55 protein-coding genes, 1 tRNA gene and 4 pseudogenes (2 of these 60 cut by a window edge) are annotated in these 55,585 nt (G+C 67.5%); 23 read left to right on the top strand and 37 right to left on the bottom strand.

Annotated elements, in window-relative coordinates:
• Window positions 1–148: the 5' portion of a hypothetical protein gene (locus BOQ54_RS08300; protein WP_145979746.1), read on the bottom strand. The gene continues 59 nt to the left of window position 1, outside the view; only the first 148 of its 207 coding nucleotides appear in the window; it begins with the start codon at window positions 146–148; the stop codon falls past the left edge of the window.
• Window positions 149–330: 182 nt separating this feature from the next.
• On the bottom strand, window positions 331–1,773 hold the full coding sequence (locus BOQ54_RS08295) for a phospholipase D-like domain-containing protein (RefSeq protein WP_055461080.1): 1,443 nt from the start codon (window positions 1,771–1,773) through the stop codon (window positions 331–333).
• A gap of 315 nt (window positions 1,774–2,088) precedes the next feature.
• On the opposite strand from BOQ54_RS08295, the gene BOQ54_RS08290 reads away from it, so the two are divergent.
• A complete protein-coding gene (locus BOQ54_RS08290) occupies window positions 2,089–2,700 on the top strand; it encodes a BA14K family protein (protein WP_245316326.1) in 612 nt (203 codons plus the stop codon).
• An 80-nt stretch (window positions 2,701–2,780) separates the two neighbouring features.
• Here the strand turns inward: BOQ54_RS08290 and BOQ54_RS20025 are convergent, their stop codons facing one another.
• A complete protein-coding gene (locus tag BOQ54_RS20025; protein WP_157672592.1) occupies window positions 2,781–3,209 on the bottom strand; it encodes an RcnB family protein in 429 nt (142 codons plus the stop codon).
• Between the two features lie 351 nt (window positions 3,210–3,560).
• On the opposite strand from BOQ54_RS20025, the gene BOQ54_RS08280 reads away from it, so the two are divergent.
• Window positions 3,561–3,638, top strand: a tRNA-Pro gene (locus BOQ54_RS08280).
• A 198-nt stretch (window positions 3,639–3,836) separates the two neighbouring features.
• Window positions 3,837–4,034 (top strand): annotated as a pseudogene (locus tag BOQ54_RS20230) (SOS response-associated peptidase); the annotation flags it as partial.
• Between the two features lie 29 nt (window positions 4,035–4,063).
• Here the strand turns inward: BOQ54_RS20230 and BOQ54_RS19490 are convergent.
• From BOQ54_RS19490 to BOQ54_RS19485, 4 genes and pseudogenes are all read right to left on the bottom strand, one after another.
• Window positions 4,064–4,830, bottom strand: a pseudogene (locus tag BOQ54_RS19490) (IS5 family transposase).
• 76 nt (window positions 4,831–4,906) lie between these two features.
• A complete protein-coding gene (locus BOQ54_RS20225; RefSeq protein WP_245316324.1) occupies window positions 4,907–5,059 on the bottom strand; it encodes a hypothetical protein in 153 nt (50 codons plus the stop codon).
• Window positions 5,060–5,140: 81 nt separating this feature from the next.
• Window positions 5,141–6,175, bottom strand: coding sequence for a YadA family autotransporter adhesin (locus BOQ54_RS20405; protein ID WP_348626521.1), 1,035 nt, complete (start codon window positions 6,173–6,175; stop codon window positions 5,141–5,143).
• Window positions 6,159–6,925, bottom strand: a pseudogene (locus BOQ54_RS19485) (IS5 family transposase). Before BOQ54_RS19485 ends, BOQ54_RS20405 begins: the two are co-directional and overlap by 17 nt.
• A 584-nt stretch (window positions 6,926–7,509) precedes the next feature.
• On the opposite strand from BOQ54_RS19485, the gene BOQ54_RS08240 reads away from it, so the two are divergent.
• Entirely contained in the window at window positions 7,510–7,875 is a 366-nt protein-coding gene (locus tag BOQ54_RS08240) for a hypothetical protein (protein WP_145979745.1), read from the top strand.
• A gap of 255 nt (window positions 7,876–8,130) precedes the next feature.
• Here the strand turns inward: BOQ54_RS08240 and BOQ54_RS08235 are convergent, their stop codons facing one another.
• The 6 genes from BOQ54_RS08235 to BOQ54_RS08210 form a co-directional block, all read right to left on the bottom strand.
• Window positions 8,131–8,718 (bottom strand): MerR family transcriptional regulator, encoded by a 588-nt coding sequence (locus BOQ54_RS08235; protein WP_055460597.1) that lies wholly within the window; start codon window positions 8,716–8,718, stop codon window positions 8,131–8,133.
• A gap of 99 nt (window positions 8,719–8,817) precedes the next feature.
• A complete protein-coding gene (locus BOQ54_RS08230; RefSeq protein WP_055460596.1) occupies window positions 8,818–9,129 on the bottom strand; it encodes an integration host factor subunit alpha in 312 nt (103 codons plus the stop codon).
• A 155-nt stretch (window positions 9,130–9,284) separates the two neighbouring features.
• Window positions 9,285–10,262 carry a beta-ketoacyl-ACP synthase III gene (locus BOQ54_RS08225; RefSeq protein ID WP_055460595.1) on the bottom strand — a complete coding sequence of 326 codons (978 nt, stop codon included), beginning with the start codon at window positions 10,260–10,262 and terminating at the stop codon, window positions 9,285–9,287.
• Window positions 10,263–10,276: 14 nt separating this feature from the next.
• A complete protein-coding gene (plsX, locus tag BOQ54_RS08220; protein ID WP_055460594.1) occupies window positions 10,277–11,317 on the bottom strand; it encodes a phosphate acyltransferase PlsX in 1,041 nt (346 codons plus the stop codon).
• Window positions 11,318–11,416: 99 nt separating this feature from the next.
• Window positions 11,417–11,959, bottom strand: a complete 543-nt coding sequence (locus BOQ54_RS08215; protein ID WP_071923681.1) for a YceD family protein — start codon at window positions 11,957–11,959, stop codon at window positions 11,417–11,419.
• Window positions 11,960–11,961: 2 nt separating this feature from the next.
• Window positions 11,962–12,501, bottom strand: coding sequence for a ubiquinol-cytochrome C chaperone family protein (locus BOQ54_RS08210; RefSeq protein WP_055460592.1), 540 nt, complete (start codon window positions 12,499–12,501; stop codon window positions 11,962–11,964).
• 120 nt (window positions 12,502–12,621) lie between these two features.
• On the opposite strand from BOQ54_RS08210, the gene BOQ54_RS08205 reads away from it, so the two are divergent.
• On the top strand, window positions 12,622–13,110 hold the full coding sequence (locus BOQ54_RS08205) for an outer membrane protein assembly factor BamE (RefSeq protein WP_055460591.1): 489 nt from the start codon (window positions 12,622–12,624) through the stop codon (window positions 13,108–13,110).
• A gap of 72 nt (window positions 13,111–13,182) precedes the next feature.
• On the opposite strand, the gene BOQ54_RS08200 is transcribed toward BOQ54_RS08205, so the two are convergent.
• From BOQ54_RS08200 to BOQ54_RS08140, 13 genes and pseudogenes are all read right to left on the bottom strand, one after another.
• Window positions 13,183–15,306, bottom strand: a complete 2,124-nt coding sequence (locus BOQ54_RS08200; RefSeq protein ID WP_055460590.1) for a sodium-translocating pyrophosphatase — start codon at window positions 15,304–15,306, stop codon at window positions 13,183–13,185.
• A 195-nt stretch (window positions 15,307–15,501) separates the two neighbouring features.
• The gene (locus BOQ54_RS08195) at window positions 15,502–16,704 is read right to left on the bottom strand and encodes an MFS transporter (RefSeq protein ID WP_071923680.1); all 1,203 of its coding nucleotides are present in this window, start codon (window positions 16,702–16,704) and stop codon (window positions 15,502–15,504) included.
• Window positions 16,705–16,727: 23 nt separating this feature from the next.
• Entirely contained in the window at window positions 16,728–17,723 is a 996-nt protein-coding gene (gene thiL / locus BOQ54_RS08190) for a thiamine-phosphate kinase (protein WP_055460588.1), read from the bottom strand.
• A gap of 7 nt (window positions 17,724–17,730) precedes the next feature.
• Window positions 17,731–18,195 carry a transcription antitermination factor NusB gene (gene nusB / locus BOQ54_RS08185; RefSeq protein ID WP_063186015.1) on the bottom strand — a complete coding sequence of 155 codons (465 nt, stop codon included), beginning with the start codon at window positions 18,193–18,195 and terminating at the stop codon, window positions 17,731–17,733.
• On the bottom strand, window positions 18,192–18,686 hold the full coding sequence (ribH, locus tag BOQ54_RS08180) for a 6,7-dimethyl-8-ribityllumazine synthase (RefSeq protein ID WP_055460586.1): 495 nt from the start codon (window positions 18,684–18,686) through the stop codon (window positions 18,192–18,194). Before ribH ends, nusB begins: the two co-directional genes overlap by 4 nt.
• Before the next feature lie 101 nt (window positions 18,687–18,787).
• A complete protein-coding gene (locus BOQ54_RS08175; protein ID WP_063186013.1) occupies window positions 18,788–19,435 on the bottom strand; it encodes a riboflavin synthase in 648 nt (215 codons plus the stop codon).
• A complete protein-coding gene (gene ribD / locus BOQ54_RS08170; RefSeq protein ID WP_071923679.1) occupies window positions 19,435–20,547 on the bottom strand; it encodes a bifunctional diaminohydroxyphosphoribosylaminopyrimidine deaminase/5-amino-6-(5-phosphoribosylamino)uracil reductase RibD in 1,113 nt (370 codons plus the stop codon). The genes BOQ54_RS08175 and ribD overlap by 1 nt, the downstream gene beginning before the upstream one ends.
• Before the next feature lie 3 nt (window positions 20,548–20,550).
• Window positions 20,551–21,101: pseudogene (gene nrdR / locus BOQ54_RS08165) on the bottom strand (transcriptional regulator NrdR); the annotation flags it as partial.
• Window positions 21,102–21,125: 24 nt separating this feature from the next.
• Window positions 21,126–22,430, bottom strand: coding sequence for a serine hydroxymethyltransferase (glyA, locus tag BOQ54_RS08160; RefSeq protein ID WP_071923678.1), 1,305 nt, complete (start codon window positions 22,428–22,430; stop codon window positions 21,126–21,128).
• A gap of 297 nt (window positions 22,431–22,727) precedes the next feature.
• Entirely contained in the window at window positions 22,728–24,008 is a 1,281-nt protein-coding gene (locus tag BOQ54_RS08155) for a L,D-transpeptidase family protein (protein WP_083585929.1), read from the bottom strand.
• Between the two features lie 266 nt (window positions 24,009–24,274).
• Window positions 24,275–24,775: a transcriptional regulator LdtR gene (gene ldtR / locus BOQ54_RS08150; protein ID WP_055460581.1), complete on the bottom strand. Its 501-nt coding sequence runs from the start codon at window positions 24,773–24,775 to the stop codon at window positions 24,275–24,277.
• A gap of 331 nt (window positions 24,776–25,106) precedes the next feature.
• Window positions 25,107–25,595, bottom strand: a complete 489-nt coding sequence (locus BOQ54_RS08145) for a DUF6163 family protein (RefSeq protein WP_245280609.1) — start codon at window positions 25,593–25,595, stop codon at window positions 25,107–25,109.
• A 31-nt stretch (window positions 25,596–25,626) separates the two neighbouring features.
• Window positions 25,627–26,691, bottom strand: a complete 1,065-nt coding sequence (locus BOQ54_RS08140) for an enoyl-CoA hydratase/isomerase family protein (RefSeq protein ID WP_245280608.1) — start codon at window positions 26,689–26,691, stop codon at window positions 25,627–25,629.
• Between the two features lie 327 nt (window positions 26,692–27,018).
• On the opposite strand from BOQ54_RS08140, the gene hemB reads away from it, so the two are divergent.
• The 6 genes from hemB to BOQ54_RS08110 all read left to right on the top strand — a co-directional run bounded on the left by hemB (window position 27,019) and on the right by BOQ54_RS08110 (window position 32,833).
• Window positions 27,019–28,026, top strand: a complete 1,008-nt coding sequence (hemB, locus tag BOQ54_RS08135) for a porphobilinogen synthase (RefSeq protein WP_055460646.1) — start codon at window positions 27,019–27,021, stop codon at window positions 28,024–28,026.
• A 41-nt stretch (window positions 28,027–28,067) separates the two neighbouring features.
• A complete protein-coding gene (locus BOQ54_RS08130; protein ID WP_055460579.1) occupies window positions 28,068–29,405 on the top strand; it encodes a branched-chain amino acid ABC transporter permease in 1,338 nt (445 codons plus the stop codon).
• An 87-nt stretch (window positions 29,406–29,492) separates the two neighbouring features.
• On the top strand, window positions 29,493–30,737 hold the full coding sequence (locus BOQ54_RS08125) for a threonine ammonia-lyase (RefSeq protein ID WP_055460578.1): 1,245 nt from the start codon (window positions 29,493–29,495) through the stop codon (window positions 30,735–30,737).
• 41 nt (window positions 30,738–30,778) lie between these two features.
• Window positions 30,779–31,228, top strand: coding sequence for an RDD family protein (locus BOQ54_RS08120; RefSeq protein WP_071923677.1), 450 nt, complete (start codon window positions 30,779–30,781; stop codon window positions 31,226–31,228).
• Window positions 31,229–31,304: 76 nt separating this feature from the next.
• Complete coding sequence (locus tag BOQ54_RS08115; protein WP_055460576.1) at window positions 31,305–32,051, top strand: arginyltransferase; 747 nt, start codon at window positions 31,305–31,307, stop codon at window positions 32,049–32,051.
• A 215-nt stretch (window positions 32,052–32,266) separates the two neighbouring features.
• Window positions 32,267–32,833 carry a biotin transporter BioY gene (locus tag BOQ54_RS08110; RefSeq protein WP_071923676.1) on the top strand — a complete coding sequence of 189 codons (567 nt, stop codon included), beginning with the start codon at window positions 32,267–32,269 and terminating at the stop codon, window positions 32,831–32,833.
• A gap of 49 nt (window positions 32,834–32,882) precedes the next feature.
• On the opposite strand, the gene BOQ54_RS08105 is transcribed toward BOQ54_RS08110, so the two are convergent.
• Window positions 32,883–34,235, bottom strand: coding sequence for a cytochrome c peroxidase (locus BOQ54_RS08105; protein WP_245316323.1), 1,353 nt, complete (start codon window positions 34,233–34,235; stop codon window positions 32,883–32,885).
• A gap of 7 nt (window positions 34,236–34,242) precedes the next feature.
• The gene (locus BOQ54_RS08100; RefSeq protein ID WP_055460573.1) at window positions 34,243–35,100 is read right to left on the bottom strand and encodes a hypothetical protein; all 858 of its coding nucleotides are present in this window, start codon (window positions 35,098–35,100) and stop codon (window positions 34,243–34,245) included.
• A 107-nt stretch (window positions 35,101–35,207) separates the two neighbouring features.
• On the opposite strand from BOQ54_RS08100, the gene BOQ54_RS08095 reads away from it, so the two are divergent.
• Window positions 35,208–35,867 (top strand): Fe2+-dependent dioxygenase, encoded by a 660-nt coding sequence (locus tag BOQ54_RS08095; protein WP_055460572.1) that lies wholly within the window; start codon window positions 35,208–35,210, stop codon window positions 35,865–35,867.
• Between the two features lie 205 nt (window positions 35,868–36,072).
• On the opposite strand, the gene BOQ54_RS08090 is transcribed toward BOQ54_RS08095, so the two are convergent.
• The 8 genes from BOQ54_RS08090 to BOQ54_RS08055 form a co-directional block, all read right to left on the bottom strand.
• Window positions 36,073–36,825 carry an AAA family ATPase gene (locus BOQ54_RS08090; RefSeq protein WP_055460571.1) on the bottom strand — a complete coding sequence of 251 codons (753 nt, stop codon included), beginning with the start codon at window positions 36,823–36,825 and terminating at the stop codon, window positions 36,073–36,075.
• A 12-nt stretch (window positions 36,826–36,837) separates the two neighbouring features.
• Window positions 36,838–39,084: a DNA topoisomerase IV subunit A gene (gene parC / locus BOQ54_RS08085; protein ID WP_071923674.1), complete on the bottom strand. Its 2,247-nt coding sequence runs from the start codon at window positions 39,082–39,084 to the stop codon at window positions 36,838–36,840.
• Between the two features lie 139 nt (window positions 39,085–39,223).
• A complete protein-coding gene (recO, locus tag BOQ54_RS08080) occupies window positions 39,224–39,958 on the bottom strand; it encodes a DNA repair protein RecO (protein ID WP_071923673.1) in 735 nt (244 codons plus the stop codon).
• Window positions 39,959–39,988: 30 nt separating this feature from the next.
• Window positions 39,989–40,939, bottom strand: a complete 951-nt coding sequence (gene era, locus BOQ54_RS08075) for a GTPase Era (RefSeq protein WP_055460568.1) — start codon at window positions 40,937–40,939, stop codon at window positions 39,989–39,991.
• A complete protein-coding gene (gene rnc, locus BOQ54_RS08070) occupies window positions 40,932–41,639 on the bottom strand; it encodes a ribonuclease III (RefSeq protein WP_071923672.1) in 708 nt (235 codons plus the stop codon). Before rnc ends, era begins: the two co-directional genes overlap by 8 nt.
• 16 nt (window positions 41,640–41,655) lie before the next feature.
• A complete protein-coding gene (lepB, locus tag BOQ54_RS08065; protein WP_055460566.1) occupies window positions 41,656–42,426 on the bottom strand; it encodes a signal peptidase I in 771 nt (256 codons plus the stop codon).
• A 208-nt stretch (window positions 42,427–42,634) separates the two neighbouring features.
• Window positions 42,635–43,039 carry a holo-ACP synthase gene (gene acpS / locus BOQ54_RS08060; RefSeq protein ID WP_055460565.1) on the bottom strand — a complete coding sequence of 135 codons (405 nt, stop codon included), beginning with the start codon at window positions 43,037–43,039 and terminating at the stop codon, window positions 42,635–42,637.
• A gap of 8 nt (window positions 43,040–43,047) precedes the next feature.
• Window positions 43,048–43,797 (bottom strand): pyridoxine 5'-phosphate synthase, encoded by a 750-nt coding sequence (locus BOQ54_RS08055; RefSeq protein WP_071923671.1) that lies wholly within the window; start codon window positions 43,795–43,797, stop codon window positions 43,048–43,050.
• 271 nt (window positions 43,798–44,068) lie between these two features.
• Here BOQ54_RS08055 and phhA point away from each other — a divergent pair, with 271 nt between their 5' ends.
• A complete protein-coding gene (gene phhA, locus BOQ54_RS08050; RefSeq protein WP_071923670.1) occupies window positions 44,069–44,944 on the top strand; it encodes a phenylalanine 4-monooxygenase in 876 nt (291 codons plus the stop codon).
• 91 nt (window positions 44,945–45,035) lie between these two features.
• Window positions 45,036–45,788 carry a DUF5131 family protein gene (locus BOQ54_RS08045; RefSeq protein WP_071923669.1) on the top strand — a complete coding sequence of 251 codons (753 nt, stop codon included), beginning with the start codon at window positions 45,036–45,038 and terminating at the stop codon, window positions 45,786–45,788.
• Here the strand turns inward: BOQ54_RS08045 and BOQ54_RS08040 are convergent.
• On the bottom strand, window positions 45,743–46,660 hold the full coding sequence (locus BOQ54_RS08040) for a three-Cys-motif partner protein TcmP (protein WP_071923668.1): 918 nt from the start codon (window positions 46,658–46,660) through the stop codon (window positions 45,743–45,745). The genes BOQ54_RS08045 and BOQ54_RS08040 overlap by 46 nt on opposite strands.
• Window positions 46,661–46,954: 294 nt before the next feature.
• Here BOQ54_RS08040 and rpsF point away from each other — a divergent pair, with 294 nt between their 5' ends.
• From rpsF to BOQ54_RS07995, 9 genes are all read left to right on the top strand, one after another.
• Window positions 46,955–47,395, top strand: coding sequence for a 30S ribosomal protein S6 (gene rpsF / locus BOQ54_RS08035; protein WP_055460560.1), 441 nt, complete (start codon window positions 46,955–46,957; stop codon window positions 47,393–47,395).
• Between the two features lie 3 nt (window positions 47,396–47,398).
• Window positions 47,399–47,635 (top strand): 30S ribosomal protein S18, encoded by a 237-nt coding sequence (gene rpsR / locus BOQ54_RS08030; protein WP_019404164.1) that lies wholly within the window; start codon window positions 47,399–47,401, stop codon window positions 47,633–47,635.
• 193 nt (window positions 47,636–47,828) lie between these two features.
• Window positions 47,829–48,824 carry a DUF2232 domain-containing protein gene (locus BOQ54_RS08025; protein WP_071923667.1) on the top strand — a complete coding sequence of 332 codons (996 nt, stop codon included), beginning with the start codon at window positions 47,829–47,831 and terminating at the stop codon, window positions 48,822–48,824.
• An 18-nt stretch (window positions 48,825–48,842) separates the two neighbouring features.
• A complete protein-coding gene (gene rplI, locus BOQ54_RS08020) occupies window positions 48,843–49,409 on the top strand; it encodes a 50S ribosomal protein L9 (RefSeq protein ID WP_055460558.1) in 567 nt (188 codons plus the stop codon).
• A 191-nt stretch (window positions 49,410–49,600) separates the two neighbouring features.
• The gene (locus BOQ54_RS08015) at window positions 49,601–50,854 is read left to right on the top strand and encodes an SAM-dependent methyltransferase (protein WP_055460557.1); all 1,254 of its coding nucleotides are present in this window, start codon (window positions 49,601–49,603) and stop codon (window positions 50,852–50,854) included.
• 315 nt (window positions 50,855–51,169) lie between these two features.
• Window positions 51,170–52,660 carry a replicative DNA helicase gene (locus tag BOQ54_RS08010; protein ID WP_055460556.1) on the top strand — a complete coding sequence of 497 codons (1,491 nt, stop codon included), beginning with the start codon at window positions 51,170–51,172 and terminating at the stop codon, window positions 52,658–52,660.
• A 39-nt stretch (window positions 52,661–52,699) separates the two neighbouring features.
• Window positions 52,700–53,851, top strand: a complete 1,152-nt coding sequence (gene alr / locus BOQ54_RS08005) for an alanine racemase (protein WP_082831527.1) — start codon at window positions 52,700–52,702, stop codon at window positions 53,849–53,851.
• Between the two features lie 3 nt (window positions 53,852–53,854).
• On the top strand, window positions 53,855–55,267 hold the full coding sequence (radA, locus tag BOQ54_RS08000; protein ID WP_055460555.1) for a DNA repair protein RadA: 1,413 nt from the start codon (window positions 53,855–53,857) through the stop codon (window positions 55,265–55,267).
• 102 nt (window positions 55,268–55,369) lie between these two features.
• Window positions 55,370–55,585 carry the 5' end (the start) of a CvpA family protein gene (locus BOQ54_RS07995; protein WP_071923666.1) on the top strand. Its footprint extends 426 nt past the window's final position, so only the first 216 of its 642 coding nucleotides appear in the window; the start codon lies at window positions 55,370–55,372; its stop codon lies beyond the right edge, outside the window.

Genomic DNA, 55,585 nt, shown 5'->3' with positions numbered 1-55,585 from the left:
CTCGCACCTGCCCTGGAACGCCCGCACGAGGGGGGCAGGTGATGGCCTTGGCGGTGGGAAAGCCGATTTCCTCGTCGATCTCCTGGATGATACCGACCAGGCGCGCCTCGCAAGGCCGCTGGGCGGCAAGGTGCAGGGCCTCGGTCATCACGTGGCGATGCCGGACGGCCACATCCGTACAGGCGACATCATCCGTTTCGCAGCTCTTCCAGGGCGCTCCGGGCGCCTCCGGACATCATCGTGGTTTCTCGTCCCTTTCCGCCGGCTTGGGCCCGACTGCAGAAGAACCATGCGCCGGTCCGACCCGGGACGATGTGCGCCGGCGTGCCGTCAGAGGTAAGGCGAGGCCAGCCACACCACCCGGTTGCGCAGCCGCTCGACGAGCGGGCGAGCCGCGAGGCTCTGCAGGGTTTCAGGGACCGCATCGGCCATGCGCTCGCCGATGTAGCCCTCGATCCAGCCGGCCAGCTCAGGACAGTGCACCTCTACGTCGAGCTCGAAATTGAGCCGAAGGCTGCGCGGATCGAGGTTGGATGAGCCGATGTAGCTCCAGACCCCATCGACCGTCATGAGCTTGGAATGGTCGAAGACGCCGCGCGCGCGCCAGACGCGGCAGCCCCGTCGCAGCACCTGATCGAGCTGGGCCGTCATGGCGTAGTCCACGAGGCGCAGGTTGTTGCTGTCGGGAATGACGATGTCGACCTCGATGCCGCGGCGCGCTGCGACGCCGAAGGCCCCGACGAGTTGCTGATCTGGCAGGAAATAGGGCGACGCGATCATGACCCGGCGCTCGGCGGCCGCAAGTGCACCCATGATCATGGCGTGGTTCGATTCGAGCGTGTGGTCCGGCCCCGACGGAATCGCCCGCGCCGCCACCTCCGAGCCGACGGCCGGCCGCGCCGCGCGTCCGAACCACACCGCCCCGTCGAGGAGTTCCCGCGTTACGAAATGCCAGTCCTCGGCGAAGACGGTGAGCAACTGCTCGACCACCGGCCCCTCGAAGCGGAAATGCGTGTCGCGCGCCGTGTGATCACCCATGGCCGAGGTGAGGAAATGGGCGCGGATATTCATGCCGCCGGTGAAGCCGACCTTGCCATCGACGACGAGGATCTTGCGGTGGCTGCGCAGATTGGCATAGGGCAGCTTAAGGCCGATGATGTTGCCCATGAAGAGCGCCGAGGTGACGCCGCTCTGGCGCAGGAGGAGCGGCAGCGGCGGCTTCGAATAACGTGCCCCCACTGCATCGATCAGCACGCGCACTGCGACGCCGCGCTCCTTCGCCGCCACGAGCGCCTCGACGAAGGCGAGCCCCGCCGCGTCGTGGTCGAAGATATAGGTCGCGAGCGCGATCGACTTTCTGGCACTCCTGATCGCCTCGATCATCGCCGGATAGGCGGCATCGCCGCCGACAAGGGGCGTGACCTTGTTGCCGAGCGTCAGCGGGAACTGGGAGACATTGTCGCCGAGCCGGGCCAGCGACGCGAGCGGCAGGCGCGATAGCGCGGCGCTGTCGCTGTCCTCGTTCTCGGCCGCCCGGCCCCGGCGCGTGCGCGCCCGCTTGCGCATGACGGACGATCGGCGCACGCGGTTGATGCCGACAACGAGATAGAGCGCGGCACCGAAGACTGGGGACAGCATCGCGACGCCCGCCCAGCCGATGGCCGCCCGCACCTCGTCCTTCGTCATCGCCGCGTGCACGGCCGCAGCCAGACCGGCCACCGTACTCAGGACGAAGAAGAGATGCGGCCAATAATCCGTCAGAAACGCCTGCATGAATCATTTCTAGAGGATTCCGCCTCGCGCCGGAAAGGTCAGAACCCTGCAGGCGCGGTGAAAGGCTGCCCCCGTGCGAGCCGGAGACCCGATGCCGGAGCCGCGTGCTTCACGCAACAGGTCGCGCGCCCTCCCCGGGCGCGCGAGGGTCGCGTATACGTGATCCCCTCGCTCGCCCTGCCGCCACAGTTTGTTCTATCATGGAAAAAGGCGCCGTCCGCACGCGGCCGAGATGATCGGCGCTCGGGGCCGTCCGCCCGCCGGCGGCTTGTCCGCGGCGTCGGAAGCCTCAGTTGCCGCGAGGAGGAACGCGCCATGCCCGTCTGCAAGACACTCGCCGTCACGGCCGTTGCAGCGCTGCTCGCGGTCCCTGCGGTGCCAGCGGGAGCGCAGATCGTCCGCATGGATACTGCGCCCTCCGCGACGCTTATCGACAGTGCCCAGTGGGGTCGTCCCGGTCACAGGTACGTCGGGGGGCCGGGCACGTGGACGCGCAGTTGGGGCGGGCCTGTCCGGGTGCGGCCGGTCGCTCCAGTGCGGCCCGTGTACGGCGGCTATTACGGCCTGCGGCGATACGGCAATTATGGCCGCCCCTATTATCCGCGCCCCTATTACGCCCGCCCCTACTACGCCCGCCCTTATTATGGCGACTACTATCGGCCATACTATTACGGCGGCTACTATCGGCCATACTATTACGGCGGCTACTATAGGCCGTATTACGGCTACGGCTACGATCCCGGCGCCGCGATTGCGGCGGGCATCTTCGGCCTCGCCGCCGGCGCGATTGCCAGCAGCGCCATCGCCGCGCCGCCGCGCCGTTACGATGCCGGGTGGGTGGCCTATTGCTCGCGCAAGTACAAGTCCTTCAACCCGCGCACCGGCACCTATCTTGGCTATGATGGGCGCCGACACGTCTGCCGATAGCAGGCCGAGGACAAAGCCCTTGAGGAAGAGCCGCCCATGCGCGGCTCCTGCATGCGCTGCAGGGCTTCTGCGCGTCCGCTTCAGTGCATCATGAAGATCGACGCGATGATGCCGGTTGCGACATTGACCATCAGGAAGCGACCGTCGACCTCGACCCAGCGATGGCCGCGCGGCGGCTCCTGAAGGCGATAACGGCGGTAGTCGCGGGCGTGAATTTCGCGGTGGCGATACTTCTTCCACTCGAAGCGCTGCCCCTTCGCCCAATGCGGCCGGCCGCGGCGGTGCTGCGGCTCGACATGCCGCGGATGCCGGTCGTGGTGCTCGATGCGCACGTCACGATGCTCGGTCCGGACATCGCGATACCTGTTGTGCGCGCCCGGGCGTTGGCTCCGCACGTCCCGGTGTTCGATATGGGCATCGGGGCCGCGGTGCAATGGATGGGGCTGGGCGACGGCCGCGCCTGAAACGACTATGGCGATCGATGCAACAAACAGGGCCATCTTTTTCATGAACATCTCCTCTTCTGCCCTCCGTCTTATGAGGATTGCCCTGAATGGCTCCTGAACGATGGAATTACTTTTTGGTAATATTTGTCCGGTTGCCATTCGCCGTAGCCGTACGGGCTGCCCTCGCATGTCGGCAACCTGGCACCGAGGCCTCCCGCGTGCCGGCGGGGGACGAGTTGCCCGTCGGGGACGAGCGCTCGCATCCCCCAAGATATCCACAGTAACCGAAGCGGATGAGGCCCGCACTTTACGGGGCTTTGTGTCCCCGATGCATCGTTCGAGCCGCGCGCCGCCAGAACTCCGGGCTTGCATTCCCGCGGCGAAACACCTAGAGAAACAACGCCCTTCGGGTGTCGGAGCGTAGCGCAGCCCGGTTAGCGCACTAGTCTGGGGGACTAGGGGTCGTGGGTTCAAATCCCGCCGCTCCGACCATTCAAACCCGTTTTGTTCTTTAGGTTTCAGGCTTTCGCTAGAGATCAAGCGCGAAGAGCAGCTAAGGGGAACAAAGGGCGTATATGTGCCGTTTCGAGGCGCCAACCACCCACAAAAACACCCACAGTCAATTCGCGGTTCGTTCCGCTTCGCGATCGCCATATGATCCAGGACGCCGATGATGCGCTGGAGCGAACGATGTGCAACCTCTACAGCCTGACCAAGGGCAAGTCGCCATCCGTGAGCTCTCGCGCGCGATGCGTGACACGACGGGCAATCTGCCGCCGCTTCCGGGCATCTTCCCTGACTATCCGGCGCCGATCGTCCGGTATGCCGGCGACGGCGAACGAAGGGCTCGCCATTGCCCGATGGGGCATGGCGAGCCCTTCGTTCCTGCTCTAGGGGCGCTCGACGGATACGACTTGCTAGGCCGTAGACTCATAACCGCGTAGCCAGATGCGGATGGACGCGAGCTTCACGGCGGCGAGGAAGTTTTCCGCCGTCTTGTCGAAGCGGGTGGCGATACGGCGGAAGTGTTTGATCTTGTTGAAGAAGCGCTCGACGAGGTTGCGCGCCTTGTAGAGGTGCCTGGAGAAGCAGATCGGGTCCTTGCGGTTGCGCTTGGGCGGGATGTTCGCCCATGCGTTCCGCTCGGCGACGGCAGCGCGCAGGTCGTTGGCGTCGTATCCCTTGTCGGCCAGCAGCATTGAGCCCGGCGCGAGATGCCCGATCAGGTCTTTGGCACTCGCGAGGTCGCTGGCTTGGCCTGCCGTGAGCTTGAGGAGGATCGGCCTGCCTCGGCTGTCGACGAGCGCGTGGAGCTTGGTCGTGAGCCCGCCTCGGGAGCGACCCAGACATCGATCGACACCCCCCTTTTTGCCGTCGCCCCGTGCTGGTGGACGCGGACGACAGAGGTGTCGATCATCTGCACGTCACCATCGTAAGCCCTTGTGATCGCGTCCATGAGCCGATCCCAGACGCCCGCCTTCCGCCATCGGTTGAAGCGGTTGTAGATCGTGGTCGGCGGCCCGTAGCGCGCCGGCATGTCCGCCCACGGCGCGCCCGAGCGCAGGCACCAGAAGATGCCATTGAGCACCCGCCGGTCATCCACGCGAGGCACGCCCCGCGACTTGTTGGGAAGGTGAGGCCGGATCGCCTCCCATTCGAAATCCGTCAGATCGTAGCGGCCCATCGCAAAGCTCCCGAAAAGGAGCTTGAATCACAATTGCTACCGTCAGGGAACCCAGAGCCGTTTATGGGTTTACGGCCTAGAACTCCCCCTGCAGGCCGACGCGCGCGGCATGGGACTTGCCGCCGCCGTAGGCGTAGCCGGCCGTCAGGGCAATGGGGATCGGCGCGTCGAAGCGATAGGCCAGAGAGCCGCCGAAGGCATATTCGCCCTTGAAGGTGGCGAGGTTCATAGCCCAACTCGCGCGCCCGGGCGCGGACGGCATGGGCGCGGTCGTCATGGCGATGGCAGCGGCGACGCCCTGGCGGGCCTCCTAGCGCGTCTCGAGCACCGTTCCTTGCAGGATGTTCATCCGGTCGTTCAGCGCATTTTCCACGTCCCGCAACTGGCCGACATTGACGGCATCGGTGCGGTCGACGCCCTCCGCGAGGTTGACCATCCGCCGCTCGTTCCCGACAGAGCCAACCGACACGGTATTGGCCTGGTCCGCGACGGAGCCGGCGCCCAGCGCAACCGCGTTCTGACCGGCCCCCGTCACCTGCGCATTGTTCCCGAGCGCTGTACTTTCCGCGCCGACCGCCTGCGACTGGGACCCTACGGCCGTGCTGTTCACGCCCAGCGCGGTGCTACCTCTACCGAGCGCAGCCGCTCCGACTGCTGCAGCCTGCGCGCCCGTACCGAAGGCAAGCGCATTATCCGAGCTGGCCACGGCGTTCAAACCCACCGCCGTCGCGCCCACTGCCGTCGCGCTTGCACTCTTGCCCATCGCAAGCGCGCTGTCCGCTGAAGCGTTCGCTCGCGTCCCTATCGCGTATGCATCTGCCGCGCCCCCGGTGACTGTTGCCGAATCGCCGATTGCATAAGAAGAATTACCCGTCACGCTCGTCCTCGTTCCGATCGCGTAAGAGTGTTCTCCGTTAACAATAGCCAAGTTCCCCAGCGAGTAAGATTCGCTTCCCGTTACCACGGTTCCACTTCCAATTGCGTAAGAATCATTTCCTGCAGTTACCTGCGCATTTAAGTTGGGCTGCGAGCTTGTTGACCAGCAACCGGAGCCAGAGTTATCGAAGGTTGTTATTGTGGTATATGCGGAGCAGTTCGCTCTTGCCGCTCCAGACGTCGCTATCCCCGCCAGAAGTGACAGCAGCACGACCGTTGGTTTCCCGGCTCCCTTCCTCAACTTGCGCTTCGTCGCTCCACCTTCGAATGCATCGGTCGCCCGTTGCCGGTGGAGGGGGGCCAGCGCGTTCGGCACGAGAGCCTCAAAATCGCCCCCTTCTCTGGCCGCCCGCGGTGATGGAAAAATTGGGCCAGCTGCGGCTCGTCTTCCCCTAGGCCGTAGACTCATAACCGCGTAGCCAGATGCGGATGGACGCGAGCTTCACGGCGGCGAGGAAGTTTTCCGCCGTCTTGTCGAAGCGGGTGGCGATACGGCGGAAGTGTTTGATCTTGTTGAAGAAGCGCTCGACGAGGTTGCGCGCCTTGTAGAGGTGCCTGGAGAAGCAGATCGGGTCCTTGCGGTTGCGCTTGGGCGGGATGTTCGCCCATGCGTTCCGCTCGGCGACGGCAGCGCGCAGGTCGTTGGCGTCGTATCCCTTGTCGGCCAGCAGCATTGAGCCCGGCGCGAGATGCCCGATCAGGTCTTTGGCACTCGCGAGGTCGCTGGCTTGGCCTGCCGTGAGCTTGAGGAGGATCGGCCTGCCTCGGCTGTCGACGAGCGCGTGGAGCTTGGTCGTGAGCCCGCCTCGGGAGCGACCCAGACATCGATCGACACCCCCCTTTTTGCCGTCGCCCCGTGCTGGTGGACGCGGACGACAGAGGTGTCGATCATCTGCACGTCACCATCGTAAGCCCTTGTGATCGCGTCCATGAGCCGATCCCAGACGCCCGCCTTCCGCCATCGGTTGAAGCGGTTGTAGATCGTGGTCGGCGGCCCGTAGCGCGCCGGCATGTCCGCCCACGGCGCGCCCGAGCGCAGGCACCAGAAGATGCCATTGAGAACCCGCCGGTCATCCACGCGAGGCACGCCCCGCGACTTGTTGGGAAGGTGAGGCCGGATCGCCTCCCATTCGAAATCCGTCAGATCGTAGCGGCCCATCGCAAAGCTCCCGAAAAGGAGCTTGAATCACAATTGCTACCGTCAGGGAACCCAGAGCCGTTTATGGGTTTACGGCCTAATTGGCCTGCACACCTTCATTTCGAGTCTAAAGCAAGCGGGCATCGAAACTTTCTCCTGAAAACCCAGAAAATATCCCCCGACACCTGACGGCGCCAATATTTGGAAAGTATGCAAACTCTATGCACAATATTATCATATATTTCTTAGAAGTGATTGCGTAAATTAATATTAAATTAATAGAACAATAGTTACAATAATAACTACTGATGCGTAAAATGACGCACATTATACATTCGGCGCGCGTCTGCCGGTAGCGCGGACGCCACAGCCGCTCGCCGAGGTGGCTTGACCTTTCCGGGCTGGGTTTTTTCTTTTTGTTCTCATTGGGGACGAATAGATGAGCGCCGAAGAAGCCCCCTCGCCACCGCCCGCATTCCCCACCGACGACGACATCGACGCCCCAACCCTGCGTCATCTTACAGCAATGGCTGGTCACTAGAATCGCTCAGAGAGTTGGCTATGCTTCACGCATTGCTGGAAGCGAATGATTTGCCGAGGAAATCGTGAAAGAGATTGCAAGCGCCAAACTGGGAACAACCAATGGCGATGTGATGCTGCTGACGGAGGACGGGACGGAGTTGCGAATGCCTGTCGGCCTGCTCGTCACGCTCGCAAACCAGGCGCGCCGCCTTGTCGCCAGCGCCGACGCATTCCTGCCGGATGAACCTAGAGGCCCGGCTCCAACCCCGGTTCGCTCCTTCACTCTTGCCAGCCACGAGGCGACGGGCGACGTGGTGCTGCGCCTCGATCCCGGAACTGACTTCGAATTTCCGGTCCTGATGGATCATGGCCTTGCGACGGGTCTCTCCTTCGCCTTGCTAGGGACCTTGCACCGGCTCTCCGCCGATACGGAGACCGGCGCGGGCTGATATGCCGGACGGCAGCGAGAACGCCGCGCCCTGGGCATATCCTTGAGCAATTCCCGTCGGGCCGCGGTGCTTTCGTCTTTTCTCGGCCCGGAACGACCAGGAACAAATCCCCCACGCGCCGACTTTCCTTTCGGATGAGACAACGAGACGGAGAGCGCCATGCTGCGCGGAGCATTGCTTTGGATTATCGGCATTCCGCTGCCGATCATCATCATCCTTTGGCTGCTCGGTTATCTGAGCTGAACGGCGCGGGACTCACGCGTCGCCGTCGGCTCCACGACGCGCGGCATCGAGGAGGCGCCGGCATTCCGCCAGTTCCGCCAGCACGGCCTGCAGCGCGCGCCGTTGCGCCGCCGTGAGGCCGGAGGAGCCTGCCGATGCCAAAGTTGCCGCATCGGCCGCCGGACCGCGTCCCGACGGCGTCGACGCGACGGGCGCAGGGGTCGGCGGTGCCTGCATCAGCGCACCGTCGTCGAACAGGAACGCCCCGTCTTCGGGCGCATCGGCAAAGGCTGGCGTGTGCTTCGCATCGTCCACGTCGGCCCGCGCAACCGGCGCCGGCGCCGTGCCGTCCTGCCGCCAGATGGTCTCCACGTAGCGCACTCCCTCCTCCTTGAGGATGCGCTGGACGCCCTTGATGGTGTAGCCTTCACCGTAGAGGAGGTGGCGGATCCCGCGCAGGAGGTCGACATCGTCCGGCCGGTAATAACGGCGACCGCCGCCGCGCTTCAGCGGCTTGATCTGCGAAAAGCGCGTTTCCCAGAAACGCAGCACGTGCTGTGGCAGATCGAGGTCTTCCGCCACCTCGCTGATCGTCCGGAATGCGTCCGGCCCTTTGTCCACAACAGGCCCCTACTTACTTGCCCCGCCGCCGGCCCGGCCGGCGGCGCCTGCCACATGCTCACAGCCGCATCGCCATCCCGAATGCGACGCGGCGGCCGCTCACGCCTCGTCGTCGCCGCGCTCGCCGTTGATGCGGGCGCGCAGCACGTTCGACGGCTTGAACACCATGACCCGGCGCGGCTCGATCGGCACCTCAACCCCCGTCTTCGGGTTGCGGCCGACGCGCTGGCCCTTGTCGCGCACCACGAAGGAGCCGAACGAGGACAGCTTCACCGTCTCGCCACTCGCCAGGCAGTCGCAGATCTCGGAGAGCACCATTTCGACGAGCGACGCCGATTCCGTGCGGGAAAGACCCACCTTCTGATAGACCGCCTCGCAGAGATCTGCGCGCGTAACCGTGCGACCGGCCATGACCACCTTCCCGCCCCGATTCAGAAAACAGGATTATCTATATGAATTTACAAGGTATTGGCAGCGGCAGGCGCGGTCAATGGTACATTCGCCCATTCGTTTGACGAAGGACGGGCACGAAAACGCCTGTCCCGAAGCGGAGCTGAGGCCCGGCGCTACCAGCGAACCAGCGCGCTGCCCCAGGTGAAGCCGCCGCCCATGGCCTCGAGCATGACGAGGTCGCCCTGCTTGATGCGCCCGTCCGCCCGCGCCTCCGCGAGCGCCAGCGGGATCGACGCGGCCGAGGTGTTGCCGTGCCGGTCCACCGTCACCACGACCTTTTCGGGTGCGATGCCGAGCTTGTGCGCGCTTGCATCAATAATGCGGCGGTTGGCCTGGTGGGGCACGAACCAGTCGAGATCGTCGGCCGTGGTGCCGGTCGCCTGGAAGGCATCCTCGATGACGTCGGTGATCATGCCGACGGCGTGGCGGAAGACTTCGCGTCCCTCCATGCGCAGGTGCCCGACCTGACGGTTGGAGCCCGGCCCGCCGTCGACATAGAGCTTGTCGCGGTGACGGCCGTCGGAGCGCAGATGCGAGGTCAGCACACCGCGATCGGCGTTCGTGCCCGCGCCCTCCCCGGCCTCCAGCACGACAGCGCCAGCACCGTCGCCGAAGAGCACGCAGGTGGTACGATCCTGCCAGTCGATGATGTGGGAGAAGGTCTCGGCGCCGATGACGAGCGCGCGCCGGTGCGAGCCGGACGTCAGGAACTTGTCGGCGGTCGCGACGGCGAAGACGAATCCCGAACAGACCGCCTGCAGGTCGAAGGCCGCGCCGTGTGTCATGCCGAGTGCGGACTGGATCTGGGTGGCGGTTGCCGGGAAGGTGTAGTCCGGCGTCGACGTGGCGCAGATGATGAGGTCGATTTCGGCCGGCGTGAGGCCGGCGTCGTCGAGCGCTGCCTTCGCGGCGGCAAGGCCGAGGGACGACGTCGTCTCGCCGTCGGCGGCGATGCGCCGCTCGCGGATGCCCGTGCGCTGGACGATCCACTCGTCGGAGGTGTCGACCATTCCGGCGAGCTCGGCGTTGGTCACAACGCGTTCGGGAAGATAGGAGCCGCAACCGCGGACGACCGACCGGATTCGGGACACTTTAAGAGAACTCCTCAAGCCTCGGCCACGGCCGAGGGGTGCACCTGCGCAATCGTCTCGCGGATGGTGTCGGCGAGCGAATGGCGCGCCATGTCGTAAGCGAGTTCGACGGCACTTGCAAAGCCAAGGGCGTCGGTGCCCCCGTGGCTCTTGATGACGACGCCGTCGAGGCCAAGGAAGACACCGCCGTTGGAGCGGCGCGGATCCATCTTCTCCCTCAGCGCATCGAAGGCGCCCTTGGCGAAGAGATAGCCGACACGCGCCAGCAGGGTGCGTCCCATGGCGGCGCGCAGGTAATGGGCGATCTGCTTGGCCGTGCCTTCGGCCGTCTTCAAGGCGATGTTGCCGGCGAAGCCCTCCGTCACCACCACATCGACCGTGCCCTTGCCGAGATCATCGCCCTCGACGAATCCGCGGTAGTCGATGAGCGGGATATCCGCCTCGCGCAGGCGCTTGCCGGCTTCCTTGACCGCCTCGTTGCCCTTTACTTCCTCGACGCCGACATTGAGGAGGCCGACGGTGGGCCGCTCGATGTCGAGCACGATGCGCGCAAGCGCGGCGCCCATGACGGCGAGATCGACAAGATGCTGCGCATCGGCGCCGATAGTGGCGCCGACATCAAGCACGACGCTCTCCCCGCGCAGCGTCGGCCACAGGGCGGCGATGGCGGGACGGTCGACATTGGCCATCCGCTTGAGGCAGAAGGTAGCCATCGCCATCAGCGCGCCGGTGTTGCCGGCGGACACCGCGACGGCGGCGCGCTTGTCCTTCACCGCCTCGATGGCGCGCCACATAGACGACTTGTAGCGCCCGGCCCTGAGCGCCTGGCTCGGCTTGTCGTCCATACGCACCGCAACGTCCGTGTGGTGCAGTTCGGAAACGGCCTTGAGCGCGGGCTGGGCATCGAGCAGCGGCTGAACGACCGCCTCGTTGCCGTAGATGACGAAGCGCAGGTCCGGCCGCCGCTCGAGGGCGATGGCCGCTCCCGGGATCACAACAGCGGCACCCTGGTCTCCACCCATGGCGTCGAGTGCGATGGTGACCGGTCGTGACATAGGTTCAGCCCGAACTCCCGAAATGCGTCCCCACGTGCAAGGGACGGCGGACAATAGCGAAGCGCACGTCCCCCGCAACTCGAAAATGCCTTGCGGCGCTCATTGCCCCTCGCGCCGGGGCAGGTTCTTCAGCACGGCAAAGGGCGATGTCTTGCCATCATCGCCACCCTCGTACTGGAATTGCGCCCCCGGCTTGCGCGGATAGGGATCGAGCCCGAGGGCAAAGAACTCCGCGGTGACAGCGCCGAGATCGACAGCGCCGCCGACGATCTCGTCGGGCTCGTCCTCTGCGGGTGTCTCGCCCGCCTCCGGTTCCTCGAAGGCGGCGCGCCAGCGCTCCAGCGCCGGCGTCGACATGAAGGTGACATCGACTTCCTCGCGCATGTTGGTAGCGAACGGCTCCAGTGTGACGACGCAGGTCTGAATCAACCCGGCCTCGACAATCCCGGTCACATGAATGCGCTCGCTCGTGCCCGTCAGGCTGAACGAGCCGACGAGCCTGTCGATGGGGCCCGTACCGAAACATCTGGCAAGCTCTGCCCGTTCGGCCTCGCTCGCTTCCACCGTCACCTCGAGGCCCGCAGCCGGAACATCGGCAACGGCGATGGGGCGGGACAGAAGCGCATCGGACGCCGCGGTCATGGTCAGGTCCTTTCAACGAATCGTACAGCAGGCGGGAAGGGATCCGGCCGCTGCAACAGGGCATCGAAGTCGAGGCCGTCGAGATCGGCCGCGCTCGCCCGCACGTAGGCGGCCAGCGCGGCATGGCGCTCGGCGGGTTCACCGAGGCGAACGGCAAGAAGGCGCCGCAGTTCCGTCTCGTCTCCGGCATCGACGGCGGCCGCATAGCGCCGCATGCGGTCGTTGAAAATGCCGGCGAGCGCCTTCATGCGCTTGGGCACGGCAAGGTCGCTGGTGCCGAGCTCGCGCAGCGCGCGATCAAGCTCGCGGAACATCACGTCGACCAGATCCTGCCCGGCATCGGGCGCCGGCGCGGACAGCGCGTTGAGCCGCCGCACGATGAGCGCGACATGCAGCACCAGCGCCTCGAAGCGGCCTTCCGCCGTATCGGGAAAGCCGAGCTCAAGGAACAGCGCAGGCTGGCGCGCCGCCCTGGCGACCCGTTGATAGAGGTCCTCGATGACGTCGTTGGGACGCCGGCGACGCAGAAAAGACAAGATCATGCCGACCTTCTTAACCTTCTCACCACGCCTTGCAAAAGGCCCGCGTGCGCGCTACGGCATCGGCGGGTCCCATCGCAAGTCCGGGGCGGAGCCCCCGGTCCCATAACACAGGTGGACGGTATGGCATTGCGAAAGTCTCTATCTTTCCAACGCATCGCGGCGCGTTGTCTCGTCGGCGCGACCTTGGCGATGGGGCTCGCAGCCTGCAGCAGCACCACCGAGACCCTGACCAAGGGCTACGTGATCGACGAGCGCGTCGTGGCCGAGATGAAGCCCGGCACGAGCGTGGAGAAGGTGCTGGAGCGGATGGGCACGCCCTCCACCGTCTCGACGGTCGGCAACAAGACCTTCTACTATATCAGCCAGACCTTCGAGCGGCCGGTGCAGTTCATGAGCCCGCGGCTCGTCGAGCAGCGCGTGCTCGCCATCTATTTCGACAAGAACTTCAAGGTCGAGCGCCTCGCCAACTACGGCCTCAAGGATGGCGTCGTGTTCGACTTCATCACCCGCACGACGCCCACGAGCGGCTCCGAGCTGTCGCTGATCGGCCAGTTGCTGCGCGCAACCGGCGGCGGCGGAGGGGCGACATTCAACCCCTTCGGCGCCTGACCGGCGCCATCCGGAAACAGGAAACCCCGCGGCATCGCTGCCGCGGGGTTTTTCTATGTGCGCGGCGCTTCACTACATGTGGGCGAGGATCGCCAGCAGCAACAGCGCCACGATATTGGTGATCTTGATCATCGGGTTCACAGCCGGGCCGGCAGTGTCCTTGTAGGGGTCGCCAACCGTGTCGCCCGTCACGGCCGCCTTGTGAGCGTCCGAACCCTTGCCCCCATGGTGTCCCTCCTCGATATACTTCTTGGCGTTGTCCCAGGCACCGCCGCCCGACGTCATCGAGATGGCGACGAAGAGGCCGGTGAGGATGACGCCGAGCAGCATGGCGCCGACCGCGGCGAAGGCGTTGTTCTTGCCGGCGATGGCGAGCACGATGACATAGGCGACGATCGGCGAGAGCACCGGCAGGAGCGAGGGAACGATCATCTCCTTGATGGCCGCCTTCGTCAGCATGTCGACGGCACGGCCGTAGTCCGGCCTGTCCTTGCCCGCCATGATGCCCGGCTTCTCGCGGAACTGGCGGCGCACCTCCTCGACTACGGCGCCGCCGGCCCGGCCCACCGCCGTCATGCCCATGCCGCCGAAGAGGAACGGCAGCAGGCCGCCGAACAGGAGCCCGACGACGACGTATGGGTTGGACAGCGAGAAATCGACCGAGACGCCCGCGAAATAGGGAAACCGCTCGGCATTGGCGACGAAGAAGTTGAGGTCCGAGGTGTAGGCAGCGAAGAGCACCAGGGCACCGAGACCAGCCGAGCCGATGGCATAACCCTTGGTGACGGCCTTCGTCGTGTTGCCGACAGCATCGAGTGCATCGGTCGACTTGCGCACGTCCCCCGGCAGGCCGGCCATCTCGGCAATCCCGCCGGCGTTGTCCGTCACCGGCCCAAAGGCGTCGAGCGCGACCACGAAACCGGCCAGGGCCAGCATGGCCGTCACGGCAACGGCAATGCCGAAGAGCCCAGCGAGAGAATAGGTCACGACGATGCCGGCGACGATGACGAGGGCGGGCAGCGCCGTCGACTCGAGCGAGACGGCGAGGCCCTGGATGACATTGGTGCCATGGCCCGTGACGGAGGCCGCGGCGATGGATTTCACGGGCCGGTAGTCGGTGCCGGTGTAGTACTCCGTGATGATGACGATGAGAGCCGTGACGACGAGGCCGATCGCCCCGCACCAGAAGAGATCGCCCGCCGTGAAGCTGGTGCCGCCGCCGGTCGTCAGCACCGTGCCGAAGCCGCCGAAGATGAGCCAGGTGACGATGGCGAGCGCGACGAGCGACAGCACGCCGGTGGCGATGAAGCCTCTGTAGAGCGCGCCCATGATCGACTGGTTGGCGCCGAGCTTGACGAAGAAGGTGCCGATGATGGACGTGACGATGCAGACGCCACCGATGGCAAGCGGATAGAGCAGCACGGCATCGAGCACCGGCTGGCCGACGAAGAAGATCGCGGCGAGTACCATGGTGGCGACGACCGTGACGGCATAGGTCTCGAAGAGGTCGGCCGCCATGCCGGCACAGTCGCCAACGTTGTCGCCGACATTGTCGGCGATGGTGGCCGGGTTGCGCGGATCGTCCTCCGGGATGCCGGCCTCCACCTTGCCGACAAGGTCGCCGCCGACATCAGCGCCCTTGGTGAAGATGCCGCCGCCGAGACGGGCGAAGATCGAGATGAGAGAGGCGCCGAAGCCGAGCGCCACGAGCGCGTCGACCACCGTGCGGTCGGCGACGGTGAGGCCCATCGCCTGCGTCAGCACCGTGTAGTAGCCGGCGACGCCGAGGAGGGCGAGGCCGGCAACGAGCAATCCTGTGACCGCGCCTGACTTGAAAGCGAGGTCGAGGCCCGCCGCAAGGGAACGGGAGGCCGCCTGGGCGGTGCGCACGTTGGCGCGCACCGACACGTTCATGCCGATGAAACCGGCCGCTGCCGAAAGGACCGCACCGATCGCGAAGCCGATGGCCACCGTAAGCCCGAGAAACCACGCGAGCGCGAGGAACAGCACGATGCCGACGATACCGATCGTCGAATATTGCCGCCGCAGATAAGCCTGAGCGCCCTCCCGGATGGCACTCGCAATTTCCTGCATACGCTGGCTGCCGGCATCGGCCGCCATGACGGACTGAATGGTATAGACGCCGTAGACGATAGAAAGCGCGCCCGCGGCTATGATCAAAATCAGTGCGGTCATTTTTCCATCCCTAGTGAGCGGGAGGGATTGCACGCACAGGTTCCGGCCGTACGGCCGGATGGCCGACGTCTCACCCCCCGAGCCTCGTCGTTTTCTGGGGCTCGCGCTGAGGTGAACAAAAAAACCGGGCCAAAGCAAACGACTTTACGTGACGCGGGCCGGCTTTTTTCTGTTTGGAGGCGTTTTGGGTCTGCTTCAGGCCGAGACCTGGCGTGTCCGCAGGCGGGTCATCAGTTCCTGCACGCCGATCATCACGAGGACGAGCGTGACGAGGGGAAAGACGATCCAGTTCACTGTTTCCCAGCCGGCCACGTCGAGCAGCTTGCCCGAGGAGAAGGACGCGACGGCGACCGTGCCGAACATCAGGAAGTCGTTCGCCGCCTGCACCTTCGCCCGCTCCTCGGGCCGGTAGCACTCGGTGACCATGGCGGTGGCGCCGATGAAGCCGAGATTCCAGCCGACGCCGAGCAGGACGAGCGACAGCCAGAAATGCGCCACCGCCAGCCCCGACAGGGCGACGCCCGCCGCGGCGGCGATGAGCAGCAGGCCGAGTGCGGTGGTGGCGCTGTGGCCGATGCGATTGATGAGACGGCCGGTGACGAAGCTTGGCCCGAACATGGCGAGCACGTGCCACTGAATGCCAAGCGTCGCCTCCCCCACCGTATGGCCGCAGCCGACCATGGCGACGGGCGCGGCCGTCATCACGAAGCTCATCAGGGCATAGGTGACGGTGCCGGCGCTGACGGCCACGATGAAGCGCGGCGCCCGCACGATCTGCCACAGGGGCCGGCCGCCGCCATGGGCAGCCGCCGGCATCGGCACCGGCCGCAACATGAAGAGGATGGGCAGGGCGATGAGCGCGAGCGCCCCCTGGCCGAGGAAGCTGCCGACGAACGGCGCCCCGGAGAAGAGGTCGCGCGTGTGGATCGCGACCTGCGGCCCGATGACCGCCGCCAAGAGCCCGCCCACCATGACGAAGGAGATGGCTCGCGGGCGGAAGGCGAAGCTCGCCCCGTCCGTGGCCGCGAAGCGGTAGCTCTGAACGAAGGAGGAGTAGTTGCCGGCGAGGAATGTGCCGAGGCAGAAGATCAGGAAGGCGCCGACATAGATGCCGCCGGCCGCGACGAGCCCCGCGAGCGCGCCGAGGACCGCCCCGACGACATAGCCCGAGCGCCGGCCGAGATGGCGCATCAGCATCGCGGCGGGGATGGTGCCGGCGGCCACGCCGAGATTGAACAGGCTCACCGGCAGGGTCGCCAGCGCCTTGTCCGGCGCCAGCCATACACCGACGATGCCGCCGAGCGACACGACGATGGGCGGACTGGCGGCACCGAAGGCCTGGGCTCCCGCCAGAATGATCGCGTTGCGCCGGGCCAGCCTGTCGTCGATCTCAACCACCGTCAGCCCTCGCTTCAACCGCCTCAGAAATGCCCGTAGGAGCCCCTGGCGAACTGCCGCTCGCCTGCCCCGTCGCGGATGGTCAGCCCGCCACCGGGGGCGCCCACGGTCCCGATCCGGGTCAGTGGCGTGCCGGCACTGCGGGCAGCCTCCACAAACCCAGCGACTCCGCTCTCGGGGACCGTGCAGAGGATTTCATAATCGTCGCCCCCCGTCGCGATGGCCTCAACGAGGGTCTCATCTGCGTCGAGCGCAGAACGCGCCGCGGTGGACAGGGGCAGAAGCGCGAGGTCGATCTCGCCGCCGAGCCGGGCGGCACGCAGCATCTTGGCGAAATCGCCGACGAGACCGTCGGAAACGTCCATCGCCGCCCGCGCATTCGCCCGGACGGCCGCGGCGAGATTCGTCCGCGGCCGAGGGTGGAGATAGCGATCGACGAGGCATGCCCGCTCCTCCTCCGTCAGGGCCGCCGCCCAGGCGCCAGCCTTGCCCGTGTGGAGCGCGAGGCCGAGCGCGGCATCGCCGATGGTGCCGCTGACGAGCACCGCGTCACCTTCGTGCGCACCCGTGCGCGGCACCATCGTGCCCTGCGGCACGGCACCGAAGGCGGTGATCGACAGCGTCAGAGGCCCGGGCGTCCGCACGGTGTCGCCGCCGAGCAGCGGGCAGCCATAGGCCGCCGCATCCTCGCCGAGCCCGGCGGCGAAATCGGCCATCCACCCCTCCGTCCAGCCGGGCGGCAGGGCAAGGACGAGCAGGAAGCCGCGCGGCGCGGCCCCCTTGGCGGCGAGGTCCGAAAGATTGACCCGCAAGGCCTTGCGGGCGATGGAGCCCGGCGGATCGTCCGGCAGGAAGTGCACCCCGGCGACGACAGCATCAACCGTCAGGACGAGTTCCTCGCCCTCCGGCAGCGACAGGAGCGCCGTGTCGTCCTTGAGGCCGAAGCCGCCCTCCCCGGCGAGCGGCGCGAGGAAGCGCCCGATCAGTTCGTCTTCGCTGAAGGGTGAGCCGCCCGCCATGCCCGCCTCAGGGGCGCGTCGCGAGCTCGGCCGCCCGCACGCTGCGCGCCAGCGCGTCGAGCACGGCATTGACGAGGCCCGGCTCGTCCTCGTCGTAGAAGGCGCGGGCGACGTCGACATATTCCGAGATGGTGACGCGGACCGGGATGTCCTTGCGGAAGAAGAGCTCGTAGGCGCCGGCGCGCAGCACGGCCCGCAGCACCACCTCGACGCGCTTCAGCGGCCATCCCTTGGCGAGCGCCTCGTCGAGGCGGCGGTCCACGAGCTTCTGCTCACGTACCACGCCGGCGATGATGTCGCGGAACAGGTCGACGTCGGGCGCGCGGAAGGTCACGCCCTCGACCTCGCGGCCGATCCAGTGGTTCTCGAACTCGGCGACGGCCTCCATGACGCCCGTGCCGGCGATGTCCATCTCGTAGAGCGCCTGCACGGCGGCGAGCCGGGCGGCGCTGCGCATCTCGCTGCGGCTCATCGCAACACCTCCGCCAGCGCCCGCTTGTGGCGCAGCACGGCGAGTGCCGCCTCGGCCGCGCCGCCGCCCTTGTTCATCTCCGCGACACGGGCGCGGGCGAAGGCCTGCGCCTCGTTCTCCACCGTCAGGATGCCGTTGCCGAGCGGGATGCGGCGCGAAACCGACAGGTCCATCAGCGCGCGCGCGCTCTCGCCGGCGACGATGTCGTAATGGCCAGTCTCGCCGCGGATGACGCAGCCGAGCACGACCACCGCATCGAAGGGCCGGCCGGCAGCCTCGGCCGCATCGAGCGCAATAGCGGCCATGGCCGGGGCCTCGAGCGCACCGGGCACGGTGATGAGGTGGCTCTCGGCACCGGCCGCCGCGATGGCGGCCTCGGCGCCGGCCAGCAGTTCGTCGGCGATCTCGTCGTAGAAGCGCGCCTCGACAATGAGGACACGTGCGCCCGGCAGGGGCGCGGCGTCAAGTTGGGCTTGGCGTGGACCGGCCATGATGTTCTTTTCGTTTGCGCGGCGGGACGGGAACCCGCCCGGACAATCGGGACCGCAGCCGTCGCGGCCACGGGTTCGTCGATCAGGAAATCTTGCTCGCGTCAGTACCCCGCCGCTCGCGCCTCCGCAAGGCGGGCGGCGTAGCGCGCCATCAGATCGACCTCGATGTTGAGCGCGTCGCCCACCTTGCGGTCGCGCCACGTGGTGACCGCGATGGTATGCGGGATAAGCAGCACGGAGAAGGTGTCGTCGGCAACGCCGTTGACGGTGAGCGACGTGCCGTCGAGCGTCACCGACCCCTTTTCGGCGATGAAGGGCGCGAGCCCGCGCGGCGCGCGCACCGTCACCCGGGCGCTCGGCCCCCAGGGATCGTCCGCGCCGCCGGTCTCGGTGATGCCGTCCCAGCCGATGATCTCGCCGACACCGTCGACGTGGCCCGTGACGATGTGGCCGCCGAGCTCGTCACCGATTTTCAGCGCCCGCTCGAGATTGACGCGCGTGCCCACGTGCCAGCGCGGCACGGTGGTGCGCGCCAGCGTCTCGGCGGCGCAATCGACCTCGAACCAAGAGCCGCCTTCGCGCGGGCCCACCGCGACGACGGTGAGGCACGGACCGCCGCAGGCGATAGAGGCGCCAAGGGCGATGCCGGCCGGATCGTAGGCAGAATGAATACGCAGGCGCCTCAGCGTGCCCTGGAAGTCCTCGGCGGCGACCACCTCGCCCACATCCGTCACGATGCCGGTGAACATCAACGAGTCCTTTCCCAAAAGGCCAGATGGTCCTCGCCCGCCGTGGCCTCGCCGAAGCGCACGAGTGCTCCCTCCCCCGCGAGCGCTTCCGCGAGCGCCGGGCCGAGCGCGGCGATGCCGGCCTCGCGCCCGTCATAGGCATGGCTGGCCGTGATCAGCGTCACCTCGTCGACGAGATCGGCCCTCGCCAGCGCTTCCGCAAGGGCCGGTCCGCCCTCGCACAGGATGCGCGTCAGGCCGAGGCTGCCGAAGAGTTGCAGCATGGCGGTAAGATCCACCCGCCCGTCCGGTCCGGCGGCGACGCGCATGACCTCGACGCCGGCAGCACGCAGCGCCTGCTCCGCCGCGATGGGCGCGTTGTCCGTAGCAACAATCCAGGTCGGCCACGCGCTCGCGGTCCGGACTATTTCCGCCGTCGCCGGCGTGCGCAAGGCGCTGTCGACGACGATGCGCAGGGGCGACCGCTCGTCCATGCCCGGCAACCGCACGGTCAGTTGCGGATCGTCGGCGAGGACGGTGCCGACGCCGACCATGATGGCATCGGCATGGGCACGCATCAGGTGCACCCGGTCGTTCGCCGCGCGGCCGGTGATCATGAGTCGCGTGCCGGGCCGGGCGGCGATGCCGTCCGCCGTCTGCGCCAGCTTGATGTGCACGGCAGGGCGGCCTTGGGTGACGCGCAGGAAGTGACCGCGATGCTGACGGAAGGCCTCTACCCCGCCGAGACCGACCTCGACGGCGATGCCGGCGGCGCGCAGTTGGGCATGGCCCTGGCCGCGCACGCGCGGATCGGCATCCTCGATCGCCGAGACGACCCGGGCGATGCCGGCCTCGACGATGGCCTGGGAGCAGGGCGACGTGCGGCCGTGGTGGGAACAAGGCTCCAGCGTGACATACATCGTCGCGCCGCGGGCCGCCTCGCCGGCCCGATCGAGTGCCACGCGCTCGGCATGCGGGCGCCCGCCGGGATGGGTCACGCCGCGCCCGACGACGAGCGAGCCCGCGGCCGTGTGAGCCACGATGACGGCACCGACGGAGGGGTTGGGGGCGGCATGACCGAGGTTGCGCGCGCCGAGGGCGAGCGCCGTCGTCATGAAGCCCGTATCGAGCATCTCTCGGGAACGCGCAGACGGCGCGGCGGAGAAGGCTTCCGGCGCAACCGCTGGTCCGGGCACGGTCAACTTTCCTCGTGCTCCCGCCTGAGGGGAATGATCTCTCCCCCGGCCAGCTCGCCGATGATCTCCTCGAAATCCTTGGCCTCGCGGAAATTGCGATAGACCGAGGCGAAGCGGACATAGGCCACGCTGTCGAGGTTGCGCAGCCCTTCCATGACGAGTTCGCCGATCTTCTCACTCGGGATCTCGGTCTCGCCTGAGCTCTCGAGCTGGCGCACGATGCCGTTGATCATGCGCTCCACCCGTTCTTCGTCCACAGAGCGCTTGCGCAGCGCGATGGAGACGGACTGCATCAGCTTGTCCCGGTCGAAGGGCACGCGCCGGCCGGAGCGCTTCACCACCGTGAGCTCGCGCAACTGGACGCGCTCGAAGGTCGTGAAACGCCCGCCGCAGTCGGGACAGATGCGCCGCCGGCGGATGACCGAATGGTCGTCCGTCGGGCGCGAGTCCTTCACCTGCGTGTCGAGATTACCGCAATAGGGGCAGCGCATGGCGCTTCTCCGGCCGTGGCGGCCTCAGGGATAGATGGGGAACCGCCGCGTCAGCTCGTGCGCCTTCTCGCGCACGGCGTTCTCCACCGCCGCGTTGTTCTCCTCGCCGTTCTTGGCGAGCCCGGCGAGCACCTCGCCGATGAGCTCGCCGACGCGCCTGAACTCGGCGACGCCGAAGCCGCGCGTCGTGCAGGCCGGCGTGCCGAGCCGGATACCGGAGGTGATCGTCGGCTTCTCGGTGTCGAAGGGCACGCCGTTCTTGTTACAGGTGATGTGCGCGCGGCCGAGCGCCGCCTCGGCCGCCTTGCCGGTGAGGCCCTTGGGGCGCATGTCGACGAGCATCAGGTGGTTGTCCGTGCCGCCGGAGACGACGGCGAAACCCGCCTCCACCATCGTGTCGGCGAGGACCTTGGCGTTCTCGACCACCGAACGGGCATAGACCTTGAACTCGGGCCGCAGCGCCTCGCCGAAGGCCACCGCCTTGGCGGCGATGACGTGCATGAGCGGGCCGCCCTGCAGACCGGGGAAGATGGCGGAATTGATCTTCTTGGCGAGGTCCTCGTCATTGGTGAGGATCATGCCGCCGCGCGGCCCGCGCAGGGTCTTGTGGGTGGTCGTCGTCACCACGTGGGCGTGGGGGAACGGCGAGGGATGCGCCCCGCCGGCCACGAGCCCCGCGAAATGGGCCATGTCGACCATGAAATAGGCACCGACAGCGTCCGCGATCTGACGGAAGCGGGCGAAGTCCCAATGGCGCGAATAGGCCGAGCCGCCGGCAACGATGATCCTGGGCTTGTGCTCGTGGGCGAGGCGCTCGACCTCGTCCATGTCGACGCGCTGGTCGTCCTCGCGCACCGTGTAGTGCACGGGGCGGAACCACTTGCCCGACATGTTGGGCTTGGCGCCATGCGTCAGGTGCCCGCCCGCGGCGAGGTCGAGGCCCATGAACACGTCGCCCGGCTGGGCGAGCGCCATGAACACGGCTTGGTTGGCCTGCGAGCCGGAATTGGGCTGCACATTGGCGAAGCGGCAGTCGAACAGGCGGCAGGCACGCCCGATGGCGAGTTCCTCGGCGATGTCGACGAACTGGCAGCCGCCGTAGTAGCGGCGCTTGGGATAGCCCTCGGCGTACTTGTTGGTCATCACCGACCCCTGCGCCTCGAGCACAGCTCGCGAAACGATGTTCTCGGAGGCAATGAGCTCGATCTCGGTCTGCTGGCGGCCGAGCTCGAGCGCGACGGCACGGGCGATCTCGGGGTCGGCATCCGCCAGCCCGGCCGAGAAGAAGCTGTTGGACAGATGGGACGGAACGGCGTTGCTCGCGCTCATGGCTTCACCTCGACTTCAGGTCACCGGATCCGGGTCACCGACGATCGGGGGCCGCCCGCCTCCCGAGGCGCTGGACGGGACGTCCAGCCGGGGCGCAAGCCTTTCGTTTGATGACCTACGATATGTTGGGGCGGGCCCTCTCGTCCCGCACGAGAGGTGCATAACACTTCGCTCGACGAGCGCCAACAGGCACCGGACGCTCAACGGCGTCGCACCCGCTGCATGGGCAGGCGCCTGCAACAAGAGACAGCGGCCCGCCAAGGGACGGGCCGCTTCTCGATCGGTCGGGATGGCAGGTCAGTTGACCGGCTCGGTCTCTTCCGCCTGGGCCGCCGCCATCACGTTCTGCACGCCGAGGCCGTCGCGGTTGTAGACGTCGTCGCGGAACTGCACGATGCCGTCGGGCGACGCCCAGGCCGTGATGTACGTCCAGTAGACGTTCACCGGCCTTGCGAGGCGGGCGTCGATTCGCTCGCCCGAGGCGATCGCCTGGTCGATCGCCGCGCGATCCCAACCGGACGTCTCCTTGAGCAGCCAGGTGATGTAGTCGCGCACGTTCTGCACGCGCACGCAGCCGGACGAGACGAAGCGGAAGTCGTCGCCGAAGATGCCCTTGGCCGGCGTATCGTGCATGTAGACGCCGTGCGGGTTGGGAATGTTGATGCGCACGAAGCCCATCGAGTTGAGGTCCGCGCCGGGATCCTGCCGGAACATGTAGCGCGTGGCCTCGTCGGAGTTCCAGTTGATGCTCTGCGGCGGGACTTCCTGACCCTGGCTGTTGTAGACGCGGATCTTGTTGTCCGACAGGTAGGTCGGGTCCTGCCGCATCTTCGGGATGAGGTCCTTGCGGATGATGGAGGCAGGCACCGTCCAGAACGGGTTGAAATTGATCTCGGTGATCTTGGCGTTCATGATCGGCGACTGACGGTCGATCTTACCGACGCCGGCGGCATGACGGCTGACGACCTGCCCGCCCTCGACCGTCTCGACGAGGGCGGCCGGGATGTTGACGATCACGTAGCGCTCGCCGAGGTCGCCCGAGAGGGCGCGCAGACGCACCAGATTGATCTCGAGCTGGCGCAGGCGGGTATCGACCGGCACGTTGAGCGCGGAAACGGTCGGCCCGTTGACGACTCCGGTCGCATTGAGGCCATGCCGCGCCTGGAAGCGCTTCACCGCGGCCTCGACGTAGGTGTCGAACACCGGCGAGTTACCGGCGGACGGCTCGAGGTCACCGGACAGGATGAGACGCTCGCGCAGGGCGACGACGCCCGGGCCCTTGGCGCCCATGCGCAGCCGCTGGTTGGATGAGACCTGGCCCCAGCCGCCTCGCGCCGCGATCTCGCGATAGCGCGCGATGGCCTGCTCGGTGCCGACGATCGCCTCCTGCGATACCGTCGGCATGAAGGAGCGCTGCACCCGGATCCGGGGCGCCGCATCGTAGCCCTGGCTCCACTCGGCCTGGGAGGCGATCACCATGGGCTGCTGGGCGCCGGCCGGAGCCGAGAGGGCGGCATACGCAACCGCGATGGCGCCGGCAAAGGCGGAGGCATGGAGTTTGGAAACCGAAATGCGCACTGGCAGGAATCCTGATCGTCGAATTCGCTGTGACTGCCGGCGGCGCACAAGAACGCCGCCACATCGCCGCCCGTAGGGACGACTGACCCTAATTAAACCGTCTACGGTTAATCAAGCGTGAGCTGTCGGCGAGCACTCGGGCCAATTTGTGGCAGGCGGCGCCATGATCCGGCCCCATCGCGCGCAAAAATCCGGGCGCTGCAATTATGCAACATCCGGCGACCGTGCCGGGTCGCCGGACGCCTTGCGATTCATGACAAGGGACATCAGAGCCGGTAGCGGATCTGATCCGTCCAGTAGCGCTCGAGCCGTACGAGGGCCTGATTGAGGTTGCGGAAATCCTCGGCCGTGACGCCGCCGATGGCCTCGATCGTCCGCGTGTGCTTGTCGTAGAGCGTGGACACGATCTCGTGAACCTCGCGCCCGCGGTCGGTCAGGCTGATCCGCACCGAGCGGCGGTCGACCCGCGAGCGCGCATGGTGCAGGTAGCCCATCTCGACGAGCTTCTTCACATTGTAGGACACGTTGGAGCCGAGATAGTAGCCGCGGGTGCGCAGCTCGCTCGCTGTCAGCTCCTTGTCGCCGATGTTGTAGAGCAGCAGCGCCTGCACGGCATTGACGTCCGTGCGCCCGCGGCGCTCGAACTCGTCCTTGATGACGTCGAGCAGACGGCGATGCAACCGCTCCACCAGCGTCAACGCCTCCAAGTAGAGCGGACCGATTTCAGCGTCTATGGAATGAACCGGCGTCGGCTCTACCGTCTTCATCACAGTCCCCATCATACGCCCCATCGCCTGTTACGCAGGCCGGATTGTGATCTTCCGGCCTTTTATGAGGAGTACGATAGCCTGCGCCGATGAAGACGAATTTAAGCAATAGGATGAATCAAATCTTTGCGAAACGTCGTGAATCAAACCTCAACGATCCCTCGGTCATTACGTCCATTCGGCAGACATGCCTCATCTACTCCTTCCCGCATTCGCTGCAGGCTGTCCCTCATTGCAACCGACGTTGACGCCCGGTGCAAGGGAAAAGATCGCCAGCCGGTGCATTTCCCTTGCAATGAGTCCGCAAAGGAAGGCCGCCGAGCACAAGACATCAGTCTTCCTGGCGCGCCGCTTTCCATGAAATCGCGAGATAGAGCAGGATGAGCGAGACGAATGCGCTCAGCGTCATGGCATTGCTCATGACGATACGCGGAAAGAACAAGGCGAGAATGATGTGGCTCGTGACGGCCAGAAGCCACATCACGCCGCCCCACGTGCTCGTCAGCCACAGGCCGACGGCCGCCACGAGGTCGATGACGGCGAAGTAGATGATGGTGGCCTGGAAGGACAGCGAGCGCGCCTCGAAGGCGACGCCCTCCCCCGGGCCGAAGCCGAGCAGCACGGCCCAGGCGCCGAGACCCTTCACCAGCCAGGCGCAGGCCATCACGCGCATGAACCAGACGAGCATCTGGTCCCAGCGCAGGGCGGCCGCCCGCTCGTGCAGGGCGATGGCATCGAGCAGCCCGCGCGTCGTGCCGGGTGGTTCGCCCGGCTGCCCGCCACGGGCCTCGTCGTCTCCGCCGTGCTGGAACATGCCCATCACCCCTTTCCGCCGGGAAGGGCCGGCCATCTCAATCGATGGCGAGGTCGCCTTCCGGTAAAGGGGCGAAATAAGCCGCGATCGCCTCGCTTGTCACCTCCTCGACGCGCTGCGGGCGCCATTTCGGCGCCTGGTCCTTGTCCACGATCACGGCGCGCACCCCCTCGTAGAAGTCGTGCCCTTCCGCGATGCGCGAGACGATGCGGTACTCCAGCCGCATGGCCTCGGCGAAAGTGAGGCTGGCGCCGCGGCGCATCTGCTCGCGGGCAATCGCCATGCTGGTCGGCGACTTGGTGCGCATGAGCGCCGCCAGCCTGCCTGCATTTTCAGAGCTTTGGCCAGTTTCGCTCAACAATCGATTCAGGATGTCGGGGATGTCCGCCCCGGCAAAGCAGCGGTCGATCATCGCCCGCTCGCCGGCGAGCGGCGGCGCGCCGGGATCGACGGCATGGGCGGCGAGCACCGCCGCGATGTCACCGCCCGCGCATAAATCGTCCAGCACCTGCCCCATGGCCGAGGAGGCGACCGCGTGGGTGGCGATGCCGAGGGCGCAGGCATCGGCAAGGCCGATGCGCTCCCCCGTCACGGCGAGATAGGTGCCGGCTGCGCCGGGCAGCCGCGGCAGGGCGTAGGTGGCGCCGACATCCGGGAAGAAGCCGATGCCGACCTCCGGCATGGCGAACATCAGCTTCTCGCTCGCCACCCGGTGGCTGCCGTGCAGGGACAGGCCGACGCCGCCGCCCATGACGATGCCGTCGATAAGCGCGACATAGGGCTTGGTGTAGCTCTTGATGCGGGCGTTGAGCTTGTACTCCTCGCCCCAGAAGGTACGCGCCTCGTCGATGCGCCCTTCCCGCCCGAGATCGTGCAGCCGGCGGATGTCGCCGCCGGCACAGAAGGCCCTGCCGCCGGCCCCGGTGACGACGACGCGGGTGACGGCCGGATCCTTCTCCCAGGCGTCGAGCGCGGCGCGCATGGCGCGCACCATGCCGAGGGTGAGCGCGTTGAGCGCCTTCGGACGGTTGAGTGTGACGACGCCGGCAGCGCCGCGCCGCTCGCACAGGATTTCCGCTTCCGCCGCCTGATCGGACTGCACGTCGTCTCCTCCCTCAAGGTCTTGCATCGAGCACGTCTTCGACGGGCAAGGTGCCGGCGCGCGTGCCAAGCGTCAACGCGCACCGGCGCGGGGCACGGCGGGGAAAAATGCACGGCCCGGTGTCTGGCGAATGGCTGTGCGGCATCGGCACGTCTTCCGGGCCGCCGCGCGATCATGCTAGGGCAAGGGGGCACGATGGACAGCGACGGCGCCAGGCCGGACCTGCATGAAGCGCCCGACCTGCGGCACGAGCGAGACTTCGAGAGCGACACCATGACATCCAAGACCGTCAGCCCCCTCGACGAGCGCAAGCGTGCGGGCGGGGAGATGCTCGCCGCGCCGGCCCTGCCGGTGCCCGTCAAGCGCCCGCGCCGCAACCGCAAAGCGCAGTGGGCCCGTCGGCTGGTGCAGGAGAACGTGCTGACGACGAACGATCTCATCTGGCCGCTCTTCGTCATCGCCGGCGACAAGCTGCGCGTGCCGGTCGCCTCCATGCCGGGCGTCGAGCGGCTGTCGGTCGACATGGCTGTGCGCGACGCCGAGCGGGCGGCCGCGCTCGGCATCCCGGCGATCGCCCTCTTCCCCTATACGGACCCGGCCCTGCGCGACGAGGCCGGCAGCGAGGCCCATAATCCCGACAACCTCGTGTGCCAGGCCGTGCGCGCCATCAAGCACGCCGTGCCGGAGGTCGGCATCGTCACCGACGTTGCGCTCGATCCCTATACCAGCCATGGGCATGACGGCGTGCTCGCGGGCGAGACCATCCTCAACGATGAATCGGTCGCCCTGCTCGTGCGGCAGGCGCTGGTGCAGGCCGAAGCCGGCTGCGACATCATCGCCCCGAGCGACATGATGGACGGGCGCGTCGCTGCGATCCGCGCCGCGCTCGACGGGGCCGGCTTCCAGGACGTGCAGATCATGGCCTATGCCGCCAAATATGCCTCCGCCTTCTACGGGCCGTTCCGCGACGCCATCGGCACCAGCGCGACGCTTGTCGGCGACAAGCGCACCTACCAGATGGACCCGGCCAATTCCGACGAGGCCATGCGCGAGATTGCCATGGATCTCGAGGAAGGCGCCGACATGATCATGGTCAAGCCGGGCCTGCCCTATCTCGACATCGTGCGCCGGGCCAAGGACACCTTCGGCGTGCCGACCTTCGCCTATCAGGTGTCGGGCGAATACGCGATGATCGAGGCGGCGGCCCGCAACGGCTGGTTGGACGGCGAGCGGGCCATGGTCGAGAGCCTCCTCGCCTTCAAGCGTGCCGGTGCCGACGGCATCCTGACCTATTTCGCACCCCGGATTGCGGAGAAGCTCGGCCGCGCGCTCTAAAGGCCCCTTTCGCGGCGCGCGGCGCCCGCTACAGTGCGGCCATGCTGCGCCGCATCCTCCTGCTCCTTGCTGCCTGCCTTGCCCTTGCGGGCTGCGGGCGCGGCGTCGATGCGGAGCAGGCGCGCATCTGCCGGCAGGCGATCCCGGCCCTCAACGCCGATGGCGCGAACTTTCGCCTGTCGGAGCCGCGCCCCGGGCCGGGACGCAACGAGGTGCTGATCCAGTACGAGGTCGGCACCCCGCGTGGCACGCGCCGACGGACAATCACCTGCCGTTTCGCCGGCACCGGCTTTGCCGCGGGCAAGGCACGGCTCGTCGGCATCACGACCGAGCGGGGGGCGCTCAGCGACGCCTCCGTCTATTTCCTGCAGCGCTTCTATCTCGAGACGCCAGAGGCGGCTGCATCCGACCCGGAGCGGAGGGCGGGCGCAGCGCGCGTGCTGCAACTGCCCTCGCCCCTCGCCTACGGCCTCCAGCAGGCCCTTGCCGCTCTGCCGATGGCGGCGATCTACGGCCTCCTTGCGGCCTCCTATGCACTCATCTTCGGTCTCGTGCGGCGCATCATGCTCGGCTTCGGCGAGTTCGCCGTACTCGGCGGCATGGCGGCGACGCTGACCATCGCGCTCTCCGTCGCCGGCGGCGTCGTGACGCCGCTGCCGGGCCTTCTGTCGGGTCTTGTCGTCGCGGTGATGGCGGGCGCCCTGCACGGGCTCGTCGCGGGGCGGCTTGCCGTCGTGCCACTGCTGCGCCTCAAGGGCCAGCAGATCGTCATCGTGACGGTCGGGCTCTCCATCGCGCTCGCCGAATACCTGCGCCTCGCCCAGGGCGAGAGCGGACGCTGGGTGCCGCCGGTGTGGAATGCGACACTCGGCATTGCCGGGACCCGCGATTTCCTCGTCACCGTCACGCCCATGTCGCTCCTCGTCACCGCCACGGGCGCGCTGGCGGCCGGACTCCTCATCATCCTGCTGGCACGCACGCACTTCGGCCGCGCTTGGCGGGCCTATGCCGACGATCCCGTGGCCGCCGCCCTTTTCGGCATCGACGGGCGCGTGCTGTTCTCGCTCACCTTCGCCCTCGCGACCGGCCTTGCCGCGCTCGCGGGCTTCCTGATGGTCGCGCAATATGGCGGCGTCGGCTTTTCCGGCGGGCTGGCACTCGGGCTGAAGGCGCTCGTCGCGGCGGTCGTCGGCGGCATCGGCTCGGTCGCCGGCGCGCTCGCCGGAGGACTCATCATCGCCGCAGTGGAGGCCGCCTGGTCGGCGGCCCTGCCGATCGAGCTGCGCGACATCGCGGTCTACTGCCTGCTCGTGCTATTCCTCGTGCTGCGGCCGGGCGGGTTGTTCGGCGAACGCCACCTTGTGCCGCGCGAGATATGAGCCGCCGCGCAGCATCTGCGATAGGCCGCGCGGTCGGCGTCGATTAAGGGGAGCGGCTGGCAAGCCATGCTGGAGGACGTATCGGGAATGACCGCTGAGCGGCACGCCATCACCCTCGCGGATGTCGAAGCGGCGGCGGCCATCGTCGCCGGAAAGGTGCTGCGCACCCCGATGATGCCCGCTCCGCGCCTGTCGGCGCTCACCGGCGCCGAGGTCTTCGTCAAGCACGAGAACATGCAGGCGACCGGCTCCTTCAAGGAGCGCGGCGCGCTGGTGAAGCTGACGCGCCTCACCGACGACGAGCGCCGGCGCGGCGTCATCGCCATGTCCGCCGGCAATCACGCCCAGGCGGTCGCCTATCACGCGCGGCGGCTCGGCATTCCCGCCACCATCGTGATGCCCGAGGCGACGCCCCTCGTGAAGGTGGAGAACACCCGGGCGCACGGGGCGCGCGTCGTCCTCTTCGGCGAGACGCTGTACGAATCGGCCGAGCGGGCCCGTGCCATCGCCGCCGAGGAAGGGCTCGTCTTCGTCCACCCCTACGACGATCCGGCCGTCATGGCGGGTCAGGGCACCATCGCGCTCGAGATGCTGGCCGACGTGCCGGACCTCGACACGCTCGTCGTGCCCATCGGCGGCGGCGGCCTGTTCTCCGGCATCGCCGTGGCGGCGAAGGCGCTGAAGCCCGGGATCGACGTCGTCGGCGTCGAGGCGCTGCTCTACCCCTCCTTCCACAATGCCATCACCGGCAGCGACCTGCCCATCGGCGGACCGACGCTGGCCGAGGGCATCGCGGTCAAGACGGTGGGCACGATGACCTTGCCGATCGTGCGGGCGCTCGCGAGCGAGATCATCCTCGTCGAGGAAGCGGCCATCGAGCGGGCGGTCAACGCCTATGCCACCCAGCAACGCACCATGGCGGAGGGCGCGGGCGCGGCCGGCCTCGCTGCCATGTTCGCCCGGCCGGAGCGCTTCAGCGGCAGGAAGGTGGGGCTCGTCCTGTGCGGCGGCAACATCGACGCGCGGCTCCTCGCCTCGGTGATGGTGCGCGAGCTGGAGCGGGCGGAACGGATCGTCTCCTTCCGCATTACAACGAGTGACAGGCCGGGACTGCTCGGCCGTGTCGCCAGCCGGCTGGGGGAACTCGGTGCCAATATCCTCGAAGTTTCGCACGGGCGCCTCTATCTCGATGTCCCGGCCAAGGGGGTCACCATCGACCTCACGGTCGAGACGCGCGATGCCGAGCACACCCGCGCCATCCTCGCCGCGCTCGAGGCGGACGGGCTCGCTCCGCGCCGGGTCGATGCCCGCGGCCTGAGCGAGACGCCGTGAGGCACCACGACCAGCCGCCCCCTCGAAACAGGACAGGATCCATGAGTGAGAACATGCCGACGCTGCCGCCCGAGGCCACCGCGGGCGTGCTGACGCCACGCCTCTTCGCCTATCTCGTCGACATCTGCGTCATCGCCGTGCTCATGGTGATGCTGTTCGTCATCGTGGCGGTGCTCGGGGTCTTCACCTTCGGGCTCGCCTGGTTCCTGTTCCCGCTCGTCGGGGCAGGCACGGGCGTGCTCTACAGCGCGGTCACGGTGGGCGGCAGCCGGCAGTCGACCATCGGCATGCGCATGTTGGGCCTCAGGGTGATCGGTCCCGGCGGCACGCGGGTCGACTTCATCACCGCAGCCGTCCATGCTCTCCTCTTCTACGTCGCGGCCGGCACCGTGCTGGTGCTGGTGATCGACATCCTCGTCGGCCTCCTGCGCGACGACCGGCGGCTGCTGCACGACGTGCTCACGGGGCTGACGATCGTGAACGCACGGTAACGGCGCTTGAGCGCCGTCAGGGCGGTGGTATCGTCAGTGGATACTCTCGCGGGCGATGGACGGAGGGAGGAACGAGGTGACGACGCAACCGCGCGACGCGCCGCAGTTCTACCTGACGGCGCCCTCGGCCTGCCCCTATCTGCCGGGTCGGGAAGAGCGAAAGGTCTTCACTCATCTCATCGGCCGGCGGGCCGCCGAGATCAACGACATCCTGACGCAAGGCGGCTTCCGCCGCTCGCAGACCATCGCCTACCGCCCGGCCTGCGAGCACTGCAAGGCCTGCGTCTCGGTCCGCATCGTCGTCGATGCCTTCCGGCCGGGGCGTAACCTGAAAAGGGTGCTCCGGGCCAATGCCGACCTCGCCGGCGCCATGGGCGAGCCGATCCCCACCTCCGAGCAATATTCGCTCTTCCGCCACTATCTCGAGGCGCGCCATTCCGACGGCGGTATGGTGGACATGACAATGCTCGACTACGCCATGATGGTGGAGGATAGCCACGTGCCGACGCGCCTCGTCGAATACCGGCGGCGCGGGCCAGATACGGGCATCAACGGCCGCGGCACGGGCGACCTCGTGGGGGTGGCACTCACCGACGTGCTCGGCGACGGCCTGTCGATGGTCTATTCCTTCTACGATCCGGACGACGGCGAGCGCAGCCTCGGCAGCTTCATGATCCTCGACCATATCGCCAAGGCACGGCGCCTCGGGTTGCCTTATGTCTACCTCGGCTACTGGGTCGAGGGTTCGCGCAAGATGGCCTACAAGGCCCGCTTCCTGCCGCAGGAGCGGCTCTATCCGCAGGGTTGGGTGCGCTTCGGCTGAGGGTTCCCGCGACACTCCCGTTTCCCGGACGCATGCAGCGGAGCGGAATGCGACCCGGGGACCAGCGCAATGACTCGCCGGAGGCGCCGAGATGAGTCCCCAGGGCACGACGGCGCACCCCGGTTTCGGCCCCTTGCCCCAGCTTTCCCACATCGACGGGCTTGACGACGGCGCACAGCCAAGGAAGTGTCGCGGCATCGATTAGGAGTCCCCTGATGTCGTACACCACCTCCACCCCTCATGCCGCGCCCCTGGCGCGTCTTGTCGGTTCCTCCGCCCTGCGCCGAGCCACCGTCGTGCTTCTCGGCAGCTGGCTCATCGCGGCCTCGGCTTGGATCGAGGTGCCGATGTATCCGGTGCCCATGACGATGCAGACCTATGCGGTGCTGCTGGTCGGCGCGCTCTGCGGCTGGCGCCTGGCGAGCGAGACGCTGGTGGCCTATCTCGCGCAGGGCCTCGCCGGCCTTCCGCTCTTCGCCGGCGGCAATGCCGGGCTCCTCTACGCCATGGGGCCGACGGGCGGCTATCTCGTGGGCTTCCTCCTCGCCGCCGCCTTCGTCGGCTGGCTCGCCGACCAGGGCTGGAACCGCCACTACGGCAAGCTCGCGGTCTCGCTCCTCGTCGGCCACCTCATCGTCTTCGTGCCGGGCGTCGCCTGGCTCGCCCATCTCATCGGCTTCGAGAAGGCGATCGCCGCCGGCTTCGTGCCCTTCATCCTCGGCACGGTGCTGAAGTCGGCCCTCGCCTATGCGAGCGTCGTGGCGCTCGACCGCCGGCGCTGAGCGCGCGACACGATTCGATCCGGAAGGGCGGGCCTCGGGCCCGCCCTTTTCATTTCGGCGCCACCTCGACCGTAAGGCGCATCTCGGGGTGGATGCCGCAGGTGACGAGGAACTGCCCGGGCTCCTCGAAGGATAGGACCACCTTGTCGCCGGGTTCCTGCGCGCCGGAGCTGTAAGCGAGGCGCGGATCGTCGACACGCACGTTGTGGGTGCGGGTGTCGTCGTTGACCACGGTGAGCCCCTCGCCCGCGCGGATGCGCACGTGATCCGGCGCGAAGCGCTTGCCGGCCTGGCCGATGGTGGACACCGACACGGCCCCGACGCTGCCCGGCGCCGCTTCCACATGCGGCGGCAGCGAGGCCGGTCGCGGCGGATCCTCGCTCGACAAGGTACCGAGGAAGGCGATGAGCTGGCCCCTCTCCTCCTCGCTCAGCGACAATCCCTTGGGCAGGTCGGCCGACAGTGTCGGCCGGTCGACGATGCCGCGCTCGTAATGGGCGACGACATCCTCCAGCGTCGCCAGAGCGCCGTCGTGCATGTAGGGCGCCGTCCAGGCGATCTCGCGCAGGCTCGGCGTCTTGAAGGCGTGATCGGCCGCCGCAAGGCCGAGGGCGGCGCCCCGGCCGCGGTCGTCGCCGGGAAGGCCGATGTCGTGGAAGGCCTCGTCGGTGAAGCGCCAGCCGCTGTGGCAGGCGACGCAGCCGGCCTTGCCGGTGAAGAGGCGGAAGCCGGCGATCTCGTCCGCCGTCAGGGCGTCGCGCTCGCCCGCCACGAAGCGGTCGAAGCGGGTCACCGGCGAGACGAGCGTGCGCTCGAAGGCGGCGAGCGCCCGTGACAGGTTGAGCCTGTCGACCACCGGGCGCTCGGGAAAGGCCTCGGCGAAGGCCGTGCGCATCGCCGCATCGTCCGAGAGGCGGGCAACGACCTCCTCCAGCTTTGCGCCCATCTCGACCGGGCTCTCGATGGGCCCGGTCGACTGGCTCTCCAGGCTCGTGGCCCGCCCGTCCCAGAAAAAGGTGCGGCCCCAGGCGAGGTTCCAAAGCGCCGGCGTGTGTCGCGGCAGGCGGCTGCCGGCGATGCCGCGGCCGCGCGGTACCCCGTCGGCAAAGCCGAGCTGCGGATCGTGGCAGGACGCACAGGCGAGGCTGCCATCCCCCGACAGGCGCGTGTCGAAGAAGAGTGCCTGACCGAGCGTGACCTGCCGCGCATCGTCGTCCGCAGCGGAGGGGCGCCGCGCGGGACGGGCAAAGGCGGCGAGGACATCGGCCGGCACGGACGGCGGCGGCGCCTCAGCCAACGACAGGCCGGCACAGAGCACGACAGCGCAGGCACCGGCGGCCGCGCGCCACGGCCGCCGCACCGCCCGATCAAAGGCTGCGCCGAATCTGCTGCCTGCGCGCATCAATCGCTCACATCAGCTTGCCGATCTCGATCTCGGCCTTGGCGATGAGCCCGAGCACCTCTGAGACGTCGAGCACCGGCTTGTCCGGCGCGACCGCATGGGGCCAGGCCTTCTTCAACTCGCCCAGCTCGCGCTGCAGGGCGGCATAGGCCCCGGCGTTCTTCTTCTCGAGGTCGGGCGCGACGGCCGCCAGCATCTGCTCGGCCTGAAGGATGAAGCCGCGCGAATCCTGATACTCGACGACGAGCTTGAACTTGCCGTCCTCGATGGCCGCTTCGTATTCCTCGCCGGCGGTGTTGAGCACCTCGAGCACGGCATCGAGCGTCAGGCCCGGCCAGTCGGCGGTCTTCGCCTTCACCGCCGCGTCGGCGGTGGCGAGGCGCTCGCGCACCGTCTTCAGCGCCCCCTCGTAGGCCTCCTGCTTCTGCGCCTTCACCGTCTGGGCGAGCACCTTGAGGGCCGCGGCGAAGGGCGGGATGCCGAAGCTCTTGAGATCGCCGGCGATGCCGCCGTAGAGCTCCTCCGCCGGGTGGAGGAAATGCACCATCGCCTCGCTCCAGCGCCCCGCCTCGACCAACTCGTTGCCCACGGTCAGATGGCCGCTGATGAGGGCGAGATCGCGCGTCAGGCGCAGGTCCGGCGCCAGCTGGGCACCGCCGCCCTCGCCTTCGCCATCCCCAGCCGGGGCATGGCCGGCATGGCTCTCCGTCACGCGCAGGACGAGATGGCGAGCCGCCGACGCCTCGCCGGGCGCCGCCTGCTCGATGCCGCGTGCCAGCGGCTGCGCCTCGGCGGGGGCGCCGACGCCGGTGCCGGCGAGCACGGCCGCACCGAGGCCGACCCAGACTTTCCTCGACTTGATCATGGCTGGTCTCCAGATCCGAGAATGGAATTGTTACAATTAAAATTCCTATTCATTTTCATGACCTTAGCTAGATGCTATGGCTGGTCCGGTCAATGGAGGGATGGAAGATGCTCGTCCTCATCGGCGATGTCCTGACGGCGAAGGACCTCACGGAGATCCGCGCAGCACTGGCCCACCTGCGCTTCGAGGACGGGCGTGCGACGGCGGGCCGCAGCGCCCGGCTCGTCAAGGACAACGAGCAGGCGCGGGAGGGCGCGGCCGTGCGGGGCCTGCGCGAGAGGATCTCGGCGCGCATCCTCGCCAATCCCGTCTTTGCGGCGGCGGTCCGGCCCAAGGCGCTGACGCCGATCCTCTTCAGCCGCTACGGCGCCGGCCGGGCCTATGGCACGCATGTCGACAACCCGATCATGCACGGGCTGCGCACGGACGTGTCCTTCACGCTCTTCCTCGCCGATCCACAGACCTACGAGGGCGGCGAGCTCGTCATCGAGAGCGCGGCGGGCGAGGAGGCGATCAAGCTGCCCGCCGGCCATCTCGTCGCCTATCCCTCGACGACGCTGCACCGGGTCGAGCCGGTGCGAACCGGCGAACGCCTCGCGGCGGTCGGCTGGGCACGCAGCTACGTGCGGGACGGGGCGCAGCGCGAGTTGCTCTTCGACCTCGACACCGCGCGCACGCAGCTGTTCGAACAGCACGGCAAAACGCCGGAATATGACCTGCTTGCGAAATGCGCCGCGAACCTGACACGCATGTGGGCGGAGGATTGAGGAAACCGGCACGGCCGGCGGATGGGGAAGCACCGCCGCATGGCCTTCGAACCGTTTTCGTTGTTTCCGCCGTTTCCGCCGTCATGCCCGCGCTCATCGCGGGCATCCACGCCGTGACGCTCGCGCAGGGCTGAAAGGCGTGGATGGCCGGGACAGGCTCGGCCGCGGGGAGGCTGCGCGTCGCTCTTCAGCCCCGCCCCCGCCTTCACTCGTCCAGCATCGAATCGACGAAAAGCTCGGGGTCGAGGAAGAACTCGCGCAGGACCCGGAAATGGTCCGTGTCCTCGATGCGCGTCGGGAACAGGCCGGCGCGGGTAAGCATCCTGAGGTCGGCGCCCGGATAGGCCATGAGGAGCGGCGCGTGGGTGGCGATGACCACCTGGCAGCGGCCGGACCGCTCCATGGCGCGCAGGATCTTCATGAACTCGATCTGCCGCGAAGGCGAGAGGGCCGATTCCGGCTCGTCGAAGAAATAGACGCCCTGCCCCGCGCAGCGCTCGCGGAAGAAGGCGAGGAAGCCCTCGCCGTGCGACATCTCCAGCCAGTCGGGCGGCGGGCCGCTCAGCGGCTCCTTCGCGGCCTCGACCATGTAGCGCACGAGGGAGAAGAAGGTCTCGGCGCGAAAGAAATAGCCGCGCGTGATGCGCGGCAGCCAGGAGAGCGCGAGCGCGTCGGCAAGCGTCGCCTCGTCGTCGTGGCTGCCGAGCCGGTGGCCGGTCGCGCCGCCGAAATGGCCGAAGCCGGCCTTGACGGCGATGCCCTCGAGCAGCGTCGACTTGCCCACCCCGTTCTCGCCCACGATGACGGTGACGGGATGGGTGAAGGCGATCTCGAATTCCCGCTTCCGGAACATCGGCAGGCAGAAGGGATAGGCCGCCCAGTCGCCGACCTTCTCCGGCACCAGCGCGACGCGCTTCAGATAGGGCGCCGGCAGGTTGACGGGGCGCGACCTGCGCATCTTCGCTGCCCGTCAGCCGCCGAACCTGTTGTTGCGCGGAAAACCCTTCGGCGGCAGGCGGCCGGCATCGCCGCGGTTGCCGAGCCAGTCCTTCAGGTCGTCGCCGGCCACCGTCCAGGTGCGGCCGGAGGTGTCCTTCCAGGTCAGACCCTCGGCGAGGGCGAAAACCTTCACGTCCGACAGGCCGCCATCCTTGTATTTCTGCAGGCGCACGCCGCGGCCGCGCGCCATCTCGGCCACCTGCGCGAGAGGGAAGGCCAGGAGCTTGCGATTCTCGCCGACGATGGCGACATGGTCGCCCTCCGCCGGCACGCAGGCGGCGGCCTTGTAGGGTGCGGAGACGTTGAGCACCTGCTTGCCCTTGCGGGTGTTGGCGACGACGGTATCGGCCGCGGCAACGAAGCCGCGCCCCTCGCTCGACACCAGCAGCAGCTTCGTCTCCGGCCGATACGGGAAGGCGCCGACGATATCCGCGACCTCGTCGAGATCGGCCATCAGGCGCACCGGATCGCCGAAGCCGCGCCCGCCGGGCAGCTTCGACGCCTCGAGCGTGAACACCTTGCCGTTGCTGGCGAGCACCAGGATCTTGGCCGTCGTCTCCGTGTGGAAGGCCACCTTGAGGGCGTCGTCGCCCTTGAACTGCAGGGTCGAGAAATCGGCCACGTGGCCCTTGAGCGCCCGGATCCAGCCCTTCTCGGAGAGGACGACCGTGACGGGCTCGCGCTCGACCATGGCCTCCGTAAGGTCGATGATGGCCGCCTCCGGCGCCTCGGCGAAGGTGGTGCGGCGGCGCCCCAGCGGGGTCTCGGGCCCGAAGGTCTTTTTGACCTCGCGGACCTCCCAGGCCACCGTCTTCCACTGCTTGTCCTCGGAGGCGACGAGTTCCTCGATGCTGCTCTTTTCGGCAGTGAGTTCGTCGAACTCCTTGCGCAGCTCCATCTCCTCGAGCTTGCGCAGGGAGCGCAGCCGGGTATTGAGGATGGCGTCGGCCTGCACCTCGGTGAGGGAGAAGACCTTCATCAGCTCGGCCTTCGGCTCGTCCTCCTCGCGGATGATGCGGATCACCTTGTCGAGGTCGAGATAGACGATGAGCAGGCCGCCGAGGATCTCGAGCCGGCGCTCGATCTCGCCGAGGCGGTGGCGCGAACGGCGCAGCAGCACCTCGCGGCGGTGGTCGAGCCACTCGCGCAGCGCCTCGGCCAAGCCGAGCACGCGCGGCACTTGGCCGGCCGTCAGCACGTTCATGTTGAGCGGCACGCGGCTCTCGAGATCGGTGAGCCGGAAGAGCGATTCCATCAGGAGGACGGGATCGACGGTGCGGGCGCGCGGCTCGAGCACGATGCGCACGTCCTCGGCCGATTCGTCCCGCACGTCGGCGAGGAGCGGCAGCTTGCGCTCCTGCAGCAGCTCCGCGATCTTCTCGATGAGGCGTGCCTTGGCGACGCCGTAGGGAATCTCGGTGACGACGGCGACCCAGCCGCCGCGGCCGGTATCCTCCTTCTCCCAGCGTGCCCGCACGCGGAAGGAGCCGCGGCCGGTGCGGTAGGCGTCGAGGATCGATTCGCGCCCGTCGACGATGATGCCGCCGGTCGGGAGGTCCGGCCCCTGCACGAAGGTGAGGAGCTGCTCCGAAGACGCGCGCGGATGGCCGATAAGGTAGAGCGCGGCATCGCACAGCTCGGCGACATTGTGCGGCGGGATCGATGTCGCCATGCCGACGGCGATGCCCTGGCTGCCGTTGGCGAGGAGGTTCGGGAAGGCTGCCGGCAGGACGATGGGCTCGCGGTTGGCCTCGTCGTAGGTGTCGCGGAAATCGACGGCGTCCTCGTCGATGCCTTGCAGCAGGAGGCGCGCCACCTCCGTCATGCGCGCCTCGGTGTAGCGCATGGCAGCCGCGTTATCGCCGTCGATATTGCCGAAGTTGCCCTGCCCCTCGATCAGCGGGTAGCGCTGGGCGAAATCCTGCGCGAGGCGCACAAGCGCATCGTAGATCGCCTGGTCACCGTGCGGGTGGAACTGACCCATGACGTCGCCGACGACGCGGGCAGACTTCTTGAAGGCGGCGCCGGGATCGAGCCTCAGGAGGCGCATGCCGTAGAGGATGCGCCGGTGGACCGGCTTCAGGCCATCGCGGGCATCGGGCAGCGCCCGGTGCATGATGGTGGACAGCGCATAGGCGAGGTAGCGCTCCTCGAGCGCGTCCTTGAGATTGATGTTCTCGATGCTGCCACCGGACGGCGGATCGACAGGCTTGCCCATTCCCAATTCCTCTCTTGGGGAACGGGTAGCGAACATGGCGCCGCACCGCAAGTGCGACGGGGGTCCAGGTTGCTGCAGCCGTGCTTCGCGGAACGAGGCGACGTCGCTCCGTGTTCCAGCGAGCGGGGAGCGGATTCCGTCAGGTCGCCTCGCCGCGCGCGAGAAACTCGATCAGGCGCCGGCGGGCATCCGGCTCGACAAGGCCGCGCGGCTCGTAGACGTGGCGGGCGAAGAAGAGCCCCGTCAGCTGGAAGCCGGCGAGCACGTCGCGGACGCCGATCGTGTCGACGAGGCCGCCCTCGCGCAGGAAGGAGGGCAGCGGCAACAGCCGGTCACCGTAGGGCTCGCCGGCGGTGCGCGAGACGGCACGGCCCGATTTCGGCGAGACATAGACGAGTTCCTGCGTGCTGCCGGTGGCGGCGCAACTCGAAAGGTCGAGGCCGAAACCGAGCCCTGCAAGCACCGCCAGTTCGAAACGCACGATGAGCGCCGGGGCGATGGCGGGGTCGTCCATGTGCTCCATGAGCACGGTCAGCGCCTCGTAGAGGCCGGGATGCGGGTCGCGTTCAGGCATCAGGCGCAGCAGGGCCGTCAGAGTGCCGAGGCCGTGAAGCGCGAGCGGGGATGCGATGAAACGGGCGGCGCGGATGGCCGTCGCCTCCACCGCATAGAGGCCGAGGTGTTCCTCGATGCGGGCGCGCCAGACGACGGCGACGCTATTGCCCGGCTGCAGGACGGGCTGCAGGCGGCGCGAGCGCCCGCCGCGCACGAGGCCCATGTGGCGGCCGTGCGCCGCCGTCATCAGCTCGAGGATGACATTGGCCTCGCCGTGGCGCCTGGCGCCGAGCACGATGCCTTCGTCCTGCCATTCCATGGCTCACCCGGATGGCACGCCCGGCGGGGCTCAGCCCTTCGGAAACTCCAGCCCCATCTCGCGGTAGCGGGCGGGATCGTCACTCCAATTCTCGCGCACCTTGACGAAGAGGAACAGGTGCACCTTCGTCTCGGCAACCTCGGCGATCTCCGACCGGGCGAGCGAGCCGATGGTCTTGATGGTCTGGCCACCCCTGCCGAGCACGATCTTGCGCTGGCTTTCGCGCTCCACATAGATGGTCTGCTCGATGCGCACCGAGCCGTCCTTCATCTCTTGCCACTGCTCGGTCTCGACGGTCGAGGAATAGGGCAGTTCGTCGTGCAGCCGCTCGAACAGCTTCTCGCGCGTGATCTCGGCCGCCAACATGCGCAACGGCGCGTCCGACACCTGGTCTTCCGGGTACAGCCAGGGCCCGGGCGGCATCATAGCGGCGAGCTTGGCGCGCATGCCGGCGACGCCGCTGCCGGACAGCGCCGAGACCATGAAGGTCTCGGCGAAGGGCTGGCGGGCGTTGATGTCAGCGGCGAGATGAAGCAGCTTCTCCTTCTGCACCAGGTCGACCTTGTTGAGAATGAGCACCTTCGGCTGGCGAATGTCCGCGAGCTTGCCCAGGATGGCCTCGCTCTCATCGTCGAGGCCCTTGCGCGCGTCGATGAGGAGGCAGACGACATCCGCATCCCCCGCCCCGCCCCAGGCCGAGGTCACCATGGCGCGGTCGAGCCGGCGCTTGGGCCTGAAAATGCCCGGCGTATCGACGAAGATGACCTGACTCTCGCCTTCGAGCGCGATGCCACGCACGAGGGCGCGCGTCGTCTGCACCTTGCGCGAGACGATAGACACCTTGGTGCCGACGAGGGCGTTGACGAGCGTCGACTTGCCGGCATTTGGTGCGCCGATCAGGGCCACGAAGCCGCAGCGCGTCGCCTCGCCTGCCGGAGAAGCGTTTTCTGCGGCGTTTCCGCCGGCGTTCTCGTCAGACATCCTGGTTCACCGTCCAGATCCTCTCGCGCAGCAGGAAGGCCTCGGCCGCCGCCTGCTCGGCGTTGCGCTTGGCCGTGCCGCGCCCTTGCGCCTGCGCCATGCCCTCGACATTGACACCGACGACGAACTCGGGCGCATGGTCCGGCCCGGAACGCTCGACGAGCTCATAGGTAGGCGCCGGCAGGCCGCGCCCCTGCGCCCACTCCTGCAGCGCCGTCTTGGCGTCGCGCAGGGGGCGGCGCGGGGCGTGGAGGCGCGCCGCGAAGGCCCGCTCGACCAGCGCGCGCGCCGCGGCATAGCCCCCGTCGAGGAAGACCGCGCCGACGATGGCCTCGCACACGTCGGCAAGGATAGCACGGTTGCGCCGCGCCCCGGAGGAAACTTCGCCGTCGCCGAGGTGCAGGTGCGGCCCCACGTCCCAGGCGAGGGCGACTTCGGCGCAGCTCTCCTTGCGCACGAGCTCGGCGAGGCGGCGCGACAGCTCGCCCTCCTCCGCCGCCGGGAAGGCGGCGAGCAGCATGTCGGCGACCGACAGGCCGAGCACCCTGTCGCCCAGGAACTCGAGACGCTGGTAGGAGCGCGTCTTGTCGGAGGGCGAGGCGCTGACATGGGTCAGCGCACGCTTCAGGAGATCCTTGTCGGCGAAGGAATAGGCAAGCTGCGCTTCGAGCGCGGCGGTATCGGCGGATTTGCGGCCCAAGTCAGTGCACCGTCTTTCACTTCACCGGGTTGAAGATGCGCTCCCAGCGCACGGTCCACGGCCATTCCCACACCTTCCAGCCGGCGCTTCCCTCCCCGATGGAGAAGAAGATGATTTCGGCGCGGCCGACGAGATTCTCGAAGGGCACCTGGCCGACGGCGTTCTCGTCGCGGCTGTCGGTGGAATTGTCGCGGTTGTCGCCCATCATGAAGTAATGGCCGGGCTGCACCTTGTAGACATAGGTGTTGTCCCAGTAGCCGCGGTCGCCGTCGCGTTCGATGACGACATGGCTCGTGCCGCCGGGCAACGTTTCGCGGTACATCGGCACCTCGATGTCGCGACCCCAGGAATCCTGCGTGACGTAATTGCCGATGCGTTCGCGCTTCACCGCCTCGCCGTTGATGTGCAGCACGCCATCGATCATCTGGATGGTGTCGCCCGGCAGGCCGACGACGCGCTTGATGTAGTCGGTCGAATTGTCCTTCGGCAGCTTGAAGACGGCGATGTCGCCGCGCTTGGGCTCGGAACCGAAGATTCGGCCGGAGAACAGCGGCGGTCCGAAGGGGAAGGAATAGCGCGAATAGCCGTAGGAATATTTGGAGACGAAGAGATAGTCGCCGATCAGCAGGGTCGGGATCAGCGAGCCCGAGGGAATGTTGAAGGGCTGGAACAGGAAGGTGCGCACCACGAGGGCGATCAGCAGCGCCTGGACGATGACCTTGACCGTCTCGAGAATGCCGCCCTGCTCGGCTTTCTTCTTCGTTTCGTCCACGCGCGCCTCGTCCATCGATCGTGCCTTTTCGGGAACCCTCACCGGACCACGTTTCGACGCCACGTGGAGCGGCTCCAACCATTGCGCGGGACGGCCGGCGGAAGCCCGCCGCAGGCCGCGCCTGTTCAAAGAATCCGTTGCGGTCTAGCCGATACGCCTCCGCGCCGCAACGCGAACCCGCGCAGGCCATAGCGGATGTGATTGCGGCGCGAGCGTGGCACGATCAACCCGGCCGCGCCAGCGCCTCGATGATGACGAAGGCCTGCGCCAGCGGCGGGTCGTCCGTCAGCGAGACGTGCACCACGGCCTCGTGGCCGGGCGGGGTCATCTCCTCGAGCCGCTTCAGCGCGCCGCCGGTCAGGCGCATGGTGGGGCGCCCGCCGGGCAGGTTGACCACCTCCATGTCGCGCCAGAAGACGCCGAGCCGCATGCCCGTGCCCAGCGCCTTGGCGCAGGCCTCCTTGGCGGCGAAACGCCGCGCGTAGGAGGCGGCCCGCGCCGCGCGCCGGTCGCTCTTCGCCCGCTCGCCCTCGGTGTAGACGCGGTGGGTGAAGCGCTCGCCGAAGCGCGCCAGCGAGCGCTCGATGCGGCGGATATCGCAGAGGTCGGAGCCTATGCCGATGATCATGGCATCCCTTACGCGCCAGCGCGCCCGGCCTCGATCGCCGCGCGCATGGCGCGCACGGCCGCCTCGAGCCCGATAAAGACGGCCTCGCCGATGATGTAGTGGCCGATGTTGAGCTCGGCCACCTCAGGGATAGCCGCGACCAGTCCGACATTGGCCGTGGTGAGCCCGTGGCCGGCGTGCACCTCGATGCGGTAATGGGCGGCGCGCGCCGCCGCCCTGCGCAGGCGCTCCAGCTCGTGGGCGATGCGCGCCTCGTCTCCCGCCAGAACCGCCTCGGCATAGGAGCCGGTATGCAGCTCGACCACCGGGGCGAGCAGCGCCGCCGCCGTCTCCATGATCGCCTCGTCAGGCTCGACGAAGAGCGAGACGCGGATGCCGGCGCCGGTCAGTTCGGCGACGATGGGCCGCAGATGCGCATAGCCGGTCACGATGTCGAGACCGCCCTCGGTCGTGCGTTCCTCGCGCTTCTCCGGCACCAGGCAGGCGGCATGCGGCAAGGTGGCGAGGGCGATCGCCACCATCTCCTCCTCCGCCGCCATCTCGAAATTGAGCGGCACCGGCAATTCGGCCTTGAGGCGCGCGATGTCCTCGTCGCGGATGTGGCGCCGGTCCTCGCGCAGATGCGCGGTGATGCCGTCCGCCCCGGCGGCGACGGCGGCATGGGCCGCGCGCACGGGATCGGGATGGTCCCCGCCGCGCGCGTTGCGGATGGTGGCGACGTGATCGATGTTGACGCCCAGTCTCACAGTGGAAGCCATGGTGACGTGCTCTCCAGGCGGGCGTCGGGCGCCGGCCGCTCGCGTGCGGCAAGGGCCCCCGCCCAGTTCTGACGGGTTTAGCCGAAGTCGCGCCGTCCAGCCATCCCGCCGCGCGGGAAGCAGCCTTGCCGCGGAGGGGGCAAGGCGCGATGATCGACGAGGACGTCCTGCGGGCCGGGCGGACCTGCCGCGCCGCTTCGTGCGTTATGCCGGCGGAGCCTGTCGCGAGGCCGCATCCGCAGCCGGCTCCCGCACCTCAGGGAGGCAAGCGATGGCCACGCACGCCGTGTTAAACGCGCAGAGCGTCGAAGACTGCATCATCGCGCAGGACTGGGAGCGCTACAGCGCCGAGGACCACGCGACCTGGGGCATCCTCTTCGATCGCCAGCGCAAGACGCTGGAAGGCCATATCTGCCAGGAATATCTCGACGGCCTCGCGGCCCTCGGCATCGGCCCCGAGGGCGTGCCGGACTTCCGCGCCATGAACGAGCGCCTGAGGCGCCTCACCGGCTGGGAGGTGGTGGCCGTGCCCGGCCTCATCCCCTCGCGCCCCTTCTTCCAGATGCTGTCGGACCGGCGCTTCCCGGCCGGCACCTTCATCCGCAGCCGGGCGCAGCTCGACTATCTCGAAGAACCCGACATCTTCCACGACGTCTTCGGCCACGTGCCGCTGCTGACGAACCCGGCCTATGCCGACTACATGCGCGAATACGGCCGCACGGGGCTCGTCGCCTGCGACAACAAGGGCGTGAAGTTCCTCGCCCGGCTCAACTGGTACACCATCGAGTTCGGCCTCATCCGCAAGCCCGAGGGCATCAAGGCCTACGGCGCCGGCATCGCCTCCTCCTACGGCGAGGCGAAATACGTGGTCGAGGATCCCTCCGCCAACTTCCTCGCCTTCGACCTCGAACGCGTGCTGCGCACCGGCTATTACATCGACGACTTCCAGGCCACCTACTTCGTCATCGACCGCTTCGAGGACCTGTTCGCCCTGATGCGCGAGACGGATTTTCTGGAATTGTACACGCGGCTGCGGACGGAGCCGGAGCTGACGCCGTTCGAGATCGGGCCGGAGGATGTGGTGGTGCGCGAAGGGATGGGGGATTATTGGCGGGGGTTCAGGGAGGAGAAGGGGCGATTGAAGTGAGGGCATGCCTCCCGCCCTCTAAGGGCCCCCACATTGATGCGATCTTTACGAACTGGGCGCCATGCTGTTGGGCACCCTGGAGAATCGCCCAATGGCCGATACAACGATCGAATGGACGGATGCGACCTGGAATCCCGTCGCCGGGTGCACGATTATGTCGGCTGGCTGCACGAACTGTTACGCGATGCGCATGGCGGCGCGCTTAGAAGCTATGGGTGTTGAGAAATACGCTGGCCTCACACGCAAGAGCGGCGGCAGGGCGAAATGGACCGGTAAGCTCAAATTAGACCATGCAGCCCTGGCTTTACCTTCCACCTGGAAGAAGCCGCGTCGCGTCTTCGTCAACTCTATGTCCGACTTATTCCACCCTGATGTGCCAGCGGATTTCATTGCTGAGGTTTGGCAAGCGATGGAGGCCAATCCTAGGCACACATACCAAGTTCTTACAAAGCGGCCAGATCGAATGGCTCATGTGCTTTCAACCGGCAGCTTTGCTATCCTACCGAACGTCTGGCTTGGAACCAGCGTGGAGGACGGTCGCGTCCTTCACCGCCTAGATGAACTTCGAGCCGTACCGGCGGCCATACGATTTGTGTCTTACGAACCGCTGATAGGCTCCGTCGCCGGGGGAAGCCTCGCCGGCATTCATTGGGCCATCGTCGGCGGCGAGAGCGGGCCAAATGCGAGACCGCTCGACCACAGATGGGTCGACGAAATTTTCGATCAGTGCACAGACGCGGACGCAGCGTTTTTCTTCAAGCAATGGGGCGGCAAGAACAAGAAAGCGTCTGGTCGTATCTATCGCGGCCGTCTGTGGGATGATCTTCCCTCATTGAGAATATGAGAAGCAATATTAGACGCCAGTTTCACAGCGTCTCGGGAAGGATTCGAAATCGCAAAAAAGAGGGAGGCAAGTGGCGGACCATTCCGGTGGTGTAGGCGAATGGGATCGAGCACTGCACCTTCGAAGACGCTCTGAAGGCGTTCTTTGACGTAGCTTTCGATTGCATCGATATCAGCTCTTCGAACCGCTTGCGCATGGGTCTCGAAAATATCTACGGGCTGCATATCATGATTGTACCAGCGCTCCCGCCAATCAGTTGCACCCAGAACTCGGTCAAGGCTCGCTTCCTTTCCTGCGTCGAGTTTGGCCGGATTATGAGGAGCATTTCGATAGAGTCCTGAAAGCGGGAAAAAATACCAGCAATCGAGCGCCTTTGTTTTCGCGATCGCTGTGACGGTCTGCCAAGACACTTCCATTCCGTAGGGATCGAGAAAGATAACACCGCGGACACCTCGACGCTCCGCCTGCGGCCCTCGCCAATTGGTCTCCGCGCAAAGCCGTTGAACGTGGGCGTTTGCATCACCATGCCGGAGAACGATCTGACGATTGGGGAATTCAGCCCGAAGAGCCTCCAACTCGGCATACCGAGCCTGATCCTGCTCGATTAGAACAATTTTCTGTATGGGCGGCTCTACCTCGATCGCGAGCCGCGCAGATCCCGGCGTCGTTACTTCCTCCGGCTCTGCGTACTCTGGCCCCAAAAGCGGCAATCCAGGCCGGACTTCTGTGCGTGTGCCGGAGCCAGCGAAAGCGTCAATATAAACGCACGAGAAGTCTTTTTTGCTCAATGCAATGGAAAACGCCCGTAAATAAGACTGCAGGCACCGAAGCTTCTTCGCCGTTTCGGGGCCGCCAAAAACGTGAGCTGCCATGCTACCCCCCCCCCTTTCTCAAGATAACGGCGCTCTGCTCCAGAAGAAAACCCTTCCCCACTTGCCATCCCCCTCAAAATCCCTTAAAGGCCCCGCTTTACGTTCGCTCCGGCCGGGGGCTGAACGGACGGCGGTGCCTTGCCGACGGGATCTCATCCCGAGGTGAGGCCCGTGAGGGGCATCCGCCCCGGCGTCCCGTGTCTCCGCCTTCGAACAGCGCGCTCGGGCCTTGGCGACAGGGCTCGAAGGGCTCAGCGCCGGAGAGAACGTCGGTTGTAAAGGAAAGGCCACTCAATGGCTCTCTACGAGCACGTCTTCCTGGCACGCCAGGATATTTCCGCACAGCAGGTCGAGGCCCTCGTCGAACAGTTCAAGGGCATCGTCGAGACGAACGGCGGCTCCGTCGGCAAGACCGAGTACTGGGGCATCAAGTCGCTCGCCTACCGCATCAAGAAGAACCGCAAGGCGCATTTCACGCTGGTCAACATCGACGCCCCGGCCGCGGCCGTGGCCGAGATGGAGCGCCAGATGCGCATCAACGAGGACATCCTGCGCTTCCTCACCCTGCGGGTCGAGGCGCACGAGGAAGGCCCCTCCGCGATGATGCAGAAGCGCGACCGCGACGAGCGCCGCGACCGCGACGGCGGTTTCGACCGCGGCCCGCGTGGCGATCGTGGTGACCGCGGCCCGCGCCGCGACCGCCGCGAAGACGAAACGGCGTCCGAGGAGAACTGAGCCATGTCGAGCGCACCCCGCCGCCCCTTCTTCCGCCGCCGCAAGACCTGCCCGTTCTCGGGCCCCAACGCGCCGGTGATCGACTACAAGGACACGCGCCTGCTCTCGCGCTACATCTCCGAGCGCGGCAAGATCGTGCCCTCGCGCATCACGGCCGTCTCGGCCAAGAAGCAGCGCGAGCTCGCCCAGGCCATCAAGCGCGCGCGCTTCCTGGGCCTCCTGCCCTACGTCATCAAGTAAGGTGACGGTCGACGCGGCATCCGGCTCGCCGGGTGCCGCGCACAGCCCCGGGCGGACGCCTCGCCCGCCCGGACGCAGCAAGCGAACCCGAAAACCCCGTCGCTCTCCCGTCACGCTTCGTGGAGAGTTTGCTGGGACGGACGTCGGATCCGCCCCTAACCCTGCGAAAGGCAGCGGGACAGCAGGACGATTGATGAGCACTCTCGTCACAGGCGCAGGCGCCGGCCTCGTATCGGCCCTCCTCTTCACCGTGGTGATCACCGGATCGCCGCTGGCGGTGATGCTGTCCTATGTCGCCCCCCTTCCCGTCATCATTGCAGCCCTCGGCTGGAACCACCGGGCCGGCCTCGTCGCCGCCGCCGTCGGCGCGCTCGCCATCGGCATCGCGCTGCGCTGGGCGGCCGCGCCGGCCTTCGCGCTCGGCGTCGCCCTGCCCGCCTGGTGGCTCGCCTATCTCGGCCTTCTCGGCCGCCCCACGGGCGACGGGCGCACCGAATGGTATCCCGTCGGCCGTCTGCTGCTGTGGGTGGCCGCGGTCGCCGGGCTCGTCACCTTCGCCGGCGCCGTCTCGCTCGGCTGGTCCTACGAGGCCTATGTCGAGACCATGCGCCGCGCCATCGAATCCGTACTGAAGGCGGAGCTCGGCGCCGGGGCTGAAGGCGCCGCCGGGGGCGCCGGCGAACTGCCCGGCGGCCTTGCGAGCGTCGCGACGGTCGACACCATCGTCGCCGTGTTGCCGCTCGCCGCCGCGGCCTCCTTCGTGCCTATGCTCGTCATCAACCTCTGGGGCGCGGCCAAGGCGGTGAGCCTCTCCGGCCGGCTGCCGCGGCCGTGGCCGCCGCTGCCGCTGATGATGCTGCCGCGCCAGGCGCCTTTCGCGCTGGCCATTGCGCTCGCCGGCGGCGTCATGCTGACGGGCTTTGCCGGCGTGCTCGCCCAGGCGCTCACCGGCGCGCTCGCCGCTGCCTTCGCGCTGCAGGGTCTCGCGGCCATCCACCGCTGGACGATGGGCAAGGCCGGACGGCCGCTGATCCTCGGCCTCGTCTATCTCGTCGTCGTCATCTTCCTCATCTGGGCGCTGCCGGTGCTCGCCGTCGTCGGCGTCATGGCGGCCTTCTTCGGCCCGCCCGAACACCAGATCACGTCGGGCACGCCGCCCGTCGCTCCCGATCGCCAGAACCGAACCTGAAACGTAAGGAGAACCACCATGGAAGTCATCCTGCTCGAACGCGTGCCGAAGCTCGGCCAGATGGGCGAAGTCGTGCGCGTGCGCGACGGTTTCGCCCGCAATTTCCTCCTGCCGCAGGGCAAGGCGCTGCGCGCCACCACCGCCAACAAGGCCCGCTTCGAGCAGCAGCGCGCCCAGCTCGAGGCCCGCAACCTCGAGCTCAAGAGCGAGGCCGAGAAGGTCGCCGAGAAGCTCAACGGCGAGAGCTTCGTCGTCCTGCGCCAGGCCGGCGAGACGGGCGTGCTCTACGGCTCGGTCGCCACGCGCGACATCGCCGAGGTGCTGACGGCCGGCGGCTTCAGCGTCTCGCGCCAGCAGATCGTGCTCAACGCGCCGATCAAGACGCTCGGTCTGCACACCGTGCCCGTGGCGCTGCACCCGGAGGTCGAGGTGTCGATCACCGTCAACGTCGCCCGCAGCGCCGAGGAGGCCGAGCGCCAGCAGCGCGGCGAGGCCGTCTTCACCCGTGAGGAGACGAACCTCGACGACCTCGGCCTCGAGGTGGGTGCGGCACTGGCCGACGCCGCCGGCGAAGAGCAAGTCTGAGGCAAGACAAAGCCCATGAAACAGCGACCGGCGGCGGACGAAGCCGCCGGTTTCAGCCCGTTTCTTCAGCCACCTTCGCAGTTCATGGGCGCCGTGATTGGCGCCCATTGCATTTCTGGGCAACCGTTCCTAACCTTTTTCTGTCGTTCCAGCACAGTGCAACGGCCGCGAGGCCGGGAGGAGGTGCAGGTATGGACAGGTTGCTGCGACCGTTGCTTGGGCGCCTCATCCGGCAAGGCACCCTCGAAGTGCAGGTGGCGGACACGCCACCCTTCGTCGTCGGCGACGGCAGCGGCCCTCCCCTCAGCGTCCGCATCGCGGGCCGGCGGGACGTGGCGGCGCTCATCGCCAATCCGGACCTTGCCCTCGGCGAACTCTACATGAACGGCCGCCTGACGATGCAGAAGGGCGACATCGCCGATCTGATCGCGCTCGGCATGATCAACCTGCGCCTCGCGCGCCCGCCCCTGCCGGTGCGCCTTGTCCGGCGCTGGCGCAAGTGGCTGCGCGGCTTCATGCAGTGGAACCGCATGCCGCGATCGCGGCGCAACGTCGCCCATCACTACGACCTGGACGGGCGCCTCTACAGCCTCTTCCTCGATGCCGACAGACAATATTCCTGCGCCTATTTCGAGACGCCCGACCAGTGCCTCGACGATGCGCAACTCGCCAAGAAGCGGCACATCGCGGCCAAGCTGCTCGTCGAGCCGGGGCACAAGGTGCTCGACATCGGCTGCGGCTGGGGCGGACTGGGTCTCTATCTCGGCGCCTATGCGGAAGCGGACGTCGTCGGCATCACCCTGTCAGAGGAGCAACTCGGCGTCGCCAATGCCCGCGCCAAGGAGCGCAACCTCGCCGACAAGGTGCGTTTCCGGCTGCAAGATTACCGCGCCGTCGCCGAACGCTTCGACCGCATCGTCTCGGTCGGCATGTTCGAGCACGTCGGCGTGCCCTATTACCAGACCTTCTTCGACACGGCGGCGCGTCTGCTCGACGACGACGGCGTCATGCTGCTGCATTCCATCGGCCGCATGGAGGAGCCCGGCGCGACCAATTCCTGGATCGCCAAGTACATCTTCCCCGGCGGCTACATCCCGGCTCTGTCGGAGGTGCTGCCGGCCATCGAGCGCGCCGGCCTCATGGTGACGGACATCGAGATCCTGCGTCTGCACTATGCCGAGACGCTAAAGGCCTGGCGCCAGCGCTTCCATGCCCGCCGGGAGGAGGCGGTCGCGCTCTATGACGAGCGTTTCGCCCGGATGTGGGATTTCTATCTCGCCGGCTCGGAGATGTCCTTCCGCCACGACGGCATGATGGTGTTCCAGATCCAGCTCGCCAAGAAGATCGGCACAGTGCCGCTGACGCGCACCTACATCGCCGAGCGGGAAGCCGCGCTGCGCCGGCGCGAGGGCCAGCGCAGCCCGCTGAGGCTCGCCGGGGAGTAGGGACGGGGAAGAGACTGCGAAGCCACGGCCGCTCAAACCCGGTGCCGTTCCTTCTGCCGTCATGCCCGCGCTTGTCCCGGGCATGACGAGAGGGCCCCGGCACCTGCATTGACACGCAGCGTCATGAGAAATGCGCTGCCTCCGTGCGACAGAGTCACCCGCGCGACACGGTCAACGAAAGGTTAACGACTTCTCAACGTCGTCCCCGCTTTGCTGGACTGTGCACCGCGTTTTCGCCGCCGCCCGCCCGCGCCGCTTCGACGGACGCGGCGACGTGTTAGTCTGATCGTCCAGCGACTCGATGACCGAAGACCGATGGCAACCGTGAATTCACTCGCAGCGCGGCTCGACGGCCCCGATGAGCCCCGCTACCGTCTTGCGCCGCACAATATCGACGCCGAGCAGGCGCTGCTCGGCGCGATTCTCGTGAACAACGAAGCGTTCTTTCGCGTCTCGGACTTTCTCGAGCCCGCCCATTTCCACGAGGAGGTGCACCGGCGCATCTACGAGGTGACATCGAGCCTCATCAAGGCAGGCAAGATCGCGACCCCCATCACGCTGAAGACCTTCCTTGGCGACCACGACCTCGGCGGCCTTACCGTATCGCAATATCTCGCGCGGCTCGCCGCCGAGGCGACAACCATCATCAACGCCGAGGACTACGGCCGCACGATCCACGACCTCGCCATCCGCCGCGAGCTCATCAGCATCGGCGAGGATATGGTCAATGTCGCCTATGATGCGCCGGTCGATGTCTCGCCCCGCGATCAGATAGAGGACGCGGAACGCAAGCTCTACAGCCTTGCCGAAACCGGCCGCTACGACGGTGGCTTCCAGCGCTTCGCCGATGCCCTCACCGCGGCCATCGACGTCGCCGCTGCGGCTTACAAGCGCGAGGGCAAGCTCTCCGGGCTCGCCACCGGCCTGCACGACCTCGATCGCATGATGGGCGGCCTGCAGCCGTCGGACCTTGTCATCCTGGCCGGCCGCCCGGCCATGGGCAAGACGTCGCTCGCCACCAACGTCGCCTTCAACATCGCCAAGGCCTACCGCGGCGAGAAGCAGCCGGACGGCGCGGTGAAGACGGTGGACGGCGGCATCGTCGGCTTCTTCTCGCTCGAAATGTCGGCCGAGCAGCTGGCCAACCGCATCATCGCCGAGCAATCCGGCATTCCCTCGTACAAGATCCGTCGCGGCGACATCCGCGAGGAGGAGTTCTACCGGATCAGCGATGTCGCCCGGGAGATGCAGACCATCCCCTTCTACATCGACCAGACGGGCGGTCTATCCATCGCCCAGCTCGCCGCGCGGGCACGGCGCCTGAAGCGTCAGCGGGGGCTGGACCTCCTCGTGGTGGACTACCTGCAGCTGCTCTCCGGCTCGTCCAAGAAGGGCGACAACCGCGTGCAGGAGCTGACCGAGATCACGACGGGCATGAAGGCGCTCGCCAAGGAGTTGCACGTGCCCATCATCGCCCTGTCGCAGCTGTCGCGTCAGGTCGAGAACCGGGACGACAAGCGGCCGCAATTGTCGGACCTGCGCGAATCGGGCTCGATCGAGCAGGATGCCGACGTCGTGCTCTTCGTCTATCGCGAGGAATATTACCTCAAGAACAAGGAGCCGAAGCCCGGCACCGAGGAACATTTCAAGTGGCAGGCCGAGATGGACCAGGCCCATGGCAAGGCCGAGGTCATCATCGGCAAGCAGCGCCACGGCCCGACTGGCACCGTGCAGCTGTCCTTCCAGGCGGATGTCACGCGCTTCGGCAATCTCGCGCAGGAAGACCGCCTGCCAGAGCAGTTCTGAACGGCCCTGAGGCCCGATCCACATGAGGCTCCGGACATCGTGACCAGCAAACCGAACGAGCCGCGCCCCGCCATCGGCGAAGACGAGGCGGGCGGGCTCCTCACCATCGACCTCGGCGCCCTCGTCGCCAACTGGCGCATGCTGGCCGCCAAGGCGGGCGGAGCCGAGACGGCGGCAGTCGTCAAGGCCGACGCCTACGGCATCGGCATCGACCAAGCGGTCCCCGCGCTTTACGCTGCCGGTTGCCGCACCTTCTTCGTCGCCCATCTCGTCGAGGCGCGGCGCACGCGCGCGGCGGCGCCGGATGCCGTGATCTATGTGCTCAACGGCCTCCTGCCCGGCACCGCCGCCGCCTACCCGGCGCATGACCTGCGGCCGGTGCTCGGCTCGCAGGAGGAAGTCGAGGAATGGGCAGCCTTCTGCCGGGCGGGTGCGGGCCGGCTGCCGGCGGCCATCCATGTCGACACGGGCATGAACCGTCTCGGCCTCAGGGCCGAGGCCGCGCTGCAGCTCGCCGAAGACGCCGAGCTTCTCGGCGCCTTCACGCCGAGCCTCGTCATGAGCCATCTCGTCTCGGCCGAGGAGCCGGAGCATCCGATCAATGCCCGGCAGGTCGCCGCCTTCACGCATGTGCGCGAGCGCTTTGCCGGCGTGCCAGCCTCGCTGTCCAATTCCTCGGGCATCTTCCTGCCGCAGGCGCCGCATTTCGACCTCGTGCGGCCAGGCTACGCGCTCTACGGCGGCAACCCGACCCCCGAACGTGCCAACCCGATGCGCCCGGTGGTTCAACTCGAGGCGCGCATCATACAGCTGCGCTGGGCGCCGGATGGCGAAACGGTGGGCTATAATGGCCACTGGACGGCACAGGGCCGGCGGCGCATCGCGACGTTGTCGGTGGGCTATGCCGACGGCTATCTGCGCACGGCGAGCGGCACCAATCTCAAGAGCGGCGGCGAGGCGCTCGTGGCCGGCGTGCGCTGCCCCTTCGCCGGGCGCATCTCGATGGATCTGATCACGCTCGATGTCAGCGCCGTGCCCGAGGGCGCCGTCCGGCGCGGCGACAAGGTCATCCTCATCGGCAACGGCCTCACCGTGGACGAGGCCGGCAAGCGCGCTGGCACCATCGGCTACGAGATGCTGACCGACCTCGGCAAGCGGTATTACCGTCGCTACCTGCCGGCAGCGTCCTAGCGTATGGCCAGACGTGCGCCCTCCTTCATCTGCCAGAGCTGCGGCGCCTCCTATACGCGCTGGCAGGGCAAGTGCGACGCGTGTGGGGCGTGGAACAGCCTCGCCGAAGAGACGGCGAGCGCCCCGTCCATGCCCGTGCCGGGCGCGCGGCTCGGCGGACGGGCAAAGGGACGCGTCTTCCCGCTCGAGGGACTCACCGGCAGCGAAGCACAGGCACCGCGCGCGGCGAGCGGCATCGGCGAACTCGACCGCGTGACGGGCGGCGGCTTCGTCGAGGGCTCGGTCATCCTCATCGGCGGCGACCCCGGCATCGGCAAGTCGACCCTGCTGATCCAGGCCTGCGCCGCGCTGGCACGGGCCGGCCACCGCATCGCCTACATCTCGGGGGAAGAGGCCATCGGCCAGGTGCGCCTCAGGGCTGACCGCCTCGGCCTCACCGACGCACCGGTGGAGCTCGCCTCGCAGACCAATGTCGAGGACATCGTCGCCACTTTGTCGCAGGGGCCGGCGCCGCGGCTCGTGGTCATCGATTCGATCCAGACCATGTGGAGCGGCCTCGTCGATGCGGCGCCCGGCACCGTCACGCAGGTGCGTGGCAGCGCGCAGACCCTCATCCGCTTCGCCAAGACCACCGGCACCTGCGTCATCCTCGTCGGTCACGTCACCAAGGACGGGCAGATCGCCGGCCCGCGCGTGGTCGAGCACATGGTGGATGCGGTGGTCTCCTTCGAGGGCGACAGCGGCCACCATTTCCGCATCCTGCGCGCCGTCAAGAACCGCTTTGGGCCCACTGACGAGATCGGCGTCTTCGAGATGACGGGCAGCGGCCTTGCCGAAGTGCCCAACCCCTCTGCCCTCTTCCTCGCCGGCCGCGACCATGCGGCGCCCGGCGCGGCGGTCTTCGCCGGCATGGAGGGCACGCGCCCCCTCCTCGTCGAGTTCCAGGCGCTCGTCGCCCCGACCTCACTCGGCACGCCGCGACGGGCGGTGGTGGGATGGGAGCAGAACCGTCTCGCCATGGTGCTGGCCGTGCTCGAGGCACACGGCGGCCTCAGGCTCGGTATGCACGACGTCTATCTGAGCGTTGCGGGCGGGCTGAAAATCACGGAGCCGGCGGCCGACCTCGCTGCGGCGGCAGCCCTCGTCTCCTCCCTCGCCGGCCGGCCGCTACCGCCCGAAGTCGTCTTCTTCGGTGAGATCGGTCTTTCCGGCGCGGTCAGACCGGTCGCCCAGGCTGCCCAGCGCCTCAAGGAGGCGGCCAAGCTCGGCTTCCGCCGCGCCGTGACGCCCGCGGCCATCCGCGAGGCGGGCGATGCGTCGCTCGCCCTCACCGGCACGGCCCATATCGCGGATCTCGTCGCCAACGTCGCGGCCGGGCCGCGGCAAAGGGATGCCCGGCTCGTTCATGACAGGTGACGAAAGCCCATCGGCGGGCTATACAGCGCGCTGAGGCAGCAACGTGGCCAGCGGCACCGGAGCCGAGGGCATAACGAACACAAGGCTCAACGGCGCGCGCTCATGCCAGTTCCGCTTCTCGATCTCATCGTTCTTGGCATCGTCGTCATCTCGGCCCTGCTGGCGACCGTGCGCGGGTTCACGCGCGAGGTCCTCGCCATCGCGTCCTGGGCCGCTGCGGCGATTGCCGCGCTGATGCTGCATCCGGCGCTGCTGCCCTACGTGAAGCAGCACATCTCGAACCCGACCATCGCGCTTGTCGTGGCCATCGCGGCCATT

The organism is Chelatococcus daeguensis, from assembly GCF_001887265.1.
In the GTDB taxonomy this organism is placed as follows: Bacteria; Pseudomonadota; Alphaproteobacteria; order Rhizobiales; family Beijerinckiaceae; genus Chelatococcus_A; species Chelatococcus_A sambhunathii.
This window is presented reverse-complemented; position numbering and strand designations above follow the sequence as displayed.

Excerpts from the sequence above, each read along its gene's own strand:
- BOQ54_RS08295 (WP_055461080.1), bottom strand. The coding sequence starts at position 1,773 with ATGCAGGCGTTTCTGACGGATTATTGGCCGCATCTCTTCTTCGTCCTG.
- BOQ54_RS08290 (WP_245316326.1), top strand. The coding sequence starts at position 2,089 with ATGCCCGTCTGCAAGACACTCGCCGTCACGGCCGTTGCAGCGCTGCTC.
- BOQ54_RS20025 (WP_157672592.1), bottom strand. The coding sequence starts at position 3,209 with ATGAAAAAGATGGCCCTGTTTGTTGCATCGATCGCCATAGTCGTTTCA.
- BOQ54_RS20225 (WP_245316324.1), bottom strand. The coding sequence starts at position 5,059 with ATGAACCTCGCCACCTTCAAGGGCGAATATGCCTTCGGCGGCTCTCTG.
- BOQ54_RS20405 (WP_348626521.1), bottom strand. The coding sequence starts at position 6,175 with ATGAGTCTACGGCCTAGGGGAAGACGAGCCGCAGCTGGCCCAATTTTT.
- BOQ54_RS08230 (WP_055460596.1), bottom strand. The coding sequence starts at position 9,129 with ATGGCCGGTCGCACGGTTACGCGCGCAGATCTCTGCGAGGCGGTCTAT.
- plsX (WP_055460594.1), bottom strand. The coding sequence starts at position 11,317 with ATGTCACGACCGGTCACCATCGCACTCGACGCCATGGGTGGAGACCAG.
- BOQ54_RS08215 (WP_071923681.1), bottom strand. The coding sequence starts at position 11,959 with ATGACCGCGGCGTCCGATGCGCTTCTGTCCCGCCCCATCGCCGTTGCC.
- BOQ54_RS08210 (WP_055460592.1), bottom strand. The coding sequence starts at position 12,501 with ATGATCTTGTCTTTTCTGCGTCGCCGGCGTCCCAACGACGTCATCGAG.
- BOQ54_RS08205 (WP_055460591.1), top strand. The coding sequence starts at position 12,622 with ATGGCATTGCGAAAGTCTCTATCTTTCCAACGCATCGCGGCGCGTTGT.
- BOQ54_RS08200 (WP_055460590.1), bottom strand. The coding sequence starts at position 15,306 with ATGACCGCACTGATTTTGATCATAGCCGCGGGCGCGCTTTCTATCGTC.
- thiL (WP_055460588.1), bottom strand. The coding sequence starts at position 17,723 with ATGGCGGGCGGCTCACCCTTCAGCGAAGACGAACTGATCGGGCGCTTC.
- nusB (WP_063186015.1), bottom strand. The coding sequence starts at position 18,195 with ATGAGCCGCAGCGAGATGCGCAGCGCCGCCCGGCTCGCCGCCGTGCAG.
- ribH (WP_055460586.1), bottom strand. The coding sequence starts at position 18,686 with ATGGCCGGTCCACGCCAAGCCCAACTTGACGCCGCGCCCCTGCCGGGC.
- BOQ54_RS08175 (WP_063186013.1), bottom strand. The coding sequence starts at position 19,435 with ATGTTCACCGGCATCGTGACGGATGTGGGCGAGGTGGTCGCCGCCGAG.
- ribD (WP_071923679.1), bottom strand. The coding sequence starts at position 20,547 with ATGCTCGATACGGGCTTCATGACGACGGCGCTCGCCCTCGGCGCGCGC.
- glyA (WP_071923678.1), bottom strand. The coding sequence starts at position 22,430 with ATGAGCGCGAGCAACGCCGTTCCGTCCCATCTGTCCAACAGCTTCTTC.
- ldtR (WP_055460581.1), bottom strand. The coding sequence starts at position 24,775 with ATGAAGACGGTAGAGCCGACGCCGGTTCATTCCATAGACGCTGAAATC.
- BOQ54_RS08145 (WP_245280609.1), bottom strand. The coding sequence starts at position 25,595 with ATGGGCATGTTCCAGCACGGCGGAGACGACGAGGCCCGTGGCGGGCAG.
- hemB (WP_055460646.1), top strand. The coding sequence starts at position 27,019 with ATGCTCGCCGCGCCGGCCCTGCCGGTGCCCGTCAAGCGCCCGCGCCGC.
- BOQ54_RS08130 (WP_055460579.1), top strand. The coding sequence starts at position 28,068 with ATGCTGCGCCGCATCCTCCTGCTCCTTGCTGCCTGCCTTGCCCTTGCG.
- BOQ54_RS08125 (WP_055460578.1), top strand. The coding sequence starts at position 29,493 with ATGACCGCTGAGCGGCACGCCATCACCCTCGCGGATGTCGAAGCGGCG.
- BOQ54_RS08120 (WP_071923677.1), top strand. The coding sequence starts at position 30,779 with ATGAGTGAGAACATGCCGACGCTGCCGCCCGAGGCCACCGCGGGCGTG.
- BOQ54_RS08110 (WP_071923676.1), top strand. The coding sequence starts at position 32,267 with ATGTCGTACACCACCTCCACCCCTCATGCCGCGCCCCTGGCGCGTCTT.
- BOQ54_RS08105 (WP_245316323.1), bottom strand. The coding sequence starts at position 34,235 with ATGCGCGCAGGCAGCAGATTCGGCGCAGCCTTTGATCGGGCGGTGCGG.
- BOQ54_RS08100 (WP_055460573.1), bottom strand. The coding sequence starts at position 35,100 with ATGATCAAGTCGAGGAAAGTCTGGGTCGGCCTCGGTGCGGCCGTGCTC.
- BOQ54_RS08095 (WP_055460572.1), top strand. The coding sequence starts at position 35,208 with ATGCTCGTCCTCATCGGCGATGTCCTGACGGCGAAGGACCTCACGGAG.
- BOQ54_RS08090 (WP_055460571.1), bottom strand. The coding sequence starts at position 36,825 with ATGCGCAGGTCGCGCCCCGTCAACCTGCCGGCGCCCTATCTGAAGCGC.
- parC (WP_071923674.1), bottom strand. The coding sequence starts at position 39,084 with ATGGGCAAGCCTGTCGATCCGCCGTCCGGTGGCAGCATCGAGAACATC.
- recO (WP_071923673.1), bottom strand. The coding sequence starts at position 39,958 with ATGGAATGGCAGGACGAAGGCATCGTGCTCGGCGCCAGGCGCCACGGC.
- era (WP_055460568.1), bottom strand. The coding sequence starts at position 40,939 with ATGTCTGACGAGAACGCCGGCGGAAACGCCGCAGAAAACGCTTCTCCG.
- lepB (WP_055460566.1), bottom strand. The coding sequence starts at position 42,426 with ATGGACGAGGCGCGCGTGGACGAAACGAAGAAGAAAGCCGAGCAGGGC.
- acpS (WP_055460565.1), bottom strand. The coding sequence starts at position 43,039 with ATGATCATCGGCATAGGCTCCGACCTCTGCGATATCCGCCGCATCGAG.
- BOQ54_RS08055 (WP_071923671.1), bottom strand. The coding sequence starts at position 43,797 with ATGGCTTCCACTGTGAGACTGGGCGTCAACATCGATCACGTCGCCACC.
- phhA (WP_071923670.1), top strand. The coding sequence starts at position 44,069 with ATGGCCACGCACGCCGTGTTAAACGCGCAGAGCGTCGAAGACTGCATC.
- BOQ54_RS08045 (WP_071923669.1), top strand. The coding sequence starts at position 45,036 with ATGGCCGATACAACGATCGAATGGACGGATGCGACCTGGAATCCCGTC.
- BOQ54_RS08040 (WP_071923668.1), bottom strand. The coding sequence starts at position 46,660 with ATGGCAGCTCACGTTTTTGGCGGCCCCGAAACGGCGAAGAAGCTTCGG.
- rpsF (WP_055460560.1), top strand. The coding sequence starts at position 46,955 with ATGGCTCTCTACGAGCACGTCTTCCTGGCACGCCAGGATATTTCCGCA.
- rpsR (WP_019404164.1), top strand. The coding sequence starts at position 47,399 with ATGTCGAGCGCACCCCGCCGCCCCTTCTTCCGCCGCCGCAAGACCTGC.
- BOQ54_RS08025 (WP_071923667.1), top strand. The coding sequence starts at position 47,829 with ATGAGCACTCTCGTCACAGGCGCAGGCGCCGGCCTCGTATCGGCCCTC.
- rplI (WP_055460558.1), top strand. The coding sequence starts at position 48,843 with ATGGAAGTCATCCTGCTCGAACGCGTGCCGAAGCTCGGCCAGATGGGC.
- BOQ54_RS08015 (WP_055460557.1), top strand. The coding sequence starts at position 49,601 with ATGGACAGGTTGCTGCGACCGTTGCTTGGGCGCCTCATCCGGCAAGGC.
- BOQ54_RS08010 (WP_055460556.1), top strand. The coding sequence starts at position 51,170 with ATGGCAACCGTGAATTCACTCGCAGCGCGGCTCGACGGCCCCGATGAG.
- radA (WP_055460555.1), top strand. The coding sequence starts at position 53,855 with ATGGCCAGACGTGCGCCCTCCTTCATCTGCCAGAGCTGCGGCGCCTCC.